Source organism: Vibrio sp. 10N.247.311.13, assembly GCF_041467595.1.
GTDB classification, from domain to species: Bacteria; Pseudomonadota; Gammaproteobacteria; order Enterobacterales; family Vibrionaceae; genus Vibrio; species Vibrio crassostreae_C.
On sequence record NZ_JBFSUX010000025.1, the window covers coordinates 1 to 57,671 of the forward strand.

Here is a 57,671-nt window from a genome sequence, read left to right on the forward strand (position 1 = left end):
TCGAAAATGCCTTTGGGAGAATTAAGCATTATCGAGCTATTTCAAGTAGATATGACAAGCTAGAAAGGAATTATGCCAGCATGTTATCGCTGGCATTCATGTTAATGTGGCTACCGATGTATTGTTGAACGCGAAATGTACAGCAAAGATCAACACGCCCTAGCAAGTAAAAACCAAACTGCGTTTGCTCACATCACTGCTTTATCAATTGCAATATATGCGTATAATCCCCGCTCCATTGCGCTATCGCCATTAAAAATAGCGCCATTCAACATTTTTAATGAGTACCCAATGTCGAAACTATTTTTCAAAGGCCGTATCGAAACAAGACAGAACCACGTTCTTGCTGGCTACAACGTAAACCGCGATGTAAAAGCGGGTACTGAAGAATCTCCAATCGCTGTAATGGTTCAAACTGAAGCGCGCAAAGCAGAAGTTGAAGCACTAGCCGCTGAAAATACTATCTTCGTTACTGTTACAGTCGACGCAGACAAAGAAGAGAACACCATCGAGCTTGATACTCTACTGAACAAGCCAAAAACGATGACGTTTGAAAAGACCCCTAACCGTAACGACCCATGTTCTTGCGGCAGCGGTAAGAAATACAAGAAGTGCTGTGCATAAGCGCTTTGACTTGAAGAATTTAAAAACGGACCGGTAGCAATATCGGTCCGTTTTTTTATACGCTAAGCAAGCTTATTCAGCGTAAGACAAATTATTAGGCGTCAGACAAACTGAAGCCACTAAATTTGGCGAAATTAGGCGTCGCCTTACTGCCACTGAACGTATAAAGCATCACACCCTGTTCACTGCCTACTAACGAATCAAACGTGATCACTTCCTGCCATTGTTGTTTTTCTAACGGGCGGAAATGAGCGCTGACTTTTCCGCCTTGTTTGACGAGCTTTACCGACACACTAGATTCACTAAACAACAGACGTTCCTTGATCTGTGGCTGACCATTTTGTTCTACAACGAACACCAATGAACGCTCGCCCATGAACATCTCTTTGCTCACTTTAATGTAGTTGTCGTTATCCCAGTAAATACCTAACCCAGCTTGTTCAAATGCGAGGTTTGGATCTAATTGAACCGTCACTTCTGTGCTGTAATCCGAGCTAGATACTGGATGAACGAAGATATTATCAACATCAGCTGAACCCGCACCAAAGATATTGCCCTCTTGCACTTGCATCGTCAGCACGCCGTTTTCCAAAGACCGATGTTCCGGATTTTCATTTCTGATTTGCCAGTTAACGAGGTTATTCATGTTATTAGTCCTTGCTGCTAGATCATGCGTTGACGGAGTTGGTAAAACACATTGTCGAGTTCATCGGGATTTTGCTTTTGAATGCGATTAAGCTCTCTTTGTACAGAATCGTACATAAGTTGGTTATCCATGTCTTTCAATGCGGCGTAGTAATGAATGCGACGTCCCAAGATAAAGTTATTCTGGTCATTCTCACTCATCATATTGAAACGGTCTATTGTCGCTAAGAACTTCGCTTTATCCTGTGGCAGCTGTCCGTTCAGTTCCATCAACAAATTAATACCGTGATAGTTACCATAGTTGCCCGTCACGCGGTTTAGTTTACTGATCAATTGATATTGTTCTTCAAGCATTTCACGTTCGCTAAGTGGCGTGAACTCTCCATTCTGCACCAGTTCATCCAATTCGGTTCCAGGCTTCACAGCAAGCGACAGAATGCGTATTTCATCTGGGTTGATTTGGTTAAGTAAGGCCGCCGTTTCTTCAACATGCTGCGCCGAATATTCTTTACCACCCAAGCCAAGGATAATGAAGGTCATCATCTTCATACCCGCTTGCTTCGCGTATTCGGTCGATTTCAAAATAGATTTCGGAGTAATGCCTTTTTTCATCAATTTGAGAACATCAATAGAACCCGATTCCATACCGCAATAAAGCATGTTGAGCCCTGCATCACAGATGGCTTTCATCTCTTCAGGCGACTTCTTAGTCATGCTTTGCGCTCGTCCATAAGAGCTGATCTGCTTTAACTCTGGGAAGGCTTGTTTGAGTGTATTCAACACATCCAGCAAGTCTTCGGTATCCATAGTGAATGAATCACCGTCTTGCAGAAAACAGGTCTCAAATTTACGGTTCTTATAGAATGCTTTCGCAGCCCAAATGTCTTTCTTAATCTCTTCAACGGGACGAATTGCAAACTCCATCCCCTCAAACAGCGTACAGAATTTACATTTGTTCCAAGGACAACCTTGGGTGGTGCGAATCAATAAGCTATCCGCTTCTGAAGGTGGGCGAATATGCCCTTGTTGGAACTGATACTGTGTCATTTGAATGCCCAATAATTAACAATTCGCATAGACTACTAGAAGTTCATTCAATGAAAAACACGGTACAATTTGAATTATTATCAAATGAAAACGGATAATTAAAGAAGAAGAATGTTGAAGTATTAAGTAGGTTAAAGGCTAATCAAGGTTGTCCGGTGTACGTAAATTGGTTCCACACTTTGTACATTTATAGTCACCGTTTCCGCCACTTGAAGCTAGCGACGATAAAATCATTCCAAGCAACCCTGGCTTCTTTTCATGTTGTGGCGCTTTTTCGGCTTGGTTACTGAACATAGTGTACTTGTGCAGTGTCAGTTCCTTACAGTTACTACAGAACGCTCTCGTCTTCTCACTTCCATACATAATATCTATCTCCTTAACTCAAAGCACAAACTAAACATATGGCAAATATGCCACACGTAGAGTTAAATCTAAATATTTTCATGAAGTTATGAGTAAGTAAGAGCGTTTTAAAGAAAAGTAAACTCTCGACTGTTAAGTGAAGTGTTGGTGAACAAAGTTATTCAATTCAGTCACGCTTCTGATGATGTAAACCTCTTTCTCTTTAGCGCGCAATTCTAACTGCGCTCTAAAGTCGTCATTCCAAAATTTAGGACACAGTTGTAGTGTCTATAGCTTTGTATCGTGCCTTTTATCACTGAGCTTCCAGCAGGCCAGCCTTCAGGTTTAACAAATAAACCTTTGAGCATTCTCTTGGTTACAAACCAGTAGCTAGTTGAATAAGGAATGTCGATATAAACCAAGGTATCAGCTGCATCTAAACGTGTGTTGAACGAGCCTAGAGGGCCAAAACCATCGATGATCCAGCTTTCTGACTTAAGTATGCTCTCATGAGCCTCCTCAAATACTTCACGTTCAACAAACTCTCCGTTGGCCTTGTAAACAATAGAGTCCAACTGGTGAAGCTCTATCCCTGTAGCTAGTGCTAACGCCTTGCTGACTGTGGACTTTCCACTCCCAGGCTTACCAAAAACCGCGATCTTTTTCATATGACTTCCTCTATTCAGATAAAACCCATAAGACAGCGACAAAAAACCCACCTTACGGGTGGGTTCGATAAACAAAGCGCATCAACAATCCCACCATTCTTATGGAATGATGATAATTCGTTGGTTAGATGGCGCTAAATTCAGTTTCATAAAACTACTTTTATATATTGTTGCTTAGTTGTCAATGCAGCCAAACGTTGATTGGGAAGCTATATCCTCGTCAAGTCGCACCCATTAATAGTCTTAATGAGTGCTAATTGGTCTTGGTTATTTCGCTTTCTTTTTCGCCACTGTCGCTTCTGATAGCTTGCTTAGTACACCCGATACTTTCTTAACGACCTCGTCACAGCCATTGATCGCGTGACGCTCTACCAAGTAATTAGGATCGTTGTAAGACAACCATACTTTCTTATTTGAATCTTCAGTGACTAACACCTTCTGCGGTAAATCTATCGCGACTTCTTGAGCACATTGCATTAATGGTGTCCCTACTTTCGGGTTACCAAAGATGATGACTTCCGTTGGTCTCAATTCAAGATCGACCTTACTCGCGTTTTTCTGATGGTCAATTCGCGCAAACAATGTCAAACCTTTGCTTATAGCGAGTTCTTCAAAGCGGTCAGCGGTCTCTTTAACTGAGTAATTACTTTGGTATTTAATCAAACCATCAGAAGCCGCAGCTAAAAATGATGCAGAGAGTAAAATGGCGCATAGTGGTAGTAATTTTTTCATCGTCACCTCAGAGATTTAACCTAATCAAACTTACATTCATAGCGCCACTTCTAAAATCAGCGACGTAACCCATGTCAGTATAGACGCGATTCGATTCTCAGTTTGCAGAGAGGATCACTTTTCTAATGCGTCTTATTATCATCAGTTTAGGTTAACTCGACGCTAACCATTGGCTTTGAAGCTTGAATGTTTGGTCATCAAAATCAATAGTGCCTTGCACACCTAGTGGCGTGACTAGCATGGGATGGGTGTGACAACTGTCGAAGCCATACAGGATCGGGACATTTTTACCGTTCAGCACTTCAAGAAGTACATCGAGTGGTGTTCGCCCTGTCCCTTTGTCATCAAACAACTCATGTTTGCCGAGTACAATAGCGCCTACTTTATCGAATACTCCGCAAGCCAATAAGTGCGCGAATGAACGCTCGACCGCTTCAATGCCTTTTAGTGAATCTTCAATAAGCAGAATATCGCCAGACTGAATTTCTGGCATGTATTCGCTGCCCCAAATCCCGGCCATCGTACTCAGGTTGCCGCCAATCACGCGACCGCTTACTTGACCTCTTCCCATGAAGTGCCATTCGTTATTGTAAACTGGCTTTGCAGAGTCTTGAGTTTCCCAATCGTGTTTAATGTCCGTCCAACTCTCAGGCATCGTGTACTGATGTTGGCTTGAATCCGAGCATAAGATGTCAGTAAACGATTGGAAGGTTTCGTCGACTAATGGCGGGAACTCACCAAATGACGCAACAAGTGCAGGGCCATAAAAAGTCACCAATCCAGTTTTGGCGTAGATGCCTAACAGTAATGCTGTGGCATCTGAATAGCCGACGATGATCTTAGGGTCGTCTCTAAGGGCATCATAATCGATGTATGACAACAGTGAGTTACTGTTGTTACCACCAATGGTCGACATAATGCAGCGCACGTCAGGATCTCGAATGAGCTGATTGAGTTCTTCGGCTCGCGCTTGAATGGAACCAGAACGATACCCTTCTGACTCTCCAGTTAACAAACCTTCAACTAGAATGAAGCCCTGCTTTTCCAAATAACGTTTAGCACGAGCAAATCGATTAGGTGCAAAGACCGTTGCGGGCGATGACGGTGAGAAAAATCCGATTTTGTCACCAATATTTAAAGCTTTTGGGTATATCACTCGTTTGTCCTCCATAACAAAATTGGAATAATACGCCTGACTGAAACTCACTAATTCTTAAAGCAAACGAGTTCTTTAAGCGAGTTGATTTCGGGGTTAGAGCTCAAAAAATTAAGGTTGAATCAAATGTTCATACCCAATCAGTGCCACGACTTAGTCCCACATTTCTCACATTGGTATTCGTAATCACTGTCTACATAAAAACCGGGAACATTATGGTCACCTCTAAACAATAACGTCACCAGGTACTCCATCAACACGCCTAACTTCCATTGTTTCTTTTCAGATTCAGCGTCCGCTTTAGATTCAGCATCGGAAGCGCTAACAGCAAGGTGCGGGGTAAGTGCGTCGCACTACTCACAGTGATAAGGGTGTTTAATATACTTATTATCAAGCATTTATATAAGCCAACTGATATTTATAAATTTGATACATACTAACAACTTATCACTCGGTTCTCGAACTTATTGTTGTCCACTAGATCTTTATTTGAAAGAAATGAGACACAAGGTAAGTGCCATGCATCTTGAATCAGTTGCCATCGAGATTTCCCTCATTGAACAGCTAAAGCTATTGTTACGCTTAGGTACGAAATTAACTTTTACTTTAATAGCCCTTTGTCCGCAGCACCTTCAAGCTGCACTTCTAGCTCTTTCCATAAGGCACGACTGCCTTTAGAAATACGCTCGCCATTGAAGGTCAGGACTTTGTCTTTGGATATGTTGTGCTTCTTCCAGCTATGACCACCACCATGGATGTTATGAAGCAAAGGCGGCACTCTATCGATCGCCTTACCAAATCTAGCTTCCGGTGACTCACCGGCTTCGAACTCAAGCCATAAATCCAAATACTCGCTTCTTGAATGGCTCGGCAATGATTTCAGCAAGCGCTCGACGCAGTTTCTCTCTTTGAGCTTGTTTTCTTCGGTTTCACTGGCATAAATGATGGTATCTCCCGCATCGATTTCCCCAAGGTCATGAATCAGCAACATCTTCATTACTCGGGTAATATCGATTTCTTCATTGGCATAGTCTTTCAACATAAGAGCGCTCAAACAGACGTGCCAACTGTGCTCGGCCGAGTTTTCATATCGGTCCAATCCAACTGGTTTCGTCTGTCGATGAACATCCTTTAATTGTTCAATTTCGACCATGAATTGCAGAATGCCTTTGATTTCTTCCACGATAAGCTTCCTTAACTTAAGTTGATGATTGAGCGGTGCGGAGGGTTAACCTAGCGACAAAGAAGCGTTACTCCCAATGAACCGACATTTTGTAATACGCAACACCCGATGGTTGTGGGCTAAGCTTATCTACCTGTTAGCCATAGGGTGTTCAGGATTTAACTGAAGCAGATCCCACAAGTTACCGTAAAGGTCTTCAAACACAGCAACGGTGCCGTAGCCTTGCTCTTTAGGCTCTCGGACAAAGTTAATGCCCAAAGACGTCATACGTTCGTAATCACGCCAGAAGTCATCGGTGTTTAAGAATAGGAATACGCGTCCACCAGCTTGGTTGCCGATGAAATCGAGTTGCTCTGGCTTGGAAGCTCTAGCAAGTAACAGGCTCACACCGGTTGAATTTGGTGGAGCAACAACAACCCAGCGCTTATCTTCTTCTGGCAGATACGTGTCTTCGATGAGATCAAACTTAAGCTTGTTTACATAGAAATCAAGCGCTTCATCGTAGTCTTTTACCACGAGTGCAATGTGGACAATATTCTGTTTCATAACATACCTTGTTGGGGTTTTAGCTGCGTGGAATGATGCCATGAAGCAGGTAAAGACACTAGGTGTCGCATCATAAATCGTAGTATCTCGTCCGTCACAATCTAAAAGGTATACATCATTTATAACTGCCAGAATCCGAGCTCGACGCCACCTTGAATGACAATGGCACACATCCCGTGACGTGGTAACTCCATTGGCGGCACCGCAACTTCGGCGCCTAGTTTCTCGGCTGCAGTTACTGCAGACTGAATATCCTCAACCAACGTGTAATGACGAACAGTTGGTTCTTCAGTTTCACGAAGCGGTGCTCGAATGCCAATTACCCCGCCATTAGATAGCTTTGCAGTGCGCGCCCCACCAAGGTTCACATCTGCACCACTGAATTTCACGTTGTAGAGCTGAGCGTATGTTGCACAAACGACATCGACCTCTGGGGTAACCACTTCAAGATATTGAACCTTCATCAAATTTCCTTCTCGTGTTCTTTAAGACTCTCAACCTGCATACAGCTGTGCAGGTGTTTCTCATCAATAATTTATTACTAAGCAATTCGACCGCGCATGATAAATTGCGGGCCTGCTGCGCCACCTAAATACTGTTGATTGATATCTTCGAAGCCGCCTTTCTTATAACAGTTGAATGCTGCCGGATTTTTGCAATTCACAGTTAAGTAAATCGACTCATACGCTGAGTAATTCGCTTTTAAATACGGAAACAAAGCCTTCACCGTGCCTGTTCCTAAACCTTTACCTTGCTGGTTTTTATCAAGCACAAAAGCTCTCAAGCCAATGCTTCCTTCAGGGCAGAATTCGTAGTGCTCTGCGTAAGCGATATCCAGCTTAAAGAAACCCACAACTTCGTTATCAGACTTAATCACGTGCAAGTGCGTCGTTTCACTGCCGTCTAATAAAAACTCTGCAGCTGTACCAGCGAACTTAACCTGTTCATCGGCGAGTTGGATGGCCTGAACTAACGCCACATGTGAATCTTCAAGCCTTTCGATAGTTATCATTGTTGTTCCTTCTGTATAACACGCACGAAAAACCGACTAGAGCTCATCGCTAGTGTCTCGAGAACCGTAGTTTGGGAAGTTGATATTAAGAACGTTATCGTCCTCAAGAGTGAATAGAACACTTCCATTCTCTACACCGGTTTCGTTTCTATCTGAACAGCCTAGAAACAGCTCCCAATCAAACGAATATTGAAGTCGGTATTGATTCGCATTGATGTGGAGAACGCCTTTGACTTTGATACCGTTCACCACATGTGCCATATCATCGATGTATGACAGATCAGGGATTAACTTTTCTTCGAAATCACTCTTATGCTCGGTTAAGAAATTGAGCAGTTCAGAACATAACTCGGAGCCATGAACCTATGGTTTAGACAGACTAGAAAACAACATTTCTAAATACTCCAAGGATTGTTTTGATATTGGGAAGATGCGCGCGAGTCTGTTACAAATTCAAGCTCAATCGGAAACGGTAACTTCAAAATCCGACACTACATTAGAGTTTTGGATGTGTTGATACCAACTTTTTACGTCTTCAACCAGCAAGTGCATCATGTAATTGTGACAGTGCGCAGGTTCATAAAAGTTTTGCAGAAGGAACGCACAACTGCCGTGTCGTAGATAGGCGATATCGTGAAATTCAGACTTCACTTCAAAGCCGATTGACTGGTAAAAACGCTTGGATAAATCGAAGTCTTTCGCGGGTACAAAAGACTTAGTTTCTGAGACTTTGAGGTTTTCCATCCTACACCCTTATAGTATTGATATTCCGGTGCTGACACGCTTAACGCTTTAAGTGGTTACGGTGTTTATTCAGAGCTCTTATTCAGAGTCTTGCTAAAATGAGTCAACTTCGGCTTTAGTTAGATAACGCCACTGGCCTGCTTCAACATCCAAACGAACGTCACCAATCTGTTCACGGTGTAGGCCAACAACTCGATTCCCGACCGCAGCAAACATTCGTTTTACTTGATGAAACTTGCCTTCTGTAATGGTCAACAGCACTTCTTTACTGGTAATCACTTCGAGCTCTGCCGGACGCGTCGGTTTTTGTTCGCCCTGCAATTGAATGCCCGCTTTAAACTTATCAGCGACATCGTCTTTGATATCTCGTGACAATGTCACGCGATACACCTTCTTACACGACTTGGTTGGCAGAGTGATGTTGAATGACCATCGCCCATCATCAGTAATCAAGACTAAGCCTGTGGTGTCAGCATCTAAGCGCCCTGCAATGTGCAGTTCTGATGCTTTGTCTATCTCGATGTAGTTGAACAATGAAGGATAAACTTCGTCGATGTTAGAGCAGATAGTACCCGCAGGCTTATGCATTAAGAGGTAACGAAATTCACGTAATTTAAGAGGCGTGCCATTTAACAAGATGGTGTTGCTTTCATGAACCTGAGTCGATTCATCGGTGACCGTCTCACTGTTTACGTTCACCTCGCCATTATGGATGCGTTCAATTGCTTCAGGCTTGGTTAGTTCAGTGCTTTTACATAGGTATTTATCAAGGCGCATTAATCGTCAGCACCACATTTTGCGCATGGCTTATAAGTACGTTCGCCTTGAGCAATCACCACATAGTCTCGAACGCAGTTATCACATAGCGCCAATTTTGGGTAAGCGTCTTTCTGTTTCTTTGCGTTGATGTCGCCTTCGGTGGTGTATACGGTTCTCATTTTTATGCCTTGTTTTAATAACTTGCTAGGCGCAAATTGTATCACTGTTTACAGCCTTGTTTGGAGTGGTGGTGCATAGATAAATTGATTTTAAGCACCGCCATTCCAAGATCCCTCCCCGTAACGGCTTAACCATGAACAACAAAGTCAACGTGCCACGGCTATCAGTGGTAAAATGATAAAAGCTCACCAACTTATGAAGTCGATAATGAAAGATTGTAATCAATGCGGAAAATGCTGTATCAAATACGGAGATGGCGACCTTGCCGCGACTCAAGAAGAGATCGATTTGTGGGAGTTGTTCAACCCAGACATCTTTGAATATGTTCGAGGAAGCGAGATCTGGTTCGACCCTGAATCTGGCGAACGTTTAACTCGCTGCCCTTTTCTGGAGCTGGTTCCGACGAAAGACACCAAGGCTCAAGCCAAGTACACATGTAGCATTTACTTAGACCGACCAGAAGATTGCCGACACTACCCAAGCCTAATTAATGAGATGGTACGAGATGAGTGTGAAATGATTGAGGTGGTGGATTTACAAGACACGAAGAAAGCTCAAAGGAAACTCGACCTGTTGATGAAAGACAGCCGCCCTTCAAGCTATTCGTAAGCGATGGTCTTTTGAAGATCAATCTTCAGCATGAGCTAATAGCCGCTAAAACCTTAAGCCAAGTACTGGTTCGCTTCTAACCAATCAAGCGCAACCAGTGCTGCCAATGAACATACCGCTCTGTCGTTGATATCCACATACTTAAGCTCTTCGATTTCAGCATCCGGAGACAGTTCGCCAGTATAATCAGCAAGATAGCAAGTCAATTGCACCGATACGCCTTCCGCTTTGCCATCAGCTTGGCCTGTAAACGTCTCGACGTATTTGATGGAGTCAGGCACTAAATCAACTGAGATCTCTTCTTTGATTTCGCGAACCAGTGCTTGCTCATCACTTTCGCCAGCTTCACGCTTACCACCCGGTAGATAGAACAGTTCTTTGCCTTTTGATCTGACCATCAACAGCTTGCCGTCTTTGATGAATATCCAAGCCAGCTTATCAATTACCTTATGCATGTCGTTAGACCTTATTTCTGTTTTAGTTCTCGTTCTTACTGAATCAAGCCACACCATTAGTCGCGACCAAACAAAGCCTGGGTATGTTACACGCTGGAAGGAATATACTCTATTGAATCGAATAGGAAATATCATCGCCAAAACGAAAAATGACAGCGTTCGAGACAATTCTCGTCAACTGTCATCGGCGTTGTTTACGGATTGCTTTCTAGTTGTTCGTAGATAGAATCAATCGACTAGCCACTTAAGCGCAGAGTCATGATCTTCGAATGACTTAATCTCACCGGACACAAACCAGCTCCCTACTTTTGAAGCGAATTCTTGCCAGCTTTTATCGCCGAAAATAGCAATCTTGTCTATCTTAGAATTGAGCTCTAATCCAAGTTTAAAATCGTCCCAAGCAGCACGTAACTCCCAACCCGTTAAGGTGGAGATGTCGACCAGCATCTTGAGTTCAGATGAATCGAGTTCTTCTAGCGTGGTATTTAGAATTGGCATCATTGCTTGATAGTCATCGTGTGTAAGCTTGCCTTTCGCTTTAAACACAACGATGGTTTCACCGCTAACACGTTCAATTCCAACCGATATTCCATGACGTTCGATACTCATAACCTAGCCCTCATAGTGGAAACTAGAGTTAGCTTAGAGGATTAAACAGCAAAGAGATGAGAGGTTTACGTCAAAACGGACAAGCGCTTTATCTGAACTTAATATCAGAGAGTTAATCGCGCTACTCCAACAGTTCGCTTAGGGATTGAACTTGTACGATACCTGGATGCTGTGACTTAAGCTCAGCACCTTCCGTGTTCAACCACACCGTATTCAAACCCGCTTCAAGTGCTGGGTAAATGTCTTTCTCTAGAGTGTCGCCTACCATGGTGATCTCTTGTGGTGAAACACCGAGCTTAGAAATAATGGCAGGATAGAACCCCGACTCGAACTTAGAAAAGCCAATGCTCGCCTTACAAAAGTAACCCAAGATATCTTGAGACAGGCCAACACGCTCAAAGGCTCGAATGATGTCGTCTTTACTGGAATCACCAGCATTGGTAGCAACATAAACTAGATGAGTTTTCGACAACTCCCCCAGTAATGCACGAGCACCACTCACTTCTTGTACGGTTTCCCAGTCACACATCTTCCCTTGTGCGTCTGGGAAATCGACCATCAGCGTATTGCCCCAGTCGAATAAGACTATTTCTGTTAATTCGATTAGCTTTGTCATCTTGCCTCCTGCATACGATGAATTATCTAATGTTTAAGCGAGCCTATAAAAACTTCTCGGACGGTTAGGCTCATTATGGACAACCTTGTTACTGTTTATGGAGCACGATCTTCTAAACACAAAATACCCTTTATTGATAAACCACTTTGAAACGCTCCAACATAAGTAACATGTCTTCACTTGGTGAGATCTTGAGCTCTTCACATTCACGAGAGAAGAAGTTCCAGTGAGCTTCTTTCCACCATTCGAGTGATTTATCGCCCTCACCTTCGGCAGCAGCAAACTCCGCCGTCACTTCGTTATATTTGCACTGTGAGACTGAAGTGATCTCTACAATGCAAACTGGCTTGCCATCCCAGTCAGTGACGACTTGCAAGTGACCAACTACTGGTCTCGTCTCGCCTTCATGGCTGTACCAATATTCAAGGCTGCAAGACGCTTGTTTTTCACCCTTGAGAATTAACTGGGCGCAGAGGTTGGCGTTGTATTCATCAGCACAGTAATAGTCGGCACTAAAAGAGGTGTATTGCGAAGCAACGTCTGCTGGTAATGTGTTGAGGTAGCTATCAAGATAAGCTTTGCTTCTTTCTTCCATGATCTTTCCAAATTCAATATCAGGTTGAGCCGATAAACACTTATAGATTAAGCATCTGGCTGCATTGGGAGTAACCTATCAAGTCAGGTTATAGCTGTAAACCGAGTGAATATCAAAATGTGGGCTGAGAAAGAAGAATATAGGTAGGATTTCGAGGCCAGTACAAGGAGAGCTAAAAAGTGAAAGAAGAACCAAAAGCACCTTTAGTCGGTGCTTTTGGCTCTTAGTATCTCGTTACTAATAGCTCGTAACTGACGGGGTATTAACGGTTCAAGAAGTCGACCGCTTTGTCTGGGAAGTCGGTAAACACACCATCAACTTTGACTTGGTTGTAGAAGACATCCAACATGCCATCAAAGTTATCAGCATAAGCTGGGATTCTTCCTGGGTCGGCACGGAACGTGTATGGGTGAACGTCTAAGCCCGCGTCTTTTGCTGACTTCATTAACGGTTAAATGATGATGTTATCTTTGGTCGATGCATTGTCCACCAACATTGGCTTCCAAGGACCAATTCCTTCCGCATAACTCGCCACTTTTTCCATGCCACCAGCTTCAAACATCCAGTCGTAACTGTACGGCGTTGCTTTGTCGCCTTGGTAGGTCATGGTTTCATTCCAATCTGTATAGGCCATCAACTGAACGAGCTTAAGGTCCATTTCCATCGCTGGCATGAGCTCATCATTAATGCGTTGAAGTTCATTGGCGTCGAAACACTGCAAATACACTTTGTCGTCTTTCGATAGGTAACCATATTGATGCAAGGTCGCAAGTACCGCTTTGGAGATGTCTTTGCCTTCGTGACGATGGAACCAAGGTGCTTTAATTTCAGGATAGATGCCCACGTCATAACCTAAGGTCTTATTTAGGCCTTGGATCAGCTCGATCTCTTCTGCAAAGGTAGCGACACGAAAATCAGACTGCCACATTGGGAAGCGCGTTGGGTACCCTGCCACTCTTTTACCTTGGTCATCGAGGTTAAAGCCTTCGGTCACTTTCAGGGATTTAATCTCAGCGAGCGTAAAATCAATCGCGTAGTAGCGGCCATCTGCGCGAGCACGTGTTGGAAAGCGATCCGCGACATCGGTGACTCGGTCTAGATAATGATCATGCAAAACCACCAATTGGTCGTCTTTGGTCATCACGACATCTTGTTCGATGTAGTCGGGTTTCATCGCATAAGCGAGCGCTTTAGCGGGTAAAGTGTGTTCAGGTAAATAACCTGAAGCGCCGCGATGCGCAATCACTAAAGGGTCGGCGAACGCATTTGCAGATAAGCTTAGTACTAATAAGGTCAGAGACAGTGACGTTGTTTTCATTATTGTTTCCCTTGATAAAACAGAAGCAGGATATACCTGCCTCTGTTGTTATTTATAGATGTGATTCAGTAAATACACTACTGAGCTAGCGCTTCTCTCTCTCGTTCGAGATCTTTTTGTTTATGGTGCGCACGCTCACCTAAGAAGGCGTAAAGCAGACAGATGATTGAAGCCACACAAGCGCCGACCAAAATAATGAAGCCGCCATCCCAGCCGTAATGGTCAACCATAAAGCCGAGTATTGCGTTCGCAGCAACCGCGCCACCTAAGTAACCAAACAAACCCGTTAGACCAGCCGCTGTACCCGCTGCTTTCTTAGGCGCAAGTTCCAGTGCATACAAACCGATCAGCATTACAGGACCATAGATAAGGAAACCAATCGCAACCAGTGCCAGCATATCAACCGTTGGGTTACCTGCTGGATTCAGCCAATATACCAACACAGCGACTGTCACTAGAACCATGAACAAGATACCTGCAGGTGCACGTCGGCCTTTGAATAACTTATCTGAAATCCAACCACACAATAAGGTGCCAGGGATACCTGCCCACTCATACAAGAAGTAAGCCCAAGATGATTTATCTACAGAGAAGTCTTTTGCTTCTTTTAAGTAAACTGGAGCCCAATCGAGTACGCCATAGCGGATAAGGTAAACAAACGCATTGGCAATAGCGATTGACCACAACAGTTTGTTAGAGAAAACGTACTTAAAGAAGATCTCTTTCGCCGTCATTTCTTTCTCATGAGACGTATCGTAGTCGTCTGGGTAATCGTCTTTATGTTCTTCAATCGGTGGTAAGCCGCAAGATTGAGGTGTATCTCTTACAGTAAACCAAACAAAGACAGCAACGAGAGTGGCAAAAAATGCAGGAACATAAAAAGCGGTTCGCCAATCGTCGTTAAAAGCCCACAGCCCCAACAAGAACATTGGGCCAATCAAACCGCCACCCACGTTGTGAGCAACGTTCCATACTGACACTATCTCACCACGTTCTTTTCGTGACCACCAGTGGACCATGGTTCGTCCACAAGCTGGCCAACCCATACCTTGGAACCAACCATTCAAGAACAGCAGGATAAACATCGCAGTGATGCTGCCTGTTGCCCAAGGCATAAAGCCAAAGCAGAACATCACCAGTGCCGACATTAACAAGCCACCGCTGAGGAAGTAACGAGGGTTAGAACGGTCAGAAACACTGCCCATTAAGAACTTAGATAAGCCGTAAGCGATAGATACCGCCGCTAATGCAACCCCTAGTTCTCCACGGCTAAAACCTTGTTCAATGAGATAAGGCATCGCCAAACTAAAGTTTTTACGGACTAAGTAGTACCCCGCATAGCCAACGAAGATGCCAAGAAACAGCTGCCATCGTAGTCGTGTGTAGGTGCTATCGATCTTATCTGATGACAAGCGATCGATATGCGCCATAGGTTTGAATATTCCAAACATAGGAACCTCATAATTATTGGGCGAAGGAAGAATTTAAATGCTCGAACGAAAAAATTTAGCGCTCATTCGAAATCAAGGGAATTGTATGTGCTTCAGGATTAATTTCTGTGATAGAGGTAGTTATTAACAAAAAATAACTTTAAATACAGCATATTAGTTTCATTTAATTAGACTGCGCTTCATATTTTTGTTTGTATCTGTTTAATTAAACATCAGAACTTTCGAGTACGAATAAATCCAAAAAGAGCGAGCGAACATAAATCAACCAACAACAACTTTGTTATTACTGAGAATGCATAGTGAATAACAACAATTTTGGTTGAATCTGTGGAGTTATGAAGGTGGTTTGGGCTATTGGTTAAAGAAGTTCGCTAAAATCAATGCAAACAAAAAGGGTCTAGATTTCTCTAGACCCTTTTAGGTAATAACGCTTGGTGGCTTGATGTTGGCTAATTAAGCAAACATTAGCTAATTACTCGAAGTATTAGCTAGCCACACGACATGATTATGCGTCGATGTAAAAAGCTTCTACAGTGCCTTTTAGAGTAATAAGCATTGGCTGACCAAAACGATCTAGCGCTTTTGGAGAAGGGATCTTAACCCAACCTTCGCTGATGCAGTATTCTTCAACATCAGTACGCTCTTTACCATTTAGACGAATGCCGATTGGGTATTCGAAACACTCAGCAACGTGGTGTGGGCTGCGTGGGTTGCCTGCAAGATGATCTGGTAAAGCTGGTCTTGAATTAGTATCGCTCATGTTCATTACCTGTATGTACGTAAATAAAAAAAGTGCGTCATTCTAGTCAATATAGGCTTTGTGCTCAACAACTGCTGCAATAAATCGTCTTGATCGTTTTAATCAACAACTAGTTGTTTGATTTAAAGGCGATATCGGCATGAGTTTCAACGAAAATTTAACAGGTTTATGCATTATGGATGAAAGGGAGAAATTCATTACTCGAACGGCAGATAAACTAATATCAGGCTTTTATTCCGAGCTTATCGATTAAGCTCAATACTCATCACTTTATGGTTCGGTTCTGATTCGATATTTACGATTGACCAACCTAGCCCTTGGTAGAGACCCATGATATTGGTGTACGCGTAGAGTTGAGTTTGCACTGCAGAAGAAACCTGTCTGACACCACGATTAATCAGTTCACTGGCAATGCCTTGACCGCGCCATTGAGGGTCGACAAACACAGCGTTGATCCACACTACATCACGAACTTGGTGAGGTTCTTGAAAATAGGAATACGCCAAGCCACCAATGACCACATTATCGCGAAGTACTGTTATTACTGGAGGGAGTTGTACGTTTTCTTTATATGTATCTTTAAACTTGAAATCAGACCATTCACTTTGAAATAAGCCCTCTAACTCATGCCAATAAGGTGAGTTTTCATCGCAATTTCTAAAGATTACTTTCTGCATTTTTCCGTCCTTTTAAAGAGAGTAATTCGGCTATCCTAGCCTTGTTTAATCTAAGTGTAGGTAAAGCTACTCTTCTTCGTCGTAATCGTCTGCTGGGTCTTGATTAATTTCTTCGCCGCATCCTAGGCATTCACCTTGCAGATCCGTAGGCATCACAATAATCAAACCACAATGAGGGCAAAGATCGCCTTGTTGAAACATCCTGTATTCCTTCTACTTAATGGCTATTGCTTAGGATATTTTTGCTTACTCGCTTCTAGCCAGTCGTGAATCACTTGGCGAGCGGATTCCGACGGAGGTGCATTTCGTTTTCCGCAGATTTGGTCTATTTCAAAAGGAAATGCTTTGCTCGGGACGCGGCGTAAACCTATGGTTAAACGCTGAGGTTTGAGCATGCGGAACACCACATAACGATCGCTCATGATTCGGTTATGATACACACCAATACAGTGCTTCTGCTCTATGCCTTCGTGTTCAAGATCGTAATAATCAGTAAGTGGATGAATATTGTCATTGCCGAGTAAAGGAACGGGATAAAGAATGTCTTTATCCATTGGGCGATTACCCTCCAAGCGGCGTAATTGGCGCTGTTCCGTCCAGCGGTCATGCAGTTGTTCAAACATCGCAAAAGAATTCTGGCTGGTAATCGCGCGCAGTGGATCATCCATTTCCAAATCTTGCCCTAGCAATATCGCATCTTGGAACATCGCCATCTTCGACGGTGCATTAAGTCTGCCCTCTTCCACCATCGCAATGCCCAATCGACTGCCGGTTAGAAATGGATGAACTTGGTCCAAACGCAGGGCTGTGTATCCAACTTTTGAGTAATGCTTAAACTTAAGGACTCGTCTTTGCAGCGGTTCGAGAATACGAACAATGTGGTCGAGTTCATCACCAACATTGTAATGAAGCTCTAGCTTGTCGATGAATTTGAGTGTCGCCTTGCTGCCGTCTAAGCCCAACTTGGTAAGGATCTTCTTCTGCCCTAAGCGACTTAGTGCCAGTGCTTTCTTGTTGTCGACACTGTATTTCATGCAGATCAAAGCCAAAATAACAGGCCTTAATTCAAGCAATTGCGCGGCTTCATAAGTATTCGCAGCAAGCCACAACATCTGGTATTGGTATTCTGGAAAGTCGTCGGTGATTTCACGATAACGCGCAGGTAATGAATTTAGCCAACGACCATTCACGTCAAACTGTTCAACAAGGTTGAGGCTCAGCCCAATGCCTCCATCAAGCGGTCGTCTACCATCTTCAAACACATGAAAGCCGACGAGCTTTTGAGACCAGTCTCGGATCTCAATATCGTAGTCGAAACCTAATGTTCGAGTGGGAATGGTTAGTAGTGCTGTCATTGATGCCTCTTCGTTATTGGCGCATTGAACTATCAAGCCTATCTAACAGCATAAGCTAGCGCTTCAACCACTATATCAACCTTTTGTAAATTTCTTACCAATCAAAGCGATATAAATACGATAGTGCTTAGAAGAACATTGAATGATGATTTTACGGAATATGAGATCTCTTCGATATCATTTGCGTCAACAGAAACTATGCTTGTTACATAACTCACAACAAGAGGCTTTAATTATGGATTACCGACATATTCTGGTCGCACTTGAACTGTCTGACGACACCAAGATTCTCATTGATAGAGCGACCTTCTTCGCTGATAAACTGGAGGCTGGCATTTCATTTGTTTATATCGATGGTACGCATGGAGAAATTTATCCAGAGCTCGTTGATATTCAGGGAAATGACGGTGATTTACCCATCAATGAAGATGCCGTTAAGCATTTGAAAGAGTTTGAAGCCTACGCCAAACACCCAATCAAGCACATTTTCGTGGGAACGGGTGATTTGAACGATAAGCTCAAAAATGCCATCGAAGCAAACGGCGTTGACCTATTGCTGTGCGGCCATCACCATGATTTTTGGCATAAGCTCATCTCCCATTCTAAACAGATCATCGATACTTCCCCTATCGATATTCTCGTTGTTCCAATGGAATAGAAGCTCCAGTTCGACACTCAAAAATAACCGGCATTGCCAACCTCTATCGGTATTATTGGTTGGCTTGATATCCTCTTCAACACACTCATCCTGATCGAAATCTCCTATTTCCCACTTAGAGTAGTCATTTGTGATCTTGTCAGCCTATCAACTCGTAAGCGTCTAATAATTAACAAATCACGTCATTTCGATTTGAATCAACGTACTGAAATGTACGACCCAGACCATGCCTTCATCAATCAATGGACAGGCGGTAACGCAGTCACAACAAGCCTCACAAACCAGGACGCATTATGAAATTTAAAACGGTACGACTTGTATTAGGTGACCAACTCAACATTGAGCATTCATGGTTTAGACAGGTTAACGATGACGTTATTTACATCATTGCTGAGCTAAAACAAGAAACAGATTATGTTGCCTCTCACGTTCAAAAAGTGGCCGCGTTTTTCTGTGCGATGGGTTACTTCGCTAACGAACTCAAAGAACAAGGTCATCAAGTACTACACCTTACTCTTGACGACACAACGCAATTTGAAAACCTAGACACACTTTTAAAGCACTATGTACACGAATTCGGCGCAGAGAAATTCGAATATCAAAGGCCAGATGAATATCGCCTCTTAGAGCAGATGAACAAGCTCAAGCTGACCAATGCGACCAAAGGTTGTTGTGATACAGAACACTTCCTCTTTCCATTCGAGGAGATAGAACAACAGTTTCCAAAAGACAAACACATCATGATGGAACACTTCTATCGCCGAATGAGAAAACGTTTCGACATTTTGCTAGAAGACGGAAAGCCCGTTGGCGGAAAATGGAATTACGACGCGAACAATCGAAATAAGCTCAAGAAACAAGACATCGAAAACCTACCTCAGCCGCTGATGTTTACCAATGATATAACCGACATTTTGCAACGTATCGAACGTCACCAAGTACAAACCATTGGTCAAGTCGGCAACCAGTTACTATGGCCGGTGAACCGCGCACAAAGCTTGTCTCTACTCGCTCATTTCTGCCAAGTCTGCTTGCCGTTATTTGGGCAGTTTCAAGATGCGATGACGACAGAGCACGACTCTAAATGGAGCTTGTATCATAGCCGTATATCGTTCTCGCTGAACAGTAAACTGCTGAGCCCTAAAGAAGTGATTGATGCAGCACTGTCGGCCTACCAAGCATCCTGTCTTCGAGACAGCTCACCAGATAAGCCAAGCATCGATATTGCACAGGTCGAAGGATTTGTACGCCAAATACTGGGGTGGCGAGAGTACATACGCGCCGTCTATTGGGCAAACATGCCTGCTTACGCCAACAAAAACCATTACTCAGCACATAATAACCTGCCCCATTACTTTTGGGACGGACAAACCAAGATGAACTGCATGAAGCATGCGATTGACCAGTCTCTTGAGTTTGCTTACGCGCACCACATCCAAAGGTTAATGATCACTGGCAACTTCTGTTTAATCACGGGTATAGACCCTGACCAAGTCGACAGTTGGTACCTCGGTATTTACGTCGACGCGATTGAGTGGGTTGAAATGCCAAATACGCGAGGTATGGCACTGTTTGCGGATGGCGGGATCGTAGGAACCAAACCATACTCTGCCAGCGGTTCCTATATCAACCGCATGAGTGACTACTGCAAAGGCTGTCACTACAAGATAAAAGAACGCAGCGGCGAGCAATCTTGCCCTTTCAATAGCTTGTATTGGCGCTTTATGGACCAGCACCGCGATGCGTTAAACCGCAACCCACGTATGGGCATGTTATATCGCTCTTGGGACAACATGGATGAGCAATCACAACAAGCGATTCTCGATACTGCTGAACAACGAATCACAAACTTGGAGAACTTATAATGGTGGAGCAACTCAGATTACACATATTGGTGGTCGGTGGGAGCGGCGGTATTGGTTTCGCTGTGGTTAAACACCTATTATCTGAGCTCTCTCGGTTTGATTTTCTTGATGTGCATGTAGACGCGACTTACCACTCTCAACAGCCGGAACTAGAAAACAATCGCTTGACCTGGCACAAAGTCGACGCGACCAATGAAGCTGATATCAAGCGTTTGAGTTCTGAGTTTGAACAACTTGATTGGTTGATCAACTGCGTGGGTATGCTCCACACTCCAGATCTTGGACCGGAGAAAAACTTGTCGTCCATCGACCCTGATTTTTTCCTCAAAAACATCTCTGTGAACACCCTACCGAGCTTATTATTGGCAAAGCACTTCACGCCGATTCTTAGAGCGAGTGACAATCCAAAATTTGCTGTGGTATCCGCAAAGGTTGGCAGTATTTCAGACAACAGATTAGGCGGTTGGTATAGCTACCGCTCATCGAAAGCAGCCCTAAATATGTTCATCAAAACCATGTCGATCGAATGGCAACGCACCATTAAGAAAGGCACCGTGTTGGCTCTGCACCCGGGCACGACAGACACAGCTCTGTCGAAGCCTTTTCAGACCAATGTCCCTGAAGGTAAGTTGTTTGAGTCAAGCTATGTCGCCCATCAGTTGGTCGATATTATTCGCACTGCCACACCGGATAACAGTGGGCACTTCTACGCTTACGATGGTGAACAGTTAAATTGGTAGTTGATACGAGTGTCCGTCTTTCATTAGTGCTAAAAAAGAAAACACAACAGAGTTGAAGCTCCATTGGGTTTTTATTTAGAAAGAACGCCTCTGTTTTAAAAGGCGTTTGGTTGATATCTAGCTAAAGATCAAAACTGATCATCACGATTATTCAGCCCAATTGAACTTAGTATCGTCAACACCTTCTTTCTCTTCTTTAGCTCGCTCGCGTCGATGTTGTTCTTCAATTCGCGCAGCGTCTATCTCTTGCATGATGGCTTCGATATCAGCCAAGTCGTCGGTTTCCGTAAACTCACCCGTCAGTTTGCTGTCTGGCTTCAAGTCGCCTTTCTCGTACAGCGCCCACATTTCCTTGGCATACTCGGTTTTTGCCAGTTCAGGAGCAAACTGAGCGTAATAGTCACGGATGTTATTGATGTCACGAGCCAGCATCCACTCAGCGTTGTTGTTAGCCGAAGCGTCAACCGCTTGTGGTAGGTCGATAATTACTGGACCGTACTCATCCACCAATACGTTGAACTCAGACAAGTCACCATGGATCAAACCAACACACAGCATTTTAACTACGTAAGTCATCATCACGGCGTGGTCTTCGATCGCTTGCTCTGCTGACATCACCACATCGTTCAAACGTGGTGCAACGTAACCCTCATCGTCAGTGACCAGCTCCATAAGCAGTACGCCATCAAAGCAACCATAAGGGACAGGCACACGAACACCCGCTTCTGCCAGTTTATATAAGGCATCCACTTCAGCACTTTGCCAAACCTTTTCTTGTTGTTCACGACCAAAGCCAGAGCCTTTTTCCATCGCTCGAGCGCGGCGGCTATTTCGGACTTTTCGGCCTTCACGATACGCGGTCGCTTTTTTGAAGCTGCGTTGGCTTATTTCCTTATATACCTTGGCACAACGGATCGTATCGCCGCAGCGCACAATGTACACCGATGCTTCTTTGCCACTCATGAGTTGGCTTGTCACCTCGTCGACTAAACCGTCGTCAACTAAAGGCTGTATTCTTTTAGGTATCTTCATGGCGCCTTTATACATCACTTATCTTACAGATAGAAATATTAACTTGAGAAATGAATGACGAAACGATTAAAGGATCATCAAAATTACGACAAAGGAAAGAAATATTGGAGTTAACGGGTTTAGATCATGAGGATTGACCTGATCTATTCAGATTATGGGACTAAGACTTATTACGACGACAACGTTCAGAACAGTAGATCACGTCATCCCAACAGCGCTGCCATTTTTTACGCCATGCGAAAGGCTTTTGGCAAACAGGACATATCTTAGTCGGTAAATGGGGTTTCTTGTGCATGGCCGTTCCCTTCTTGAAGCATCCACTTCCTGCGTTTACTAGAGATTCCCTATTACGCTCGTACCTCGCTTTAGGGAATGACGAAGGTAATGCGAACAAATCTAGATTCCCTATTACGTTCGTACCTCGCTTTAGAGAATGACGAAGGCAATACGAACAAAGCCTAGTTCTCTATGACGTTCGTTCCTGACTTTAAGGAGTGACTGCGTAGTGATTTGTGACTACTCCCGACTCCGTCATCCTCGAGAAGGAGGAACGACTGAGTCGGGGATCTGCTTCATCTAGCTCTGTTTCTATTTCTGCGCAGATAAATTTAGCAAGAACCAAAGTAACAACCTAAGCGACAACCTTGTACTGCTTCTCCATCTCACTCACACCTAAGCCAGAGTGTTTTGTCACTTTAAGCTGAACGGGCACTCGCTCTTTCAGTGCTTCAACGTGGCTAATGACACCGATCATCTTGCCTGATGCATTCAAGTTATCTAACGCGTTAAGGGCAATGTCCAATGTGTCACTATCCAACGTGCCGAAACCTTCATCTAAGAACAGAGAATCAATACTGGTTTTGTAGCTCACAAGATCAGAAAGCGCTAATGCCAACGCCAAGCTCACCAAGAAGCTTTCGCCACCTGATAACGTCTTGGTATCACGCATCACATCGCCCTGCCATGTGTCGAGCACTTGCAGTTCTAAACCATCGTCGGCTTTGCGTTTAAGCTCGTAACGACCATGCAAACGCTGTAGCTGCTTGTTCGCAAGGTACACCAAGTTTTCCAACGTTAAACCTTGGGCAAACTTACGGAATTTATCGCCGTTCTTAGAGCCGATAAGTGAGTTCAGACGTGAAATATCATCAAACTCGACTTGTTGCTCGTCGATCTGCTTAAACAGATCTTGCTGATTGCTGCGGTTCTGGCTATCCGTTTCAAGATTGGCAGAAATTGCGCCGATCTTGGTTGCATGGCTTTGTTGTGCGTTTTGACACTCAGTCGTCGCTTCTTCAACTTGCTGTTGGTTTTGCTCTTGCCATGCTTTCGCATTTTCGTGATTTAGTAGATCCACTTGTGTCGCTTTGGCGGCGTTCAACCTAGCTTGCGCACTGACAATCGCTTCGTCTAAAGACTTCTTCAGGCTTTGAAGTTGAGTTCTAACCTCTTCATCTAACAACGCTGCTTCAAAATTAGCCTCATCTTCGAACGGGCTAGTTTTCAGCGCTTCTAACCAAGCATTCGACGCTTGTGTGTGACTGAACTGCTTGCTGACTAACTCGTCCGAGAAACCAGTGTGTTTGGTTTGCTCGGTTCGATGTTCAAGTTCGCTGCGGTTAAGCACTAACTGCGCGGCATCAAATGCATTTACTGCTTCAGTGACTCTTTGCTTCATCGCATTGCTGGTGGCTTGAATGTCTTTGTCACCAAACAACTCTGTTCTTTCAGCCGTTACACGAGTGAGTTCTAACACTAAAGACTCACTCTCTTGCGTCAGTGTCGCGAGCTCTTTCTCAACACTGCTTAGCTTGTCGTCTAACGTTTTCAATTCGGCATTTTGAGTAATCAGTTGCTTCTCAATATCGGCCTGTTGCTGTTTGGTTTGCTGCCATGTGCTTGATGCTTGCGATTTCGCAGTAAACCAATCATCGATATGCTCAAGTTCAGGTGCTTCGATAGAAGTTTGAACAATGCTCTCTTTCAAAGCGTTCCATTGCTGGCCTTTCGCTTGAGCTATTTGAGTCACTTGCTCGTTTGCGACTTGGTTTTGCTTATTCAGATCCGCTAAGCGTTGCTCGGCCAACTCGAGATTCGATTGTGCCTTGTCAGCCATAACACTTACAGACAGGCGTTGTTTCTCAGCTTCGGCATAATGCGCTTTAGCATCACTCAACGCTTTGAGTTGCTGTGAGATCTGACTTAGTTGAAGTTCACACTGCTGAGCAAAGGTCGTAACCGTAGCTTCATTTCCTAAATCGTTAATCGCTAGCAGCGCCAGTTCAGGAGCCGTGCCAACAAAATCCGATAAATTCTGTTGAAGCTTGCCGACAACGCCTTGCCAATTCAATTGAGCCTGCTGAATATCCGCTTGCGCACGTTGAATATCATCGTTCAACGCTGCAATCATAGGGGCAAGAGAATCTAACTGCTGACGATGCTCTTGGCCTTCTTTTTTGATAGCCGTTAGCTCTAGGTTTTCCCTATCTTTTTGAGCAACCAAATTTGCAATGTCTTGCGACTGTTCAACCGAATGGTCTGTTGAACCACACAGTGGGCATTCAGACCCAGATTCTAGAGCTGCACGGTATTTCGCCAATTCGCCTTCTTGATCAATCAAACGCGTTAATCGCTCAAGCGAAGTCTCTCTCTCTTTATATCGTTCCACCAGCACTTCACGCTCTTTCGAAAGCTTGTCGACCAACTGGGTGTTGGTTTGATGTGCCTGTGTTTTTGCGTGCAGCTGTTGTTGGGCATTTAGGAAACCACGATTGATCTCGAGTAATGAGTGCGTATTGCGATTCCAAAACTCCAACAGATCTTTTTGCGAATTCAACACTTGCTCGCTAGTGTTGCCTTGCAAGGCTTCCCACTGTTGCTTTGCACTACTCTCGAGAACAACCAATTCAGCTAAAGTTTTATCTTGCGTTGCTTTAGCATCTTGCGCGGATTTGATGATCGTTTGCTGTGCATCAACTGCAGACAAAGCTTGCTTCGCTGAATTCAACTGCTCTGAATGCTGGCGCTCTAGAGTACGAACTTGCTCGACCTTTGCTTGCCACTGACCTAGGTATTTTTCCAGATGTTGGTCAGCTTGATGCGTATTTAGGTACTCAGTGCTGAGTTTATCTTGTTGCTTCAGTGCATCTGTTTTTTGGACTAAAACAATCTGTTGATTACGCTGCTGCGTATGTTGCTCGTTAAGCGTATTCGCTGCACTAACGGCCGCAGTTTGCTTATCTTTGAGTACGGCAATTTGGTTATCTAACGGGCGAACCTGCTCGATGATCTTCTCTTGATCCTGCTGTTCGGCTTTTACCTGTTCGACAATCGCACTGCTTTGAGTCAGTTTAGTTTGCGCGTCTTGCATTTCTGCATCACGAACGGCAAGTAACTTGGTGCTGTTATCTAGGTGAGCTTGAGTAGTGTTCACCTCTTGTTCGCAACGCTTTAAATCTTTGTGTACTGGACGCAGCTTTTCAGCCGGCTCACTGTTTGCCAAGCGCTCTAGTGACGGTTGGTTACGGTCTAGTTCATCTTGAGCGGTTTTCAGATCGAGCTCACTGGACGCAATAGTTTGCTCAGCTTTGGTCACGTCTTTCCACCAGCTAAGATGCACTTGCCACTCTTTTAATTGCTCGGCTAAACGCTTCTGCTCTACTTCTAGCGTTTCACGCTCTGCGGTCAGCTCTTTGATTTGCTCTTCAGACAGTAAGCTCACACCTTCAGCTTTCGCTTTAAGTTGATTAAGCGACTCTTCACTCGACTTAAAATGATCGTAGATACGCTCTGAAATCAGGCTATAAACTTCTGTTCCCGTCAGCTCTTCAAGTAGCTCTGCACGGTCGTTAGCATTGGCATTTAAGAACGCCGCAAACTCACCCTGAGACAACATGATGGATTTAGTGAAGCGTGAGAAATCGAGCCCTGTAACCTGCTCCACCAGCTTGGTCTTCTTGGTCAACATGGTCTCTAAGACTTTGTCGGTGTCCGCATCGGCAAACTCGCACGTTGGCGTTTGCAATGCGCCATCATGTTTGCCACGCGCTCGCTTTTGGTGGAAATTAGATCGGTACGTTTTACCTTGAACTTCAAATTCCAGTTCAGCAAAACACTCACCCGTGCCACGCGTCATTAATTCGTTGTTGCCTTTAGCTATGCTCTTTAAACGCGGTGTGCGGTGGAACAATGCCAAACAAATCGCATCAAGAATGGTGGTTTTACCCGCCCCTGTTGGGCCAGTAATCGCAAACAGACCATTTTCTGCAAACGGTGATTGGGTGAAATCGAGCTTCCAACGTCCTTTCAAAGAGTTCAGGTTTTCAAATTCTAGGCTTAAAATCTTCATACTGGTTACTCTTCTACTTTGTTTGGCGCTTGAGCGCTCTCAGACACTTCAACCATCACTTGTTTAAACTTCACCGTCATGCGCTCTAAACGCGCTTTTTCAGAATCCGTTTCAAACTCTTCTAAGGCAATACGCTTCGTAAACACGTCCATCGGGCTCAGTTCAGATAAGGTCTCTGCCGACTCTTGCTCTAATGCTTGATTACGACGCTCTCTTGCTCGGCGCAGTTGAAGTACTTCCACATTCAATCCTTCGGTCAGTGCGCGCATACGTTCTTGTAGATCCGACAAGTAATCTTGCGCTTGCACTTCTATCGATAACCATACGCTTTGGTCGCTATCTAAACCTATGTATTGGTTAAGCTGAGATTCGATCTCGCTCAAGTCGCCTTTGATTTCAGCTAGAGGTTGGAATGTGGGAACAGGCAATTGAGAAATTGTGCGCTCACCTTCAACAAACTCAACAACACACACTTGTTTCTGAGACTTAAGTTCATCAAAACTTAGTGGGATTGGAGAGCCGCAGTAACGAATGTATTCACGCTTTGCCACCACTTGTGGGCGATGGATATGACCAAGTGCGATATAGTCTGCGTCTGGGAAGCCATCAGCGGCGAAACCATCAAGGTTGCCGACATAGATATCACGCACAGAATCCGATTGTTGAACACCCATCGCAGTTAAGTGGCCGGTAGCGATGATCGGCATGTGCTCGCTGTTTGCAAACGTCGCGCGCTTAGCAACCGCCGCATCATAAACACTTTGATAATGCTGTTTGATTGCATCGCCGAGTTGCTTCTGACGCTCAACGCCAGTGACACCCGCCTGGCTCATCAACACATCGCGAGGGCGAATAAAAGGAATGGCACAAACCAGCGCTTCTACATCGCCGTTCTTACCTTTTAGTTCGACAACCTGAGTCGCATGATCTTCATTGGTGTTCGGAATTACGTCTGCGCCCATGTACTTCAGTAATTGCTGTGTCTCCTTCAACACAGACACCGAGTCATGGTTACCACCTAATAACACCAATTGGCAACCGATCTTGTTCGAATCGACCACAAACTTGTTATACATCTCACGAGCGTAACTCGGCGGTGTACTGGTATCGAAAATGTCGCCAGCAACAATGATCGCGTCGATGTCGTGCTCTGTAACTTGCTCAAGTAACCATTGTAAAAACCGTTCATGTTCATTCTTGCGGCTTTTATTGTAGAAGTTTTGGCCAAGGTGCCAATCGGACGTGTGAAGAATCTTCATTGCTGCTCACTGGAAGTCTGTAATACCTTTAATCTACCAAAATAGTCGAGATAATTCCCTTTTATAAGCTTGTGAAAACCAACTAATTTCAGGCTTTGGACCAACTCCGCCCATAGCGTGACCAATCGTTATTTTTGACATAAAAAAACCGCTCAACGTTAGAGCGGTTTTAGGTGTCCATAGCTTTAGCTTTAAGCTATTTCACAGAGGTCGTCAAAAATTGTACGAAGCGCCCAGAGTTACTGTGCTAAACGCTACATCACGGCTTTCGGGCCGAAGAATTCGATATTTACTGCATCTGCTTGTGAGATTAAACGTAAGGTTAGGCTTTCTACTGGCGTGTATTCAACACCTATACCAAAATGGAAGCCTAATTACGCGCAGCTAGACAATCAAAGATATTGCAATAGATGCCATGATCACGCCAACGACAAATTCCAACACCTTCCACGCTCTCGGATTCTTAAACATTGGAGCCAAGAAGCGAGCGCCATATCCAAGTGAAAAGAAGAACACGAATGACGCCGATACCGCCCCAGCGCCAAACAACATTTGATCCGGTTGATATTGAGTTGAGATAGACCCCAGCAATACCACAGTATCCAAATACACATGCGGGTTAAGCCAAGTGAACGCCAAACACATCGCAATCGCTTTGGTTAATGAGTCTTTAGTTTCTGCCGTGGCTTCTAAGGCGTGGTTTTCGGTAAATGCTGATCGGAAGCTTAAGAATGAATAGACACCCAAAAAGATAGCGCCACCATAACGGGCGAACTGCTCAATTTGTGGGAACTGCTTAACGATTGCGCCAAAGCCCGTCACGCCAAAGCTAATCAGTAAGGCGTCAGAAATGGCACATACAGCACAAACTGCCAATACGTGTTGGTTCTTAAGCCCTTGCTTTAAAACAAACGCATTTTGAGAGCCAATCGCAAGAATCAGCGAAAGGCCAAGGGAGAAACCTGCAAAGTAAGTCGACATCTAAGGCTAGTCTCTTAACGCAACTCAATACTCATAAACTGGCTGTGCGGGTCTAACACATAATCAGCAAAGGGTTCACAGTATCCGAAGCCAAACTTTTCATACAGGTTACGCGCAGCCTTAAAGTAGTCTTCTGAGCCGGTCTCTAAACTGATTGTTTGATACTGGCGGGCGGTTGCTGTATCCAATACGTGCTGTAAAAGTTGGCTGGCAACACCTGACTTTCGAGCAAACTGTGAGGTTCTCATCGATTTGAGTTCAGCGTGTTGGGTATTTAGCTCTTTAATGGCAACACACCCAAGTAGTTGGCTGTCTTTCCAAGCACTGAAAAAAGTAATCTCTGGTGACTTGAGCCCATCTAGATCCAGTGCATGAACGCTTTCGGCTGGCGAAGTGGCGTACATATCAGCGAGGTGCTCTTCAAGTAATTCAATGACTTCCCCACCCGACAAGTCATCCACCTTAATTTCTATTGAAGCACTGCTTTCCAATGCTGTTCTATTTTCCATTGAACCCTGTGCATTTATTGCTGATGTCATTGTTTCAACTCTCCTTGTTTAGTTCGCTTATTTAGCTTGAGTGATTTGGTTTTTATCAACAGCCCACTTTCCTGAATTGTTTCCTTTTCAAGAACTCGGTTTGAATCAGTAAAATTACTGATTAATCATAAAATTATAAATGTCACACTGGGTTTACCTAGATACCATATTTTTCCTATCTCGTCTCGTGATAAAAGCGTTCCGCAAAGCCCGTATGGTCGCTGCATTGAGGGAGCAACACCTGTTTTAGTTAACGAATAAGTAGTCAGGGCAAAGTGAATAGCGATGACACGCGTACTGATGTTGTTGGCAGCTTAAACATCCCTTTAAACGGTCTCATTTAAAACGACCATAAGTTAGAAAATAAAACGCTTTCATTGATCGAATATTTGATTGCGATTTTCCAATTTCGGTATATGATGCGCCACCCTAATTTTTCAGCTTATGCTGCAGGCAAATATGTCCGCCAACGCACTCTATACCGACCTATCCGGTTACTATGATTTAATGTGTGTAGATATTGACTACCAAGCGCAAAGTAACTGCGTACGTAGACTCCATCAAATCTTTGGAAATGAAGGAAAAACACACCTCGACTTAGCTTGTGGCACTGGCCCACACGTTCGTCATTTTATTGATTTCGGTTACCAAAGCGGTGGCCTAGATCTTAACAAGCCGATGTTAGATATCGCAGAAGTTCGCTGCCCGGAAGCCAAGTTCTCAGTACAAAACATGAGTAACTTTGAGGTCACGGAACCACTCGATCTTATCACTTGCTTCCTGTATTCCATCCATTACAACGATGGCCTTGAGAAGCTTAAAGAGTGTATTGAAAGTGTGCATCGTGCGTTAAAGCCAGAAGGTATTTTCTGTTTTAACGTGGTTGATAAAGACAAGATCAGCAACGACCTGTTTGTTAGACACACAAAAAACCAAGACAAAGACGATTTCACGTTCCGTTCTGGTTGGTATTACTCTGGTCAGGGTGATAAGCAAGCGCTAAAGCTTAGCATCGAAAAGACGACTGCTGGTGAAACTCAAGTGTGGAATGATGAACACCCAATGGTGGCATTCTCGTTTAAAGAGTTAATCGAGATATTGAAGCCCTACTTCGAGGTTAATATCTTCGAGCACGATTACGACAAGCTGATTCCTTGGGATACTCAGTCCGGTAATGCGCTGATCACATGTGTCAAAATCTAGATTAATAGATAAACGGCAAATTAAACCAAATCTATAGATCAAAAAAGAACCCACACTCGCCATTCTCCTTTTAGAGCATCAGCCAGTGTGGGTTCTTTTGTATCAAGCTATCAGTTACTGAACTCTAAATTAGAAGTCCGCTGTCATACCTACGTAGTAAGTACGTGGCTCTTCAACATAGCCCATGCTCTCTAGCTCTTGTGATACAGCTTCGTCAGTTAAGTTCGTGATACCTGCACGTAGTCGTACTGAAGCATTCACGTTGTAGACAGCACCTAGGTTCAGCGTTGTGTAAGCGTCTTGAGTTAGATCGCTTTCGATCTGACGTTCACCACGGTAACGCGCACTCACGAAGGTACTTAGATCGTAAGTTGGGCTCCAGTTCAGTTTAACTAACCCCGAATGCTTGTAACGCTCAAGTAATTCGTCACCAGTAGACTTATCTTCAGTGTCTAAGAATGTGTAATTACCAGACACACCCCATTCATCAGTAATTTGGAATTGGCCTGTAAGCTCAGCACCTTGAACTACAGCCTCTGATACGTTTGTATAAGTACGCTTACCATTCACATAGCCAGTTGAGCTTGAACTATCAGCGCAACCTTTACCCGATTCAAACACTCCGCCGTTCTCACAATAGGTTTCATCACGATCAATTAGGTCGTTGATTTCATTTCGGAATAAGGCACCTTCAACATTCCAACGAGGTTGGCTATAAATCGCAGCGATCTCATAGTTCAAGCTGGTTTCGGGCTTAAGATCTTCATTACCATGTAAATCACATACGCCTTTACAGCTATTAACTGTGTAGTCTGTCTGATTTTGAGTCAATGTTGGTGCTTTAAATGCTTTACCCACACCACCCTTGATGATCAGGTCATTCGTTGTTTGATGAACCAAGTACACACGTGGGCTGAACTCTTCACCGTACAGTTCATGCTTATCTAAACGACCACCAATGGTTGCCGTTAGTTGATCCGTCATTAACCATTGGTCTTGAACAAATAACGCACCTTGATAAGCTTCAGATGTACCATTGACTAAGTTTTCTTTGTTGGTTAATTCACTCAACTGGTAGTCCATACCAAACGTTACGGTGTGACTATCACCAAGATAAGTGGTCGCCGAAGCTTCAACAATTTGAGTCAGTTCTTCGATGTCACTGCTATAGTTAGTATCTGAGTCCGCAGCATCATTATCTGTCACATTTTCACGTGAATAACGTACTTGCGTGTCACCCCAGCTCCAAAAACCACTATGTGTGATCGCTTGGCTCTGACGTACAACACGTGTGTCAGACTCAATCACAGATGATACGTTTTCCGCAGATGACTCACGTTCGTCGTCACTGTAACCAAAATCGAAATCAATGGTTTGGTTGTCTGTTGCATTCCATGTCAGGCTCGCGAGTAAGCTTAATGTCTCTCTTTCTTCTAACGCAGTAATGTCTGAACGATCGTAACCAGAGCTATGCGTACCAGAATAGGGTTGCCAAGCATCACGGCTAGTTTGGTTAACAGATAGGCGAGCAAACAACTCGTCTTCAATCAACGCACCAGATGTCGTGAAGCCCATCGAATACTCTTCCCCTCCATCACCATCAAGTGGAGATGAAGTGTCCATGCTCAGTGTAGAGCTCCAATCGTTTTCTGGAGCCTTAGTGATGATGTTGATTGTACCGCCCATACCATCTGAACCGTAAAGTGCAGACATTGGGCCACGGATTATTTCAACACGTTCGATCGAATCAGCAGGAATCGTTGATAGGTCGAAGTCGTTACCACGGATGATGGCACTTGCAGAGCTTAAACGACGACCGTTCACCATGATAAGAGTGTAATCTGAATCCATACCACGAATAGAGATCATCTGACGGCCAGCACGTGTGCTATCAAAATCAGACTCAACACTCGTTGATTCGGCAACGATGTCTGCCAAGGTAATACCAGGGCTGTCTTCAATGTCTTGCGCGGTGATAACCGACATTGAAGCTGGCGCTTGTTTTAGTGCCATCTCGGTACGAGTTGCCGTAACAACCATTTGCTCATCTGTTGCTTGCGCTTCTTCTTGCGCCAACACGTTAGCTGAAAGTGAGGTACAAATAACAGCGACTGCGATCGAAAGGGGTTTACGAACCAAAAGAGGTTTGCGAATCAAAAGAGATCTCTCAGACATGATATTCATTCTTATATGTGATTGGTAATGATAATGGTTTGCATTAAACAACCAACTACCACTCTTATCAACGAAAGTTTCATACCAAAAATCGATTCTCGTTATTCACCATTCAAATAATGAAAGAGATCTATATCCAACTCGATAGGTATTCGTAATTTTCATTCACCCTGCAGATGGATTATGTATAAAGCTCTTTGAATATATTGCGAACCCAGCGACACATCGGGTCGTTATGAAAGCGCTTATGCCAGTATAAGTAGACGTCTTCTGATGGGTGGCGCAACGCTTTAGGCACGCGTTTACAAACAAGATCTCTTTGCGTAGCGGCTTGTTGAGCAAAAGGTGTCGGTAAATGAAAGATGATGTCGGTTGCTTCTGCCATATCCGGCGCGACGTTAAAATTGGAAAGCTGAATTGGAATGGACAGCTGGCGCTGCTTATCAATCAAGCCAAGATCTTTAAATCGACTTTCGATCGAGAGCTTCTTATCCCCTTGCAGTGAGATTTGACCAAGTTGGCTATTCAACAAGTCATCAACCGTGATCTCTTTGTCCGCCAAAGGATGTTTTTTACTCATCAGCAAACGGTAATCGCGGCTAATCACGAACATTCGATACAAATTTTGCTCTGAACTTAACGGCTCGTGGGTCGACAACACAAAGTGCGCATCACCGGATAACAGAGGCTCAAAGTGTCGTTTAGGAATCGAGTCGATATCAACAGTCATGTTTGGCGCTTGTTGACGTATCTCCGCAACTACCTTGGGCAGCAAGTGCGCGACATTAGGCACTAAACCAAAGAAGCGAACCGTACTGTCACTGCTTTGCGGTTCGAATACATCGCCATGTACCAGCTTTTCTAAACGTGTCAGTACCGAATTGAGATCTTGCTTAATGGCTTCTGCTTTTGGCGTTAACTCATAGCCATAAGCCGCTCGCACCAATAGATCATCATTGAAAACGGTACGCAGTTTTTGCAGAGATCGGCTCACCGTAGGTTGGCTCATATCCAGCGCCAATGCCGTGTTGGAAACGTGCTTCTCTTCAAGAAGGTGTTTAAGAATAACGAGTAGATTGAGGTCGACTTGAGCAAGATTCATTATGCAAATATTAACAATATATAAAATTCAATGTGCGCATAGTGCTATTTCTTAACATGTAATACAATTGATAATCACTCCTATTTTGATCTAGAGCAATATGCAGAGCAGAGTTTAAGGTTAAGTGGGTTTTAAAGCTCTAAGTCAGAACTGTTTAAACATAAAAAAGAGAGGCACAATGGCCTCTCTTTGATCGTCTACTTTATATTGCTAGCGTTGAGCTATCAGACTACAGCTTTGTCCAAGCATCTTGCCAGTATTGGCTATCTGCTGGAGCGTAAGACGCGCTTGCACACCATGCCGTGTATGGCCAAGGCTTACATTCGTACAAGCCATTATCGCTGCCGACCACAATGTCACCCGCTGCGTAGTTTGTGCCCGCTTCATATGGAGGGTAATCACCTGGAGGAGGTGTTGTTCCGCCACCGTCTTTAACAGCGAACGAATCGTTTACCATCACCATTTCACCGTCAGATGCTTTACCGACTACTTCAAGTGCATATTGCCCTTCCGCTACATCGTATAAGTCGATGGTAATAGCACGGCTGTCCGTTACGTTAACCTTAGTTTGCTCAACCACAGTACCTGCACTGTTGATCACCATAGCGGTAACATCTAATGCTTCATTTGATGTCAGTGTCAGATCTAAACGCACGTTGCCGTTATCTGGCGCATATTGTGATTGAAGTCCTGAAACCGAAAGCTCTAAGTCATCGCCCGGATCTGGGTTACCACCACATGAAGAGTCTGAAACTTTTCTCCAAACGCCCCACTCACCTGTTGTTCCTGGCTCTTCGCCGCGAGTGTACCAACCTGCTCCCCACGTTGAACCGTCATGAGATACTTGGTCACCTTCAACATAAACGGTGTCGGCATCCCATGCAGCAGCACAGTTAGAACCATCAGTTACAGATACCTTACGGTCAGCGGTTACAGTTTGGTTCGCGCTGTCTGTTACGCTATACACAAGTGTGTAGTTGCCGATTTCATTTACATCGACACTGCCAGTGTGTGTGATGGTGCTTGTCAGGTCGCCATCTTCTGCATCATTCGCCGTCACGCCTGCCATTGCATCAAACGCAGTTCCCAACACAACAGTCGTGTCAGACACACCATTAAATACTGGCTTCTGGCTGTAAACCTCTACCGTTCTCGCTTTAGTGGTTTCGTTGTTATCGCTGTCTTTCACTCGGTAAGTCAAAACGTAAGTGCCAATAACACTGGTTTCAACGTAACCTTCAACATCGATTGATGACGTTAGATCGCCGTCTTCTTTGTCTGTTGCCGTTACGCCATCCATAGGATCAAATGTTGTTCCGTGAAGAACACGCGTATTTTCGATACCTTTAAGAACTGGCTCACCCTCGACTGGTGGTGGCGTTACTTGACCGTGTACAAACGGGCCGTAGTCTTTAATGAACTGCTCGTTGTATTGTTGGCCGTTTTTGTTGGTGCCCATGTCCCAGTTGATAGACCAAGTCATCACACCACGTAGCGGTTGACCTTGCGCCGTTAGGCTATCAAATGCGTCGTATAAATCTTGTGGCTCTTGCACAAAACCGGTCGCTGCAGCATCAATACTTGAAGGAATACCAAACACGAGCTTGTCATGTGGGATCTTGTGGAAACCACGCGTTCCGTTGATAAGAGAATCAGAAATGTAGTAGATGAATTCTTCTTTTAACGCATCGTTGTTTTGAGCAATCCAACCCACGCCTTCAACCCAGATACCATCGCCACCTTGGTTGTAAAATTGTGGGTTAATCCAGTCGTAGTAGCCTTCTAGATTATCGATATAAGGAACGTACTTACCGCCTGTCGTTAGATACGGGAACTCAGGCGCCATTGTAATAAGGAAGTTTTTACCTTCTGCGCGGTAGTGATCTTTCACTAGCTTAAGTGCATCTGGAATCACGGTTTGGTTGTTTGCGGCGGTTACGGCTGCTTGTTCAAGGTCGATATCTAGGCCATCGAAGCCGTAACGCTCAGTTAGACGGATAATCTCATCAGCAAAGGCTCTTTCATCACCGGTTTCTAGCTCTACGTGTGCATCAGCACCACCCAAAGCCAACAGTACAGAGCGACCTTGCTTGTTGAGCTCAGAGATTTGGTCAATAAATTGTTCTTCTGAAAGCCCAATGGTTGGGTCCAGTTTAAAAGTTGGGATTCGACCATCAGCCACATCGTAAACCTTCATGAATGACACATTCACGATGTTGTACATTGGGTTCACTTCATCCAACGTCACACATGGCGCATTACCACCTTGGTAGCCGCCACCGTCACACCAGTTATGCCAATAGCCAACCACGACGCCAGAGTCTGGATTCGTCATATCTGAACCATTCGCATAAACAGCGCCAGACATAGCCGCCATGCCGACCGATACTGCTAATTGTAAAGCTTTACGTTTCAACATTAGTCCCACTTCCTTACTTAACAGCTGTGCCAATCACAACCGAACCAATTCATTGTAATCATGAATATTTATAGAGAAGTAATGGAATTTATAGGAAAAGATGACCTTTGATTTAACTTGTGATTTTAAGTCACAGATTGAATATCAGAATCAATATGATTTTGACTTTTCATTCAAATTGAAATGCTAAAAACTGTTATTTTCGGCTGAATGCATTGACCGTATAAATATTTAATCAACCTTAATTCACTAAGATAATTAACCAAAAATATAAAAAATCACCGATAGGAAAAAATAAACTTTAAATCGGCAAAAATCATCCCAAATACGCCGTAATTACTGACCTAAGACCAGATACCATTGCGAGTGATATCACTAAAACAGCCTGGATATAGCCATCATACATGTGCTAGCAATACGCACGTATAACGGAATATAGGAGCAAGAATTTGTAGGATTTTGAATGTATACGTCGGGAGTTTTTCAGTTAACCGTCAGTGCCAGATGAATAATATGCATCCAATAGTGAAATAAAATTCACCTTATCAAGTTCATTAAGTTGATTAATTCCAGCCGCTGCTTTTCTTCCTCCGCCAGTCGCAAAACTTGAGCAAATTTCGTCTGCACCCGTTCTATTTGATAATGGCGCACGTAAGCTCACCGTGTAAGACTCGCCGTCTTGGTTTTTCGTTAATACTGCTTGCGCTCGGTTTGGATCTTGATTAACGATTTCATTACCAAATACGCCACTGATGCGCCTTGCCCACGTCTCACCTGGCAGTTCAAACACACGTGCGACTTCACTTTCATAAACAGGAGCAAGGTTTGATAACTGCTGGCGATCATTTTGATAAGCATCTCGTAGTCGATAAAACACAGAGTCTTTATCATCCAAAAGATCAAACGGATTCGGGTATTGATAAAGGGTTTTGTAGAGCTCAGCTGGCGTGAAATGCAAATCACTCAGTGACGAACCGTAACCGTTGTAGTTAACCAAGGTACCTAGCTCTTCTAGAAACTCTTTTTGAGATTGAGCGAATCCATTTTCATCCGCTAGCCGCGCCGCCACCGTTTTTAGATTGTCGCCAAAGGCAGCTGCGATTGCCCAAGCCACATGCGCACCATTCAGCTTCTGGTTAATCAGCAAGCTCGTGCAGCTCTCTGGCGCGGTATCAATCAGAGTATCTAAATGACTAGAAGTTGGGACATCCCCTGTTCGGTGGTGATCGCAATAAAATACATTGATGTTTGCGTCTAGCAGTGAGTGCAGTGCAGGCAGGTTTTTCTCCATCGATACATCTAAAACGGTAACGGAAGAAACATCACCTTGCTTACCCGGCTCCATAGTTTGAGTAACAACTTGAGAGACCAACTTAATATCACGCTTAACACCAGTAATGAGCACGCTCTCTCTTGGCTCACTTAATCGCAGTTGTAACAACGCGATTATGCCATCTGCGTCTCCGTTGAATACGTCGTAGTGCATGTTGTTCCTCTTCCTATAGATTTAACCGTTTGCCAGAAACGCGCCAATTCGTTTGTGTGTTCGATAGTCTGTCATTATTTTAGTTATATTTCACAGATACTTAAGTCTATTTTGGAATGCCTTATTCTCATTAGATTGAAAAGATAAACACATTAATAATATTGTATGACTTATGTCACAGTAAAAGAATACGAAAAGATTATAAAATAAGCGCCTCCCACTTAATGATAAAGAGACGAATGAACACTACCACCACTCTTGTTTATGACACTTTGAAAAGCCTTGCTGCTCACGCTCCTGAGCAACATGCCGAGATTCGCCAGCGTTTATATGAGCAGTTGAGCCTGCCATTTAACAAGCAGCTCTCGTTATACGCTAATGTGCTTGGTCCTATCAGCTCAGGTAAGTTAGCGGGATGCGACAATATTGATAAAGCGGTTGAACTGGCACTGGATGTGCTGGAAGGCCGAAATAAGTAGTCCCCCCTTTAATACGTAATATAACGGCCCAGATCTTCCCCCAGATCGGGCCGTTTTTTTATTCTCGTCATTTATCTATTTGAATTTCAGGCACAAAAAAGGCGTAGATGATCCACGCCTTTTGTTTTAGTAAGTTCTATGTTGTTTATGAAGTCTTGAACTGCGCGACCGCTTGGTCCATATCGTTCGCTTGCTCTGCTACCTTGTCCACTTCAACTAAGCAATGCTGCGCCGAAGCGTTATTGTCGTTCGAGATAGTGTTCAGCTCAGTAATTGAGTCACTCACTTGCGCCATTACTGCGCCCTGCTCTTCAATCGCTGAAGCAATACGTTCTGAATTACCTTGGATGCTTTCCATGTCGCTCAAGATAAGTTGCAAGCTCGCATCCAGCTCTTCCGAATCTTTCAGCGTTCGTTGACCTTGTTGATTACACTCGCCAATCTCTGCCATCGACGCCTGCATCTGGCTTTGAATTGCACTCACCACTGAAGTTATCTCTGTGGTCGATTGATGCGTTCTGCTTGCTAGTGCGCGTACTTCATCGGCAACTACCGCAAAGCCACGACCTTGTTCACCCGCACGTGCTGCTTCAATTGCTGCGTTCAATGCCAATAGGTTAGTTTGTTCTGCAATGCCTTGGATGATGTTTACTGCATCGCCGATCTGGTCAACATGATGGTTCAGTGAACTGATCGAATCTTGGCTGCTTGAAAGACGTTCAGACAACTGGGTGATGTTGCTGATGGTTTCAACCACCACTTCACGGCCTTTATCGGCATTCACTTTCGCTTGATGTACACCTTCAGCGGCAACCGATGTGCTTTCAGAGATCTCGCCAATGGTGAGTACCATCTCTTGAACTGACGTTGTCATTGTAGATGTGTGATTTGCTTGAACTTCAAACTGTTTGATTACTGACTCTAGCTCGTCATGCATGTTCGACGTACTTTGTGTCAGTTGCAGTGACTTAGATTGAGATGCCGCGATCAAGCCTTCCAGTTGATCAAGCAATTGGTTGAAGTATTGGCCTAAAGTGCTGAGTTCGTCTTTGCCATCAAGGTGCGAACGAATAGACACGTCGTTAGAATCAACGATGTTGCGAATCACCGAGAGTAATGACTCAATCTTGCCGATAATAGAACGGACAATTAACCAACTGAACAGAATGATCGACACGAGTAGCGTGACGCAAAGGATGTTGTTGATCAGCGATAGTTTGTCCATCTCTTGTTGGGTTTCTTGGTCCAATACCGCTGAGAACTCTTTAAATTGAGTTTCGATAGCATGAGAACCCGAGCGAGCTTGCCCAAGCAGACCTTCGTTGTGCTTCAAGCCAATCACTCGCTTCTGTTCAACCACTTGACGTGCAGCATCTATCAAAGCAGTTGAGCTTCCAACATTAGAAGTAATAGAAAGAACACTCGGATCGAACTCACCCTTTTCAATTAAGTCATTGAACAGGTAAAGCTCGATTTTTTGTTCAACACTGGCTGTCGCGCTGATGTTATCGAGCAAAACATGAAACTCGCCTAGCATGCCTTTGTCGCGTGCTAGCCCATAGACTTCGCTCGCTTTTACTAGGTTAACAAAGCTGGTGTGGTAAGTTTCGATGTCTTCACGTAGGTGTGTGCTGTTGGCTAAGCCTAAATCACTGAGCACTGTATCTAGCTCAGATTCAGACGCTAAGAATTTGTTGTAGTTTACGTCGAACTTGGCGAGGTACTTCATATCACTACGTAATAGGAAATCTTTCTCGTTACGGCGAAGATTGAGTAGTCGCACTTCAAGTTCTTTGGTGATTTGTTTGGCTTCGCTCATTTGAGCGGTGGTGTCTGCAAATTGCGATGTGGTAAACAACAATGAAATCATGCCGAAGATGGAGAACATCCCCAACGAATAGAGCTTTTTCTTTATATTCATATACGTGGCTCGTCTTTACTAAATTAACTATGAGTATCTAATTGATCGCATCGAAGCATGGAATACAACTCGTGTGACCTGGTTATTGTTATGGTTTTTGTATCAGTAATGAGCACTAAATCTAGCGACTGTTCAGCCCACCAGCAGTGACATTCTCAATGGTATTCAAACAGAGAATGAATCTTTTCACTAAAGATAAAAGCATCAATAACACAAATTGAATACATGTACATTAGTTGAATGATAAAAGTGAGAGACAGCTATTTGACGGAACATAAATGGCTTTAATGTCATGGTATACAAGGCATTGAATTAAAAGACTTTGACGCACATTTGGATGCATTATTTATGCATGACATTTTTTTGGCTCTCCAGAAGAGCACGAGCGAAGCGCAATAGTGGAGGTTTTGACTTGGTTTTTAAACAATGAATCCGTCTATTGATGATTGTACGGTAGAGCGTAAACGGTGAAAAAAATGGACCTACTCAATTCGAGTCAGGTCCATTTTTTGATTGTCTAGTCAATTGCTTTGCTACTAAAGAGTTAGGGTGCGAACTCAAGGCTGACTAAAACGCTTTCACCATCTTGGTTAGGCACTTCAATAACACCGCTTTCTCATCTTCTTCGATGTCTTGTGTTAGTCCACTAACCAAATTCAAGTGAAGCTGATTGTGGTGAACGTGTATCTTCTGCCCTTCATCCGTCAAGGCAACCACAATCGCACGACGATCTGTTGGGTGTTCATGGCGCTCAATCAATTCAGCTTTAACCAGCTTTTCTATTTGAACAGTAAGTGTACCCGTGGTGATGCCCAACTTTTCAGCGAGCTCTTTCATTCTTAACGCGCCATGCATACCAAGTACTTCAATGGTGTGTACTTGAGCCAGGGAGTAACCCGTCTCTTTGACAACAGACTGCTCCCACGAAGACATTTTATCGTAGAACTCAGTCAGTATTTGGTTAAGCTGTTCTATATTTCGCATGGTCGTTTGAATGCACTTCAAGAGTAAGATGATTAATCTTATCAAACTTGGCGAGCATTTGTTTATATTCAGAGACGGTTTTATCACTGTTTGATTCAAGAGTAATCGCTGCTGAATAGTGATGCCCACTCACCTTCCACATATGGAAATCGGTGACCGACGCATAAGGCGTTAAGGTTTTGGTCACTGAGTCACGATAATCTTGGTCGATATTCTCATCCAGCAGGATTGGGCTGGTTTGTTTCATAAGGTTCATCGTCCACTTAGCAATCACGAATGCGCCAACCATTCCCATTGCTGCATCTAACCAGTTCCAACCGTAAAACTTACCAAATAGCAGCGCAACAATCGCAAGCAGCGAAGTTAGAGTATCCGCCAACACATGCATGTAGGCTGCGCGTAGGTTGTGATCATGATGGTGTCCGTGATGCTCGCCATGTTTATGACCACGGTCGCTGTCGTGCTCATGGCTATGTGAATGACCGTGATTCTTACTATGATTGTGGCCATGCTCGTGTCCGTGATCATGATGGTGATCGCCAAGTAAAAACATACTCACCACATTCACAGTTAAACCAATACAAGCAACGATGATCGCTTCATTGAACTGAATCGCTTGTGGGTTAAACAAACGATGTACTGATTCCACCAGCATCAACAATGCCACAATCCCCAATGCAATCGCGCTGGTGTAGCCCCCTAACACGCTGACTTTGCCAGTACCGAAAGAGAAACGTTCGCTCTCGGCATGTTTCTTCGCATAACGGTATGCAAATAAGGTGATACCAAACGCTGCGGCGTGCGTCCCCATGTGCCAACCATCGGCAAGTAACGCCATAGAGCCGTAAATAGTACCGGCAACGATCTCGACAATCATGGTGATGACGGTCAATAACAGAACATAGAATGTGCGTTTCTCACCTTGGCTGTTATGTGAAGAAAAGTTGTGTTGGTGACGTGTTGGAAAACTCAAAATGGCGTCCTTAGCTCGTGTGTTCAATGTTAGGAGTCGTTACTGATTAATCTTGCTCAGAAAAGTGCTTTGACTTACAAGTAGTTTGATTGTCAAATCAATAAGTGGAATTTAGTTTGATTATCAAACATTGTCAACGATGAATTTTAAGGCTCTGATTTGGGAGAGTAATAATTTATAGGGCGATCTAATTAGCTCGACTGCCTATTAGGTGGAGAAACAGCTGCGCTTTGCAGACACAAAAAAGCCCACACGAGGTGGGCTACTAACATCAGAAGGAGTTATTGGTTTTGCAACAGAGTAATCTCATCATTCACCCAACCTAACAACTGCTTGGTGGCTTTCGACAACACTTGGTTCTGCCGAACAATATAACCGAGGCTGGTGCTCGAGAAGTTGGTCAACGGTGTCACTTTCGAATGCAGATACTGCTTGGTGGATACCGCAAACTCAGGCACGATAGCCACACCAAATCCGGCTTCTGCCCAGTCGATTTGAGCATCGACACTCCCTACTTCCATCACCCTATAATTAGGTAGATTAAGGCTTGGTAAACCTTCATCAATAAAGTCACGCGTTCTCGTATCATGACCTAGTAGAATCAAAGTGAGCTCTGCATCAGAGTCTCGGATATCAAACCCATCGCCAAGCGCACACCAAGAAAGATCTTGCAGCTTAGTGAAATACAAAGACTCGTTGTGCTGCTCTTTGGCGATAACAAAACCAATATCCGCTTGAGCATTTTTAACTAAATTCGATGCCTGAGATGACGTGGTATTCAAGAGCGTAAGGTCAATACCGGGATACTGCGCTTTGAACTTCTGGAACGGACGAATTAGCAAAAATCGAGAAATGATGTCACTTACGGCAATGGTTAACGTCCCTATTTTAAGGTCGTTAATGGCATTGAGATCGGCCTGACAAATCTGCAGTTCGAGTAGCGTTCTTTGGCTTGTTTCCAATAGCCGTTCACCCGCTTGAGTCAATTGAAAAGGGCTTCTCTCTATCAACTTTATGCGTGTTTGTTGTTCCAGTTGTTTTAGGTGCAAACTCACATTGGGTTGTGTCATGTGCAGTGCATTGGCCGCTTTCCCAAAATGCTTGTACTCCGCAAGCGTCACAAACGTCTTCAACAAATTAATATCGAGCATCATGTCCTCTCTCTCGTGTCACTAATATCATTCCCTAAAAGTAAAGAATGCCCCATCGTCATTCCCTACAGTGAGGAACGAACGTGATAGGGAATCTCGTTTGTAGCTTAAGACTTTAAGTGTATATGAAATCCTTATCAAGATAATAAAGATAATTAATTTCTCTTATCCACCTTGTAGGCCTAACATGATTCCTCAATCAGTTAGGAGAAAAATTATGCCATCTATCGTTGTTGTGGGCGCAAACTGGGGTGATGAAGGCAAAGGCCGCATCGTCGATTTTTTAGCAGACCAAGCTTCTGCTAGCATTCGTTTCCAAGGCGGAAACAATGCAGGTCATACTGTGGTAAATGACTTCGGTACATTCAAACTGCACCAACTACCTAGTGGTATTTTTAATCCTAATTGTACGGCGGTTCTTGGCCCTGGCATGGTGATCAGCCCTGCTGCGCTAACTGAAGAGATTGCAGAAGTTCAAGAGGCTGGCATCAAAGTGAAAATGGCGATCTCAGATCGTGCGACACTGTGTCTCCCTTTACATGCTCTTGAAGATACGCTTGAAGAAGAGCGTTTGGGCGATGGCGCTTACGGCTCTACACGTCAAGGCATTGCACCAGCGTACGGCGATCGTGTAATGAAGAAAGGCATTCTTGTCGGTTGGCTGAATCAACCTGAAATTTTAGAGCAGCGTATTCAATTCCTACTTGATTGGAAGATGCCTCAGCTTAAAGCGCTCTACCCTCAATGTGACTTCTCCCAGACTGCTTCTGAAATGACAGAATGGCTACTTGAAGTAACTAAAGCGTGGCGCCCGTTCATCTGCAACGTAACTGAGCCGCTTAAAGCGCTGCAATCACAAGACGCAAACCTACTGTTTGAAGCTCAGTTAGGCGCAGGTCGCGACCTTGTCTACGGTGAATACCCTTGGACAACATCTTCGAATGTAACCGCAGCTTATGCTGGCATTGGTAGCGGTTTACCTGCCCTTCGCCCTGAGCGTATTATTGCCGTTGCTAAATCATTCAGCTCGTCTGTTGGTACTGGTACCCTAGTAACTGCAATGGAAGAACAAGACAGCTTCCGCGAAAGCTCTAACGAATACGGTGCAACCACGGGTCGCCCACGTGATATGGGTTACTTTGATGCAGTGGCAACTCGCAACGGTGTTGACCTGCAAGCTGCAACGGAAATCGCACTGACTAAGATTGATTGCCTGTCTGGTTTGTCTGAACTTAAGATCTGTACTGCTTACTCTGGTGAGCACACTGAGAACCCGATTTGGCCACAAACGGCTGAGCTAAAACCTGTATATGAAGATATGGCAGGCTGGGATGAAGACATCACGGGTTGCCGCACGTTTGAGAGCCTTCCTCAAGCAGCACAAGATTACGTTACTCGTATCGAAGAGCTGATGGGTGTGCCAATCGTGATGGTATCGGTAGGTCCAGAGCGCGAGCAAATGATCATTCGAGGTTAGATCTCTATTCGAGTATTTCAGCTAAAGTGATTGTTTTAGCTGAAATACTCATTGATAAAATCAAATGTCATCAAATTTAAAGCGACTACACATTCTTCTTATAATTCTCAGCCTGCTCTAGCACGCCTTTGTAAACATCATCATTGGCAACTGGTGGGAAGCCGTATTTGTGTAGCAGTAAGATTAAATCCACTTTCAACTTGGCTTTGATGTCATCGCGCCCTGCCCAGTCTGGATATTGGGCGACATTGTCTACGGTAGTTTTCATCTCCTTCGCCAGTTCGAGCATCTTGTCATCGTCGTAAGTGAAATCGTATTTCTTGCGCATGTGATTCAAGATATCGAGGAACGCTTTCTCTTCTAGGTCGATACCTAGGTCTTCAAACGAGCCCATTTCTTTCACGATATCAAAGATAATGTCCGTCATTTCTTGAGAGAAGGTATCGAACTCCTCGCCATTCAACACATCATTTTCACGACGTTCGTTGTATTGCTCCACCAGCGATTGGAAGCGCTTAGAGAAGTTCATGCCTTGCAGCTGGTTGACCTTTTTAAAATCACTTATCGCCTTCTCTAACAGCTTTTGAAGCAACTGAATCTTGGTGTTTGGCAGCTTAATCTTGTTGATACGAGCTAGGTAATCTTCGTCAAAAATATCGATAGCTTCGGCGTGCTCATCACCAATCGTAAAGATCTCTTCTACTCCATCGGCACGAAGTGCTTCTGCCACTAACTCACGAACACGTCTATTCATTTGTGCCGTGTCTGGTGCATCACCTTTGGTTAGCTTAAAGATGATAGAGCGCACTGCGATATAGAAGTGAATTTGGTCACGCTCTTGCTGAGATAACAATTCACTACCACAGCAAACATCATAAGCCGCCTTCATACGGCCCACTAAAGCCATGAATCGGGTTTCGCCTTTCTTGGTTTGAAGGATGTATTCTGCCGACTGATTAAGGCACTCTAGCTGCTTACACGGCTCTCCTGTGTAATAACCGGACGTATCGAACTTGTGGAACATCTGCCTTAACAGATCGAGATGGTTCTTCACCTCAATGACAGAAAAACGAATATCTTCAAAGTTAGTCTCATCAGCCTTTGAATACATTGCTAAGGCTTGATTCATTCGCGACTTGATACCAATGTAATCGACAACCAGCCCTTTCGCCTTGCCTTCAAACTTACGGTTAACACGTGAGATGGTTTGAATCAGGTTGTGTTTCTGCAACGGCTTATCGATGTAGATAGTATCCAATTCAGGAACGTCAAAACCTGTTAGCCACATGTCGACTACAATGGCTATTTTGAAATTCGACTTAGGACTCTTAAACTGCTGGTCGAGCGATTTTCGATATTCCTTTGTCCCTAGCAGGCTGTACTGATCAGGGTCATCGTCTTTACCGCGCGTCATCACCATTTGCACCATCGCAAGTGGCTTTAACTCTTCTTTCTCTTTATCAGTCAGCTCGACGCCATCAATTGATAGCTTTTCCTCAAACCATTCTGGCCTTAAGATTTTGACTTGCTTATAAAAATCAAACGCGATTTCACGACTCGCACAGACAAACATCGCCTTGCCCTTTATCGTAGAACCTTCTTTAACTCGCCCTTCATAATGTTCAACAAAGTCTTTCGCCAAAGCTTCAATACGGTCAGGGTCGCCAAGAATCGCGTTCATATTGGCAGTAGCTTTCTTACTCTCTTCTATCTGATGTTCATTGGTGCCAGCTTCTGCGCACGCTTGGTAGTATTTCTCTACCTCTTCAAGCTTGCTGTTATCAAGAATGACTTTGGCTGCTCGGCCTTCATAAACAATACGAACCGTAATTTCATCATTAACCGATTCTGTCATGGTGTAGCTGTCTACTGCATCACCAAATACATCAAGGGTGGCATCTATCGGCGTTCCGGTGAAACCAACGTAAGTCGCGCTTGGCAGAGAGTCGTGTAGATACTTAGCAAAGCCGTATGTCTCTTTCACATCGACGGCTACACCATCTTGATATTTGATCACCACTTTCTTATCGAGGTTGACCTGTGAACGGTGCGCTTCATCAGAAATACAGATGATGTTTGTACGCTCTGAAAGCAATTCGATGTCTTCGGTGAACTTATGAATGGTAGTCAGGAACACACCACCACTCTTGATGCCTTGTAGCTTATCTCTTAAATCTTGACGGCTTTTAACTGGCACCACCATCTCATCACCAATGTAATCAGAGGCATTACAGAACTGTTTAGAAAGCTGGTCATCGAGATCGTTGCGGTCGGTAATAAGTACAATGGTCGGGCTTTCAAAATCGATGCTTTTCATCAATAGGCGAGATAGAAACTGCATGGTAAAGCTCTTACCACACCCTGTTGCACCAAAGTAAGTACCGCCTTTACCACTACCGTATGGCTTACGTTCTTTGTCGATGTTGTAGTAAAGCTTACGCGCTGCGTAGTACTGCGGGTAACGGCAACAGATTTTTATCTCTTTCTTTGAAGTATCAGGGAAGAAGACAAAGTTCTTCACCACATCAAGTAATCTGGTTTGGTTAAATAACCCAGCAATCATGGTATAGAGAGAGTTAATACCCTCTTTTTCGGTAGACTCATTACCCGTTACTTTGCGCCATGCGTAGAAGAACTCATACGGCGCAAACAGGTTACCCATTTTGTTGTTCACACCATCACTGATGATGCACATCGCGTTGTAGACGAACAGCTTGGGAATATCACGGCGATAACGAACGCAAATTTGCTTCCATGCATCAAAGATGGTCGCGTCTTTCTCTCGCACGGCACTTTTGAATTCAAACACCACCAGCGGTAAGCCGTTCACATAAAGGATGCCATCAGGGATTCGAACTTGTTCATCGACACCTTCAATCTCTAGCTGGTTAACGATTTTATAGATATTGGTATCAGTCGGGTCTAGGCGATATGTTTCTAAGTAACTAACATTACCCTCTGCAACTTCTCTATCAGTATTATCTGATTTAGATTTATTCTCTAGCAACGGGACAAACATCAAGCGTAAGGCTTGTGCCAAATGTCTTGTGTCGATTAACTCAATATAGAGGTCTTTCTTTGAGCGATCTTCACGCTTAAACAGAAAGCCATTGGTTAGCCATTGGCAGAAGGTTTTATTGCTATGGTATAAATCACTGGCAGGCAACGTTGAGATCATACGAACAATGGTGTCAATTTCGCTCTCGGTTATAGCATCGCCTCGGTACTGCTTGGCAAGGTAGCGGCGTAAGTCATCTAAGATGAGTACTTGTTCTTTGTCTTCACGCGCTATTTGTTCACCCACTACGTGTGGGTAGCCTTGCTCACCCAATAGCTCAATAATGGCCTGTTCGAGTTTGGCTTCAGTAAATTTTAAGCTCATCGCCTTTTCCTACTGCTGTTTGACGTTGTTTGTTGTTTTCTAAATTGAGTTATTTAAATTTGTTTTGTAGTAACTCAGTTTCGGGCTTTGTTCCATTTTCTCAACACCGCAGATCTTGTCACCTCCGCAGAATCAGATATGTTTTGAATAATATTTCTGAATTAAAGCGAACATATTACGCTTACGCTTGTACGTGGTAGCGAGTTGCGCCACCTGACTATAAAATGTCGCCAATTGAGTAGGATGCGATTTCAGCATATTCTCTAAACGTCGAAGTAACTCTAAAGCTTGATCGTAAGCCGTATTATTGGTCTGTTCGATATAAGATGAGACTGCTCGCAGATAATAATCCAGCGTATTTTCAGGTTTATCATCCACAATATGATCGGCAAGCGAAATAAGTCCTTGTATTGATATTTTATGTTCGGCAACCCATTCGCACGCTTTGTCTAATTGCTGGTTATCGATATAGAACAGAACCAAGGCATCCGTACGATCAGAAGCTTGATTATAGCGGTCTGGTTGTTGATAGGCATTGGCAAGTAGCAGTTCAGTGCGGGAGAAAAATTCAACATCATCAATTTGGTAATTGGCTTTAAACTTCGCTAACTGTTGATAATATTGAAAGCTTGGTGATTGTTCTAACAAACGGTTAGCTAATACCCATGCAGAATGGATTTCACCTAGTTCAACATAAAGACGGAATTGAGCTTGTTCGCACGCACGAAGTTCATAATCACTCGCCATTTTTTTCGCCTTAGCTAACCAAAACTCAGCTTCTAACGGCTCTTGCTCATCAATGAACATATCAACAACTTCAAGATAATCTCGACACGTTCGTGCTATTTTTTGTTTAATTTCCGCCACTTCACGCCAATCGGAGCTGTGTTTCATTAACGGAACTGCCCATGAGCGTAAGTTCCAGCTACTCTCATCTTGCGATGCTTGATCTATCGCTTGGCGGCATAAGGTTAGAAAGTGGGTGTTAGATTGCCAAATCGCTCCAAAACTCTCTTCAATCGAAGGAAATACGTCAAATTCGTAATGGGTCAAACGCTCAAACATCCACTGCGCTTTCTCTTGCTCACTCCAATTAAGCTTTGCCAGCGTCTTTGGCATGTGTTCGTTAATCATGCTTTCAATGCCATAACGATCGCCATTGGAGTCATCAATTTGCTCTAGCACCTTATTCAACCGTTCAACAAGGTAGTTGATTAATTTCCATTGATGATCGGCGTTAAGGCTTTGCATTGATTCAATGATCATGTTCAATTGAATTTCTGCTGAGTTGAAATAATCATGGCTTTCTCGCCAATCCCAGAGCTGTTCTCGCGGTAAGGCTTGGGTAACCAACTTTTTCAGCTCGCCATATACGGCTGGCTTTTCGCGTATTTCAATTTTTGTCAGCAGTGCATTCCATGTGTACTCATCTTCTTCTAGGTATTCGAGTAGCATCTCTACCATGGCCTCTTCACCAAGGCTTTGCAGGTGATTTTTTATGGTATCTCGTTCACTACTTTGGTTTAAAGCTTGTTCTTGGTCTTGTAGGCAAAGGGCAACCGCCACGCCGTGCTTGCACAACATTTGATATTGCGCCGCAGGGCAAGTACAAGTGCCAACCAGATCGCCAGTGAAATCGAGGCTCACTTGATAATTGAGGCTGCCTTTGACCTGTGCGGTCGCGGTGTTGCCAACAAGGTTAAGCTTGCGTACTGCACCACTGCGTGAAAGCAAGATGCCTTTTTGCAAAGTGCTTGTTTCACACAGTGTCGTCAATTCAGAAATGTCGATTTCACAAGTATTAGTTGCGTTCATTATATTATGGTTCCACCTACGCTTTGCTTTGTTCTATTTCGGATTCATCTAATTCCCACCTTCGTTATCTCAGAACCGAGGCGCGAGGTATCTGAGATCTCGCTTTTCACCACCGTCAAAAACGAGATTCCTGATAAGTTCGTCCCTCACTTTCTGGAATGACGAAAGGTTACTCTGCCAGCGCCTTAGCTTGTTCTACTGGCAGGTTCTCTAAATCGATTTCGCCGGAAAGCAATTTAGGTAGAAGCGTGTCACGCAAAGACTCCAAGCTTGCATTTTGTGCATTATTGGTATCAACCTTTGACTGGAAAGACTGCATCATTTCTTCAAACTTTTTGAGTACAGGCTCACTAGGCGTAATCACATCGAGACGATATGCATTGTTTCGATTCAAACCCGGCACGGCAGCATCCGTGTTCATGTCTTTCAACCCAAGATTTTGCAATACTAAGTGACAGTATTTCAGTGAATAACCTGTTTTCGGTTTAACGTAGAAGACTGTATCAATTGGGTAAAATGCTTTTGGTTCCCAGTACACCGAACCAACAGTACCTTTACGGCCAACAATGATTCCGGGACCTTCAATGAGGCTTTGATTATGGTATCCCGTTAGTCCTCCTGAACCATATACTGGGACATCGCCAGCAACGCGATCAGTTTTCTTAAGAGCTTTACCGTAGGCTAATTCAAGTACCTCTTTGAGCTGCTTAGGTTCCCAACCTTCAGGAATTAAACCTAGCTCAGACTCAACTAGCTTTTCTGGGAAAAGCGAGGCAGTGACAGCATCCATCCCTTTTGGCTGTTCGCCATTCATCTTGGCTTTAACCGGATCAAAATCGACAAACCATGACTTGAAAATGGCTTGCGCCATTTGCTCTAAGGTTTGGTTGATTTGGTTGTTGAGAGTGATTTTGGAATTTAGTGCACCGAGATGCCCTATTATTTCTTTCTGTATCTCAATACTTGGTAGCTCGATTTGAATACTCTTCAAATAAGCTAGGTTAATTTTGGGAACCCCTGTACTTTCAGAGTCTTTGATTAACTTTAGAATGGTCTTCTTCGAGGATACGCAAAAGTAAACATACTCAGGAATGGCTTTAGTTGGGTCAACACGTAATCTCATCTGATTGGACGAAAGCAAATACCGGTCAAATTTATGCTCACTAGTTATCAAACCCGTCTGACCAAGTGTTCCCTTCTTCGTAAAAACAATATCCCCTGCTTTGCATTCACTTCGAGACAATTTGTCAAACGTACTATCAGATACATAAACAAAACCATCATCTTTAAATTCTCCGAGTCCAACCGACAAATTGCTTCCTCTCACTACAGGAATTCCTACGTCTTGATAACAAGATGCAGGAAGGTTAGAGCCAAAGGGACCGTCTACAGCACCGTCTCGACCTAGAGCTATATCACCTAATGTAGTAGCTACCCACTCACTCCCCATAACCTAACACCTCTAAGTTCTGGCGAATCGATTTATCCAACTCTTGAGATTGATTCATTTGGCTGTATAGGGTTTGTGAAAGCTCGCTCATCTTGGTTTCAAACGGAATGCCATCATCTTCAACTTCCGCAGCGCCTACATAGCGCCCTGGAGTCAGTACAAAATCATTAGCCTTGATATCAGCAATGGTTGCGGATTTGCTAAAGCCTGCTTGGTCTTCATACTTCTCGACTTTGCCGTCGCCACGCTCAATACGCGCTTTAAGTTCTGCTTCATCACAACGCCAAGCATGGTAAGTGTCGGCAATCAGCGCGATATCGTCTTTGGTCAGTTCTTTATTGGTGCGACTAATCATGGTGCCCATTTCACGGGCATCAATAAACAAAGTCTCTTTTTGGCGGTTACGGAAACCTTTGGTGGTGTTCTCGGTTTTGTCTTTTGTGATAAACCAGATACACACAGGGATTTGCGTCGTGAAGAACAGCTGCCCCGGCAGAGCAATCATACATTCAACGCGATCGTTCTCGATTAGCTGCTGGCGGATCTCACCTTCGCCGGACGTGTTTGAACTCATAGAGCCGTTCGCCAGAACAAAACCAGCAGTGCCTGTTTCACTTAGCTTAGAGAGCATGTGCAAAATCCAACCGTAGTTGGCATTGCCTGTTGGCGGTGTGCGATAGCCAGCAAAGCGCGCATCGTCGGTTAGCTCGGCTTCGTTACGCCAACCTTTAAGGTTAAACGGTGGATTCGCCATGATGTAATCGGCTTTTAAGTCTTTATGCTGGTCAGCAAAGAAGGTATCGGCTGCACGCTCACCCAAATTGCCCGATAAACCGCGAATGGCTAAGTTCATCTTCGCCAGTTTATAAGTAGTGGAGGTCAGCTCTTGGCCATAGATAGCGATGTCTTTGGTGCGCCCTTCGTGCTCTTTAATGAATTTTAAAGACTGAACAAACATACCGCCGGAGCCACAAGCCGGATCGTATATTTTGCCTTGGAAAGGCTCTAGCATTTCAGCTAATAGTGTTACCACTGACTTAGGCGTATAGAACTCGCCCCCGCCTTTGCCTTCGGTTGCTGCAAACTTACCTAGGAAGTATTCGTAAACACGACCGACTAAATCTTCTTCGCTCATGTCGCATTCGTTCGCCAGCGTGTCGATGTTTTCAATGCTGTCGATAAGTGACGCCAGCTTTTTCACTTCCAAACCTTGGCGCGAGAAGTAGTTGTCTGGCAGGGCGTCTTTTAAGCTAGGGTTGTTTTTTTCGATAGTCGATAAAGCGGTATCGATGATGATAGCGATATCATCTTGCTTAGCGCGCGCTTTAACAAATGACCAACGCGCATCTTCTGGTAAAAAGAAGATGTTGTCTTATTGGTAGAACTCTTTCATCTCAACAAAAGCGTCTTGCCCGTCGTCTATCATCTTCTGACGGCGTGCTTCAAACTTGTCGCTGATGAACTTTAAGAACACAAGGCTTAATACCACGTGTTTGTATTCAGATGACTCAACACTGCCACGCAGCTGATTAGCGGTATCCCAAAGGGTCTCTTCAAAGCCTTTGGTCGCTTTCTTAGCTTTTGATACGGGCTTAGCTTTTGAGGCGGGTTTCTTGTTAGCGGGTGCTTTTGCCATGTTGTTAATTACTCGAATAATGTAGGACTCTGCTTTCAAGCGCAGACTATTGAGGGCGATTATATATGAAATTGAATGAGTTGAATTGATAAAGCTCCGATTTTAGGCGCTTTTTACGTACCTTAAGATAAGGAAATATCCAAATGATCGAGCATTTTAAAAAAGCCACAAAATTCGTTTAATCTTTATAAATAATTCAGTGGCTAGATTAGTATTACCTAACTGCCTTGTAGGCACTCTGCATGAGCTTTACAACATTTGATTTATTACCCCAAGGTAAACATACCTATCTCCGCACTTACAGGGGAGCTCGACATTTACGTGACTAAATTTGATGTAACCTTACGGCTATTTGATTTGCCATGATTGACTCTTGGGTTATCCCTTTTTCCAGTTCAGACATTATGGACTCTAACTTAGGGGGGATAATTTTTGAGACTCGATTCCAGTCTTGATATTGGTCCGCAAATAGCTCTGAGCGGCCATGTTCTTTGAGAGTATCTGTTGATAAATTAGGTAGCAGCATATAAGTCGCTCCCGATGATAAAGCTAAAGAGATACCTTTAGGATCGGTATCAAACCAAGCTATAAGCTCTACGCCTGGAAAAGCCAACGCAATTTCTTTTGATATTACTCCCGTGTCCTTATCTCCTCGGTAAACAATAAGAGGATTAGATCCTATGTCGGTTTGTACTAATCTAAACTTAGAAAATGCTTCATAGTTTTCAACAATCACAACTTGGCTGTGCTCAATGCTCGTCAAATGACTTAGAGCTACCTCAATGTTCATGCCCTCTTGTAAGTCATATGATTTACCATTTATGTTCGTGGACAAAATCCCATAAACTTTAATGACCTTGTCTTTGACAGGGCTTGAGCTTAACTTCTCGTTAGGAAAGAACTGAGCCATATCCGTTCGAGAATTAGGGATGGGATCAGTTAAAAGATCAAAACCAGATTGATCTTTAATCACCTTCCTAATTTGACGTATATCTCTAGGCGTCAGCTGCAAATGTTCTCCTCTGGCGCTCCCAACACTAAAGTCGCGATGAAAAGTATCAAACACGCCACTCAGCGCTACACTGGCACCTTCATTAACCTTCGCAGGAGAGAAGAGTTGCTTTAACCGATATAAATCACTACCCGTTATATCATCAATAATTCTACTCACAGTTTCCTCGCTATAGACACATCTTCTAAGTGAAGGTTGCCGTAACCTATATTGCTACCTTTTGCTAAATAGGTATAAGACCCGATAGGCTCAACGGTAAAGCCTTTGCTATCTTCGGGAAGCATTGAACTATGGAAATTAAGCACGCTAAATAGCCACACGTCTTTAGCGCAAGTGAGCTGGTCAAGATCTTCCGGTAAGTCACTATTGATTTGCTCGTAATACTCCAAAGCGGAAATGCTGGTTTTTCCCTTACCAATAAAGGCTTCAGCAAAAAAGGTATCGCAATGAGAATCAATGTCCGCTTCAATCAGCTCTTGTATTTCAACATCAAGAGTCAATTCTCGTCGCTCAGCTTCTTCAACAACCGGAAGCTCTTCTTGTTCTGCAGGCTGTGCCGTAATTTTTTCAACAATATCAGCCAATTCCGGCTCTTGGTCCATATCATCAGGATTTGGGTGATGCGCAAATTGTAACGGCTCTGAAAGCCAAAACATCGGTATACCATCGTGCTTTGCTACCTCATCAGGCAAAATCAAATCGTCACTTGGTGTCCAGTGTGGCTCTTGATCAATAAACCGATCAAAGGCATTGATCAGGTCCTTATCGCGTTCGCGGTTACGATACTTCAGCATCAAAGCTCGGAGTTGAATTAGGATAGATCCGAGCTCTTGTTGGCAACTACGAATCGCACTGTGCATTTCAGCACAAAACAAGGTGTTGAGCTCTGAGTTATCTCCAGCCATTTCACTCAACAACTTAAAAGAGAAAGCTTTCATGCCAGTAACAAGCTTTTCAGCTTGCTCTATAGCAACTTGGTTCTCTTTTTGTTTTTGAGCGAGCGTATGGCCATAGCCAAAATCATAACTGATACGGTTTCTTAAGCGACGACAAGACTCTTGCAAGTCCATTGTGATTTCATAAACCACACCTTCAAGGCTATTAAACCTATCCGCCTCTTGTTCTCTTTTGCCATTTAATTTAGCTTCCAGGTATTCTTGCGCTAAGCTCTGAATTTCTGGAATGCGCTCAGCATGTTGAGTCCCAAGAAATGAACTCGCTTCCGTTTCAAGGAAGTAGTTCATCAATGCTTCCATCTTAGGGTGCACGCGGTAGCCGCGGCTTGTCACGATAACAACACGGGCTTCTTTTAATTTACGTAGGTCATTGGCGTTTTCATGAGTCTCACGTATCGTGCCATTTTCAAAAACATGCGTTAATGTGTCCTTTGCTTGGCTGATTAAGCGAAGCATGTGGTTAACACCACCATGTTTCCCATTGTTTTGAGGGCTCATCAAAAGTCGAACTCCCCTTGGTTCTCGTTTGCTTTGTTAACTGTCTCAACGATCTTTTCATGCGTATCGATGAAATCGAGCACCTCGTAGACAAAGTCTAATTTTCCCGTCATCACATAGAGTTGGCGCTCTTTGTTTACTAAATGAGCCACCCCTTCTTTAACCAGAAATTCGACAACTACATTGAGTTTATCCGCTGCACTGTCACGCACTTTTTTCCGACTCACTTTTGGAAGTCGATAAATACTATCGAGTTTCTCCATCAAGCTAGGAGACGATTGGATTTGCGCACTCAGCACAGGCACATTTAACTCATCACCACCAACCATCACAGCTTCAACTTGAGCAGCCTCACTGACTGTCGCTACGAACTTAACCACAGGTCGAATGATACCGTGTACATTACTCATCAACGCGGTCACCTGACGACGATTGTGGTCGTCGATACTTTTATAGGTAACATAATAGGCGCTGGTTCTGCTCGTACATTGGAGCTCGCGCCCCATAAGAGTCAACGCTTGATTGATTTCTCGGCGTGTACGATCCTCTTTAAGCGTCTTGTAAGCTTCACGATCCGTTGCTGGGCAGATAAAGCTACCACTAAGTAGAGATTCTAAGACTTGTGATACTGGCTTCATGCTTCTACTCCTGTGCTAGTTTCAGCGGCTTTAGCTAACGCAAGTTTGCTTACTTTAGGTTTGTTGAAAATGTTCTTGTAAGGCGTTAAGTGATACAGATACTTAAATAAGTTGGCCGTACGATTATTGCCATCGGGTTGAGCCGCGATAACATTGAAGTTATGTGCACCCATCATTTTGAGCAGTTTGGCTTGGTTTTCTGCCGTCAGCTTACCAATCTCATCGGTTGGGTAAGTTATTGATAGTCGACTTGCTCCACGTTGTTGTGTCAGAAGTGCTAAATACAACATGGATTGAATGAGCAAGTTCGTACCATTACTGGCCAAATCACGCATATCTTTATCTGTTTTGGCCGTTTTACGCTGGTTGTTCTCGATGACTTCAAATTTGATGTCAAACAGCTCAGTAGGCTTTTTAACTTTCTCGGCACTAATATGGTATGTCAGTGTGCTTAAAGCGTTGAAAAACTCTTTGGTTGGTAGCTCAGCAGATCCCGTTTTATCCCACTCTTCGTAAATCTCAGAGAAGTTAATAATATCTTGCCAACCTTGTAGTTTGGAAAGTGAACTTTCAACGTTAATGTCAATAGAACCAACCACCGAGAACGTGTTATTGAGCTTTACTTGTTCAGAGATATTACGACCAAGTTTCTTAATGTCACGGTCGAAGCCGAGTAGCCGATGCTTGAAGTCAACGAGCATACGCCCCATGTTGACCGCGCTTTCAATTGTTATGCTGGTCACCTGAGGAATAATGTCATTCATGATGATTTCTAGAATATCTATTCGCTTAGAGTCACTAGCAACAATATCCTCTGTAATGGCGTTTCGGCTGCTTTCATTCCAGAAACGATACAGCTCCCCGTCACCAAGGTTGAGAGTGATAGTTTCCATCTGTTGTATATCTTTTTTACGTAGCTTAGTAAGCCTCTCTAACTCCGGGAGTTTGCTCTCTACATAGCTCAAGAGTGAATTTAAATCGCCGTTATAATCGAGCGCTTCTTGGCTGCCTTCTTCGCCCTCAAACATCACATAGTTAGTTAGGCGAGAGATTGCACTGTCAGCTCGCTGTTTGTGGTTTCTCAAGATAGAGAGCTTCTCATCAAACTCTTTTTTGGTTCGATGAGCTTTGGCTCTCAACTCTTTCAGTTTAGTTTCAAAAGATTCAAACTCTTGATGCACCGTTTCAAGTTCTTTGACCTTAGTATTTCGATCGTCACGTCTCTTAGGATCATCCACTTCATAAACAGCAAGCCATATCTCGTATTCTTTGATTTTATGAGACTTCACTTTTAAGTTTTTGATCTCATTATCAAGCAATTCAATTTCTTCTTTGTAGCGTTGATAGATTTCACCGCTAATACCTTGATCACTCAACCGCTGTTCATACTCCGTTTTGATGCGCTGTTT

50 protein-coding genes and 7 pseudogenes (1 of these 57 running past the window's edge) are annotated in these 57,671 nt (G+C 43.9%); 9 read left to right on the forward strand and 48 right to left on the reverse strand.

The genetic code is table 11. From position 1 onward, the window contains the following. Window positions 1-128, forward strand: a pseudogene (locus AB6E52_RS12305) (IS5/IS1182 family transposase); the annotation flags it as partial. 163 nt (window positions 129-291) lie between these two features. After that, window positions 292-624 (forward strand): PBPRA1643 family SWIM/SEC-C metal-binding motif protein, encoded by a 333-nt coding sequence (locus tag AB6E52_RS12310; protein ID WP_017068336.1) that lies wholly within the window; start codon window positions 292-294, stop codon window positions 622-624. 94 nt (window positions 625-718) lie between these two features. On the opposite strand, the gene AB6E52_RS12315 is transcribed toward AB6E52_RS12310, so the two are convergent. The 15 genes and pseudogenes from AB6E52_RS12315 to AB6E52_RS12385 all read right to left on the reverse strand — a co-directional run bounded on the left by AB6E52_RS12315 (window position 719) and on the right by AB6E52_RS12385 (window position 9,637). After that, window positions 719-1,270 carry a DUF1349 domain-containing protein gene (locus AB6E52_RS12315; protein ID WP_017061809.1) on the reverse strand — a complete coding sequence of 184 codons (552 nt, stop codon included), beginning with the start codon at window positions 1,268-1,270 and terminating at the stop codon, window positions 719-721. Between the two features lie 17 nt (window positions 1,271-1,287). Continuing rightward, entirely contained in the window at window positions 1,288-2,316 is a 1,029-nt protein-coding gene (locus AB6E52_RS12320; protein ID WP_017061808.1) for a radical SAM protein, read from the reverse strand. Between the two features lie 138 nt (window positions 2,317-2,454). Next, complete coding sequence (locus tag AB6E52_RS12325) at window positions 2,455-2,679, reverse strand: hypothetical protein (protein ID WP_017061807.1); 225 nt, start codon at window positions 2,677-2,679, stop codon at window positions 2,455-2,457. Between the two features lie 132 nt (window positions 2,680-2,811). Next, window positions 2,812-3,326 (reverse strand): annotated as a pseudogene (locus AB6E52_RS12330) (adenylate kinase). A 267-nt stretch (window positions 3,327-3,593) separates the two neighbouring features. Then, window positions 3,594-4,058 carry a DUF302 domain-containing protein gene (locus AB6E52_RS12335; RefSeq protein WP_017061805.1) on the reverse strand — a complete coding sequence of 155 codons (465 nt, stop codon included), beginning with the start codon at window positions 4,056-4,058 and terminating at the stop codon, window positions 3,594-3,596. A gap of 151 nt (window positions 4,059-4,209) precedes the next feature. After that, entirely contained in the window at window positions 4,210-5,214 is a 1,005-nt protein-coding gene (locus AB6E52_RS12340; protein ID WP_017061804.1) for a S66 peptidase family protein, read from the reverse strand. 140 nt (window positions 5,215-5,354) lie between these two features. After that, window positions 5,355-5,612 (reverse strand): annotated as a pseudogene (locus tag AB6E52_RS12345) (hypothetical protein). A 203-nt stretch (window positions 5,613-5,815) separates the two neighbouring features. Continuing rightward, window positions 5,816-6,397, reverse strand: a complete 582-nt coding sequence (locus AB6E52_RS12350; RefSeq protein WP_102321002.1) for an HD domain-containing protein — start codon at window positions 6,395-6,397, stop codon at window positions 5,816-5,818. Between the two features lie 129 nt (window positions 6,398-6,526). Beyond that, on the reverse strand, window positions 6,527-6,943 hold the full coding sequence (locus AB6E52_RS12355; protein WP_017061801.1) for a VOC family protein: 417 nt from the start codon (window positions 6,941-6,943) through the stop codon (window positions 6,527-6,529). Window positions 6,944-7,062: 119 nt separating this feature from the next. Next, window positions 7,063-7,407: a VOC family protein gene (locus AB6E52_RS12360; protein ID WP_017061800.1), complete on the reverse strand. Its 345-nt coding sequence runs from the start codon at window positions 7,405-7,407 to the stop codon at window positions 7,063-7,065. 77 nt (window positions 7,408-7,484) lie between these two features. Continuing rightward, on the reverse strand, window positions 7,485-7,955 hold the full coding sequence (locus AB6E52_RS12365; RefSeq protein WP_017070703.1) for a GNAT family N-acetyltransferase: 471 nt from the start codon (window positions 7,953-7,955) through the stop codon (window positions 7,485-7,487). A 36-nt stretch (window positions 7,956-7,991) separates the two neighbouring features. After that, on the reverse strand, window positions 7,992-8,291 hold the full coding sequence (locus tag AB6E52_RS12370) for a hypothetical protein (protein WP_241910597.1): 300 nt from the start codon (window positions 8,289-8,291) through the stop codon (window positions 7,992-7,994). 126 nt (window positions 8,292-8,417) lie between these two features. Beyond that, window positions 8,418-8,699: pseudogene (locus AB6E52_RS12375) on the reverse strand (glyoxalase); the annotation flags it as partial. A gap of 93 nt (window positions 8,700-8,792) precedes the next feature. Then, the gene (locus AB6E52_RS12380; RefSeq protein ID WP_102321004.1) at window positions 8,793-9,476 is read right to left on the reverse strand and encodes a pseudouridine synthase; all 684 of its coding nucleotides are present in this window, start codon (window positions 9,474-9,476) and stop codon (window positions 8,793-8,795) included. Further along, complete coding sequence (locus AB6E52_RS12385) at window positions 9,476-9,637, reverse strand: hypothetical protein (RefSeq protein WP_012604036.1); 162 nt, start codon at window positions 9,635-9,637, stop codon at window positions 9,476-9,478. The genes AB6E52_RS12380 and AB6E52_RS12385 overlap by 1 nt, the downstream gene beginning before the upstream one ends. A 208-nt stretch (window positions 9,638-9,845) precedes the next feature. Between AB6E52_RS12385 and AB6E52_RS12390 the strand changes: the two genes are divergently transcribed. Beyond that, the gene (locus AB6E52_RS12390) at window positions 9,846-10,247 is read left to right on the forward strand and encodes a YkgJ family cysteine cluster protein (RefSeq protein ID WP_017065706.1); all 402 of its coding nucleotides are present in this window, start codon (window positions 9,846-9,848) and stop codon (window positions 10,245-10,247) included. 53 nt (window positions 10,248-10,300) lie between these two features. On the opposite strand, the gene AB6E52_RS12395 is transcribed toward AB6E52_RS12390, so the two are convergent. The 10 genes and pseudogenes from AB6E52_RS12395 to AB6E52_RS12440 form a co-directional block, all read right to left on the reverse strand. Further along, window positions 10,301-10,702: an NUDIX domain-containing protein gene (locus AB6E52_RS12395; RefSeq protein WP_017070706.1), complete on the reverse strand. Its 402-nt coding sequence runs from the start codon at window positions 10,700-10,702 to the stop codon at window positions 10,301-10,303. A gap of 228 nt (window positions 10,703-10,930) precedes the next feature. Then, entirely contained in the window at window positions 10,931-11,311 is a 381-nt protein-coding gene (locus tag AB6E52_RS12400; RefSeq protein ID WP_102321005.1) for an STAS/SEC14 domain-containing protein, read from the reverse strand. A gap of 121 nt (window positions 11,312-11,432) precedes the next feature. Then, entirely contained in the window at window positions 11,433-11,927 is a 495-nt protein-coding gene (locus AB6E52_RS12405; RefSeq protein ID WP_102321006.1) for an HAD family hydrolase, read from the reverse strand. A 130-nt stretch (window positions 11,928-12,057) separates the two neighbouring features. Then, entirely contained in the window at window positions 12,058-12,522 is a 465-nt protein-coding gene (locus AB6E52_RS12410) for an ASCH domain-containing protein (protein WP_102321007.1), read from the reverse strand. 262 nt (window positions 12,523-12,784) lie between these two features. Continuing rightward, window positions 12,785-13,840, reverse strand: a pseudogene (gene glpQ / locus AB6E52_RS12415) (glycerophosphodiester phosphodiesterase). A gap of 77 nt (window positions 13,841-13,917) precedes the next feature. After that, window positions 13,918-15,291 carry a glycerol-3-phosphate transporter gene (gene glpT / locus AB6E52_RS12420; protein ID WP_029235174.1) on the reverse strand — a complete coding sequence of 458 codons (1,374 nt, stop codon included), beginning with the start codon at window positions 15,289-15,291 and terminating at the stop codon, window positions 13,918-13,920. A gap of 505 nt (window positions 15,292-15,796) precedes the next feature. After that, window positions 15,797-16,051, reverse strand: a complete 255-nt coding sequence (locus AB6E52_RS12425; protein ID WP_017059204.1) for a DUF3297 family protein — start codon at window positions 16,049-16,051, stop codon at window positions 15,797-15,799. Between the two features lie 242 nt (window positions 16,052-16,293). Continuing rightward, the gene (locus tag AB6E52_RS12430) at window positions 16,294-16,728 is read right to left on the reverse strand and encodes a GNAT family N-acetyltransferase (protein ID WP_017059203.1); all 435 of its coding nucleotides are present in this window, start codon (window positions 16,726-16,728) and stop codon (window positions 16,294-16,296) included. A gap of 66 nt (window positions 16,729-16,794) precedes the next feature. Then, the gene (locus AB6E52_RS12435) at window positions 16,795-16,929 is read right to left on the reverse strand and encodes a hypothetical protein (protein WP_017059202.1); all 135 of its coding nucleotides are present in this window, start codon (window positions 16,927-16,929) and stop codon (window positions 16,795-16,797) included. Window positions 16,930-16,952: 23 nt separating this feature from the next. Continuing rightward, window positions 16,953-18,083: a PcfJ domain-containing protein gene (locus AB6E52_RS12440; RefSeq protein ID WP_102321008.1), complete on the reverse strand. Its 1,131-nt coding sequence runs from the start codon at window positions 18,081-18,083 to the stop codon at window positions 16,953-16,955. Window positions 18,084-18,318: 235 nt separating this feature from the next. On the opposite strand from AB6E52_RS12440, the gene AB6E52_RS12445 reads away from it, so the two are divergent. From AB6E52_RS12445 to AB6E52_RS12455, 3 genes are all read left to right on the forward strand, one after another. Further along, window positions 18,319-18,741 carry a universal stress protein gene (locus tag AB6E52_RS12445; protein WP_017063967.1) on the forward strand — a complete coding sequence of 141 codons (423 nt, stop codon included), beginning with the start codon at window positions 18,319-18,321 and terminating at the stop codon, window positions 18,739-18,741. A gap of 293 nt (window positions 18,742-19,034) precedes the next feature. Continuing rightward, window positions 19,035-20,606, forward strand: coding sequence for a cryptochrome/photolyase family protein (locus AB6E52_RS12450; protein WP_102321009.1), 1,572 nt, complete (start codon window positions 19,035-19,037; stop codon window positions 20,604-20,606). Further along, on the forward strand, window positions 20,606-21,346 hold the full coding sequence (locus AB6E52_RS12455; RefSeq protein ID WP_017070716.1) for an SDR family oxidoreductase: 741 nt from the start codon (window positions 20,606-20,608) through the stop codon (window positions 21,344-21,346). The genes AB6E52_RS12450 and AB6E52_RS12455 overlap by 1 nt, the downstream gene beginning before the upstream one ends. A 147-nt stretch (window positions 21,347-21,493) precedes the next feature. Here the strand turns inward: AB6E52_RS12455 and AB6E52_RS12460 are convergent, their stop codons facing one another. The 7 genes and pseudogenes from AB6E52_RS12460 to AB6E52_RS12490 form a co-directional block, all read right to left on the reverse strand. Then, window positions 21,494-22,378, reverse strand: coding sequence for a PA4780 family RIO1-like protein kinase (locus tag AB6E52_RS12460; protein WP_029235559.1), 885 nt, complete (start codon window positions 22,376-22,378; stop codon window positions 21,494-21,496). 160 nt (window positions 22,379-22,538) lie between these two features. Beyond that, a complete protein-coding gene (locus AB6E52_RS12465) occupies window positions 22,539-22,673 on the reverse strand; it encodes a DUF2256 domain-containing protein (protein WP_081324519.1) in 135 nt (44 codons plus the stop codon). Between the two features lie 336 nt (window positions 22,674-23,009). Further along, window positions 23,010-26,726: an AAA family ATPase gene (locus AB6E52_RS12470; protein ID WP_102321010.1), complete on the reverse strand. Its 3,717-nt coding sequence runs from the start codon at window positions 26,724-26,726 to the stop codon at window positions 23,010-23,012. Window positions 26,727-26,731: 5 nt separating this feature from the next. After that, entirely contained in the window at window positions 26,732-27,985 is a 1,254-nt protein-coding gene (gene sbcD / locus AB6E52_RS12475; protein WP_102321011.1) for an exonuclease subunit SbcD, read from the reverse strand. Between the two features lie 213 nt (window positions 27,986-28,198). Then, window positions 28,199-28,356, reverse strand: a pseudogene (locus AB6E52_RS12480) (porin family protein); the annotation flags it as partial. A 13-nt stretch (window positions 28,357-28,369) separates the two neighbouring features. Then, window positions 28,370-28,966: a LysE/ArgO family amino acid transporter gene (locus AB6E52_RS12485; protein ID WP_017059193.1), complete on the reverse strand. Its 597-nt coding sequence runs from the start codon at window positions 28,964-28,966 to the stop codon at window positions 28,370-28,372. Between the two features lie 14 nt (window positions 28,967-28,980). Then, window positions 28,981-29,505, reverse strand: coding sequence for a GNAT family N-acetyltransferase (locus tag AB6E52_RS12490; RefSeq protein ID WP_017059192.1), 525 nt, complete (start codon window positions 29,503-29,505; stop codon window positions 28,981-28,983). A 459-nt stretch (window positions 29,506-29,964) separates the two neighbouring features. Between AB6E52_RS12490 and AB6E52_RS12495 the strand changes: the two genes are divergently transcribed. Then, window positions 29,965-30,708 (forward strand): class I SAM-dependent methyltransferase, encoded by a 744-nt coding sequence (locus AB6E52_RS12495; protein WP_102321012.1) that lies wholly within the window; start codon window positions 29,965-29,967, stop codon window positions 30,706-30,708. 129 nt (window positions 30,709-30,837) lie between these two features. Here AB6E52_RS12495 and AB6E52_RS12500 read toward each other — a convergent pair whose 3' ends face one another. From AB6E52_RS12500 to AB6E52_RS12515, 4 genes are all read right to left on the reverse strand, one after another. Beyond that, on the reverse strand, window positions 30,838-32,883 hold the full coding sequence (locus AB6E52_RS12500) for a TonB-dependent receptor domain-containing protein (protein WP_102321013.1): 2,046 nt from the start codon (window positions 32,881-32,883) through the stop codon (window positions 30,838-30,840). Between the two features lie 181 nt (window positions 32,884-33,064). Further along, entirely contained in the window at window positions 33,065-33,985 is a 921-nt protein-coding gene (locus AB6E52_RS12505) for a LysR family transcriptional regulator (RefSeq protein ID WP_017059189.1), read from the reverse strand. A gap of 229 nt (window positions 33,986-34,214) precedes the next feature. Further along, the gene (locus AB6E52_RS12510) at window positions 34,215-36,404 is read right to left on the reverse strand and encodes an immunoglobulin-like domain-containing protein (RefSeq protein WP_102321014.1); all 2,190 of its coding nucleotides are present in this window, start codon (window positions 36,402-36,404) and stop codon (window positions 34,215-34,217) included. Window positions 36,405-36,891: 487 nt separating this feature from the next. Further along, window positions 36,892-37,890: an acetyltransferase gene (locus AB6E52_RS12515; RefSeq protein WP_102321015.1), complete on the reverse strand. Its 999-nt coding sequence runs from the start codon at window positions 37,888-37,890 to the stop codon at window positions 36,892-36,894. A 239-nt stretch (window positions 37,891-38,129) separates the two neighbouring features. On the opposite strand from AB6E52_RS12515, the gene AB6E52_RS12520 reads away from it, so the two are divergent. Then, window positions 38,130-38,369 carry a PAS factor family protein gene (locus AB6E52_RS12520; protein WP_004733935.1) on the forward strand — a complete coding sequence of 80 codons (240 nt, stop codon included), beginning with the start codon at window positions 38,130-38,132 and terminating at the stop codon, window positions 38,367-38,369. 145 nt (window positions 38,370-38,514) lie between these two features. Here AB6E52_RS12520 and AB6E52_RS12525 read toward each other — a convergent pair whose 3' ends face one another. The 4 genes from AB6E52_RS12525 to AB6E52_RS12540 form a co-directional block, all read right to left on the reverse strand. Continuing rightward, window positions 38,515-40,239, reverse strand: coding sequence for a methyl-accepting chemotaxis protein (locus AB6E52_RS12525; RefSeq protein ID WP_102321031.1), 1,725 nt, complete (start codon window positions 40,237-40,239; stop codon window positions 38,515-38,517). Between the two features lie 618 nt (window positions 40,240-40,857). Further along, window positions 40,858-41,274, reverse strand: a complete 417-nt coding sequence (locus AB6E52_RS12530; protein ID WP_004733937.1) for a MarR family winged helix-turn-helix transcriptional regulator — start codon at window positions 41,272-41,274, stop codon at window positions 40,858-40,860. Then, window positions 41,252-42,247, reverse strand: a complete 996-nt coding sequence (dmeF, locus tag AB6E52_RS12535) for a CDF family Co(II)/Ni(II) efflux transporter DmeF (RefSeq protein WP_102321016.1) — start codon at window positions 42,245-42,247, stop codon at window positions 41,252-41,254. The genes AB6E52_RS12530 and dmeF overlap by 23 nt, the downstream gene beginning before the upstream one ends. Window positions 42,248-42,528: 281 nt before the next feature. Beyond that, the gene (locus AB6E52_RS12540; RefSeq protein WP_102321017.1) at window positions 42,529-43,401 is read right to left on the reverse strand and encodes a LysR family transcriptional regulator; all 873 of its coding nucleotides are present in this window, start codon (window positions 43,399-43,401) and stop codon (window positions 42,529-42,531) included. A gap of 214 nt (window positions 43,402-43,615) precedes the next feature. Between AB6E52_RS12540 and AB6E52_RS12545 the strand changes: the two genes are divergently transcribed. Further along, window positions 43,616-44,875: an adenylosuccinate synthase gene (locus AB6E52_RS12545; protein WP_017068304.1), complete on the forward strand. Its 1,260-nt coding sequence runs from the start codon at window positions 43,616-43,618 to the stop codon at window positions 44,873-44,875. A gap of 85 nt (window positions 44,876-44,960) precedes the next feature. Here the strand turns inward: AB6E52_RS12545 and AB6E52_RS12550 are convergent, their stop codons facing one another. From AB6E52_RS12550 to AB6E52_RS12585, 8 genes and pseudogenes are all read right to left on the reverse strand, one after another. After that, a complete protein-coding gene (locus AB6E52_RS12550; protein ID WP_102321018.1) occupies window positions 44,961-48,257 on the reverse strand; it encodes a type I restriction endonuclease subunit R in 3,297 nt (1,098 codons plus the stop codon). A 132-nt stretch (window positions 48,258-48,389) separates the two neighbouring features. Then, a complete protein-coding gene (locus AB6E52_RS12555) occupies window positions 48,390-50,072 on the reverse strand; it encodes an SWIM zinc finger domain-containing protein (protein ID WP_102321019.1) in 1,683 nt (560 codons plus the stop codon). Window positions 50,073-50,241: 169 nt separating this feature from the next. Further along, complete coding sequence (locus AB6E52_RS12560) at window positions 50,242-51,522, reverse strand: restriction endonuclease subunit S (RefSeq protein WP_102321020.1); 1,281 nt, start codon at window positions 51,520-51,522, stop codon at window positions 50,242-50,244. After that, window positions 51,512-53,158 (reverse strand): annotated as a pseudogene (locus AB6E52_RS12565) (N-6 DNA methylase). Before AB6E52_RS12565 ends, AB6E52_RS12560 begins: the two are co-directional and overlap by 11 nt. A 325-nt stretch (window positions 53,159-53,483) precedes the next feature. Further along, on the reverse strand, window positions 53,484-54,329 hold the full coding sequence (locus AB6E52_RS12570) for a hypothetical protein (protein WP_102321021.1): 846 nt from the start codon (window positions 54,327-54,329) through the stop codon (window positions 53,484-53,486). Beyond that, window positions 54,326-55,624, reverse strand: a complete 1,299-nt coding sequence (locus AB6E52_RS12575) for a hypothetical protein (RefSeq protein WP_102321022.1) — start codon at window positions 55,622-55,624, stop codon at window positions 54,326-54,328. Before AB6E52_RS12575 ends, AB6E52_RS12570 begins: the two co-directional genes overlap by 4 nt. Next, entirely contained in the window at window positions 55,624-56,262 is a 639-nt protein-coding gene (locus AB6E52_RS12580) for a hypothetical protein (protein ID WP_102321023.1), read from the reverse strand. The genes AB6E52_RS12575 and AB6E52_RS12580 overlap by 1 nt, the downstream gene beginning before the upstream one ends. After that, on the reverse strand, window positions 56,259-57,671 hold the end of the coding sequence (locus AB6E52_RS12585; protein WP_102321024.1) for an ATP-binding protein. 2,250 nt of this gene lie beyond the right edge of the window; only the last 1,413 of its 3,663 coding nucleotides appear in the window; its start codon lies off the right edge, out of view; its stop codon occupies window positions 56,259-56,261. Before AB6E52_RS12585 ends, AB6E52_RS12580 begins: the two co-directional genes overlap by 4 nt.

Coding starts and splice junctions, on each gene's coding strand:
- AB6E52_RS12310 (WP_017068336.1), top strand. CDS start 292: ATGTCGAAACTATTTTTCAAAGGCCGTATCGAAACAAGACAGAACCAC.
- AB6E52_RS12315 (WP_017061809.1), bottom strand. CDS start 1,270: ATGAATAACCTCGTTAACTGGCAAATCAGAAATGAAAATCCGGAACAT.
- AB6E52_RS12320 (WP_017061808.1), bottom strand. CDS start 2,316: ATGACACAGTATCAGTTCCAACAAGGGCATATTCGCCCACCTTCAGAA.
- AB6E52_RS12325 (WP_017061807.1), bottom strand. CDS start 2,679: ATGTATGGAAGTGAGAAGACGAGAGCGTTCTGTAGTAACTGTAAGGAA.
- AB6E52_RS12335 (WP_017061805.1), bottom strand. CDS start 4,058: ATGAAAAAATTACTACCACTATGCGCCATTTTACTCTCTGCATCATTT.
- AB6E52_RS12355 (WP_017061801.1), bottom strand. CDS start 6,943: ATGAAACAGAATATTGTCCACATTGCACTCGTGGTAAAAGACTACGAT.
- AB6E52_RS12360 (WP_017061800.1), bottom strand. CDS start 7,407: ATGAAGGTTCAATATCTTGAAGTGGTTACCCCAGAGGTCGATGTCGTT.
- AB6E52_RS12365 (WP_017070703.1), bottom strand. CDS start 7,955: ATGATAACTATCGAAAGGCTTGAAGATTCACATGTGGCGTTAGTTCAG.
- AB6E52_RS12380 (WP_102321004.1), bottom strand. CDS start 9,476: ATGCGCCTTGATAAATACCTATGTAAAAGCACTGAACTAACCAAGCCT.
- AB6E52_RS12385 (WP_012604036.1), bottom strand. CDS start 9,637: ATGAGAACCGTATACACCACCGAAGGCGACATCAACGCAAAGAAACAG.
- AB6E52_RS12390 (WP_017065706.1), top strand. CDS start 9,846: ATGAAAGATTGTAATCAATGCGGAAAATGCTGTATCAAATACGGAGAT.
- AB6E52_RS12395 (WP_017070706.1), bottom strand. CDS start 10,702: ATGCATAAGGTAATTGATAAGCTGGCTTGGATATTCATCAAAGACGGC.
- AB6E52_RS12400 (WP_102321005.1), bottom strand. CDS start 11,311: ATGAGTATCGAACGTCATGGAATATCGGTTGGAATTGAACGTGTTAGC.
- AB6E52_RS12405 (WP_102321006.1), bottom strand. CDS start 11,927: ATGACAAAGCTAATCGAATTAACAGAAATAGTCTTATTCGACTGGGGC.
- AB6E52_RS12410 (WP_102321007.1), bottom strand. CDS start 12,522: ATGGAAGAAAGAAGCAAAGCTTATCTTGATAGCTACCTCAACACATTA.
- glpT (WP_029235174.1), bottom strand. CDS start 15,291: ATGTTTGGAATATTCAAACCTATGGCGCATATCGATCGCTTGTCATCA.
- AB6E52_RS12425 (WP_017059204.1), bottom strand. CDS start 16,051: ATGAGCGATACTAATTCAAGACCAGCTTTACCAGATCATCTTGCAGGC.
- AB6E52_RS12430 (WP_017059203.1), bottom strand. CDS start 16,728: ATGCAGAAAGTAATCTTTAGAAATTGCGATGAAAACTCACCTTATTGG.
- AB6E52_RS12435 (WP_017059202.1), bottom strand. CDS start 16,929: ATGTTTCAACAAGGCGATCTTTGCCCTCATTGTGGTTTGATTATTGTG.
- AB6E52_RS12440 (WP_102321008.1), bottom strand. CDS start 18,083: ATGACAGCACTACTAACCATTCCCACTCGAACATTAGGTTTCGACTAC.
- AB6E52_RS12445 (WP_017063967.1), top strand. CDS start 18,319: ATGGATTACCGACATATTCTGGTCGCACTTGAACTGTCTGACGACACC.
- AB6E52_RS12450 (WP_102321009.1), top strand. CDS start 19,035: ATGAAATTTAAAACGGTACGACTTGTATTAGGTGACCAACTCAACATT.
- AB6E52_RS12455 (WP_017070716.1), top strand. CDS start 20,606: ATGGTGGAGCAACTCAGATTACACATATTGGTGGTCGGTGGGAGCGGC.
- AB6E52_RS12460 (WP_029235559.1), bottom strand. CDS start 22,378: ATGAAGATACCTAAAAGAATACAGCCTTTAGTTGACGACGGTTTAGTC.
- AB6E52_RS12465 (WP_081324519.1), bottom strand. CDS start 22,673: ATGCACAAGAAACCCCATTTACCGACTAAGATATGTCCTGTTTGCCAA.
- AB6E52_RS12470 (WP_102321010.1), bottom strand. CDS start 26,726: ATGAAGATTTTAAGCCTAGAATTTGAAAACCTGAACTCTTTGAAAGGA.
- sbcD (WP_102321011.1), bottom strand. CDS start 27,985: ATGAAGATTCTTCACACGTCCGATTGGCACCTTGGCCAAAACTTCTAC.
- AB6E52_RS12485 (WP_017059193.1), bottom strand. CDS start 28,966: ATGTCGACTTACTTTGCAGGTTTCTCCCTTGGCCTTTCGCTGATTCTT.
- AB6E52_RS12490 (WP_017059192.1), bottom strand. CDS start 29,505: ATGACATCAGCAATAAATGCACAGGGTTCAATGGAAAATAGAACAGCA.
- AB6E52_RS12495 (WP_102321012.1), top strand. CDS start 29,965: ATGTCCGCCAACGCACTCTATACCGACCTATCCGGTTACTATGATTTA.
- AB6E52_RS12500 (WP_102321013.1), bottom strand. CDS start 32,883: ATGTCTGAGAGATCTCTTTTGATTCGCAAACCTCTTTTGGTTCGTAAA.
- AB6E52_RS12505 (WP_017059189.1), bottom strand. CDS start 33,985: ATGAATCTTGCTCAAGTCGACCTCAATCTACTCGTTATTCTTAAACAC.
- AB6E52_RS12510 (WP_102321014.1), bottom strand. CDS start 36,404: ATGTTGAAACGTAAAGCTTTACAATTAGCAGTATCGGTCGGCATGGCG.
- AB6E52_RS12515 (WP_102321015.1), bottom strand. CDS start 37,890: ATGCACTACGACGTATTCAACGGAGACGCAGATGGCATAATCGCGTTG.
- AB6E52_RS12520 (WP_004733935.1), top strand. CDS start 38,130: ATGAACACTACCACCACTCTTGTTTATGACACTTTGAAAAGCCTTGCT.
- AB6E52_RS12525 (WP_102321031.1), bottom strand. CDS start 40,239: ATGATTTCATTGTTGTTTACCACATCGCAATTTGCAGACACCACCGCT.
- AB6E52_RS12530 (WP_004733937.1), bottom strand. CDS start 41,274: ATGCGAAATATAGAACAGCTTAACCAAATACTGACTGAGTTCTACGAT.
- AB6E52_RS12540 (WP_102321017.1), bottom strand. CDS start 43,401: ATGATGCTCGATATTAATTTGTTGAAGACGTTTGTGACGCTTGCGGAG.
- AB6E52_RS12545 (WP_017068304.1), top strand. CDS start 43,616: ATGCCATCTATCGTTGTTGTGGGCGCAAACTGGGGTGATGAAGGCAAA.
- AB6E52_RS12550 (WP_102321018.1), bottom strand. CDS start 48,257: ATGAGCTTAAAATTTACTGAAGCCAAACTCGAACAGGCCATTATTGAG.
- AB6E52_RS12555 (WP_102321019.1), bottom strand. CDS start 50,072: ATGAACGCAACTAATACTTGTGAAATCGACATTTCTGAATTGACGACA.
- AB6E52_RS12560 (WP_102321020.1), bottom strand. CDS start 51,522: ATGGGGAGTGAGTGGGTAGCTACTACATTAGGTGATATAGCTCTAGGT.
- AB6E52_RS12575 (WP_102321022.1), bottom strand. CDS start 55,624: ATGAGCCCTCAAAACAATGGGAAACATGGTGGTGTTAACCACATGCTT.
- AB6E52_RS12580 (WP_102321023.1), bottom strand. CDS start 56,262: ATGAAGCCAGTATCACAAGTCTTAGAATCTCTACTTAGTGGTAGCTTT.